A 57,671-nucleotide genomic window follows, 5' to 3' on the forward strand; every position below is an offset into this window, starting at 1 on the left:
ACAAGCACGTCAGACCACACCCGCCGGTCGGCAAAACCCAACACCAGAACGCGACAACCAACCACAACAAGCCACAAAAGGTTTAATCACAAGCTCAGGCCGCGGCGCGATGCTCGATGGTGAACTCGCTGAGCTCGATCGCGATGCGGGTGAGATCCGAGCGGCTGCCGACCTTCAGCTTGCCGCGGATTCGTTTCGCGTAGGTGTTGACCGTAGCCAGAGTCAGTCCCATCCGGCGGGCTATCTCGGCGTGTGTCAGCCCGTGGGCGATCCACCGCAGCGTCTCGACCTCACGTGGCCCCAGCCCGTGCAGGTCGGCGCCCAGGGGTCGGTTCAGCTCCCGATGGAACCGGTCGACGAGCGATTCGCACAGGTAGAGTCCCCCTGCGGCGACGACGTGAACGGCCGTGGCCACAGTGTCGTGTGTGGACTGCCGCAGCACGCAGCCTCGGGCGCCGGCGCGTACCGCGGCGAGCAGGCCCGGCGGCCGGTCCCAGGTGGAGATGACCAAGGTGTGGCCGATTTGAGCCACCCGGCTGATCGTCTTGAGCGACCGCCCCTCGGCGTCGGCGGGGAGGTGCAGAAGCACCAGGTCGTACTGCGCGGTCGCGTCCAGCTCGTCGACGCCGGAGACGGAGGCCGCCACGGTCATGCCCGGCAGTCTCGTGACGAGGTGCTCCAGGCCGCTACGCGGAATCGGCTCGTCGTCGACGATGGCGATCGTTCGCGGTGCTGCGTCCATGCCCATGACTTGGCACCCTCCATGACCGGTAGGCCGCACCTCAGCAGTTCGGCGCCTTTCATGTTCTGACGGGTGCCACGCAAGTTTCATTCACCATGACGAGGCGCCTGCCGAATCCGGCCCCGATACGTTGCAAGACGTCCTGTGGGGTACGCGCCGCCCACTCCCGAATTGGCTCAAATCAGTGCGCACCCTGGGTGATCGCGGCGCCGGCGGTGCGGAGGTGGTCGGGTAGTAGGTCGGTGGCGGTGCGGACGAGTCGTCTGATCGACCAGTCATTGCGGTGCCGAGCTCGGCCAGTGGGACTTCCACCTCGCAGTCGCGCCGGTCCGCTTCGCCGGTACGTCCGGCAGCCCGGTCAACCCGATCGCCACATTCTGACCGCGGTGCACGATGGGGTGCGATGCCATGAACGGCCCGGCCCGCACCTGGAACGCGGTCGTGGTCGGTGAGGACACGCCGTGCTCGTCGGAAACCAGGCGGCACGAGCCACGACACCATCACGATCGATTCGCGACGGTCGCCCGGTTCGACCTCGTCACGCCCGTCTGAGCCGTACCGGCAAGGCTTGCACGCCCCGCATGGCGCGGCTGCGCCGCCATTCGATCTGGTCGGTCGACAAGGCCAGCCCCATGTCGGGATGAGCGGCGAGCAATTCCTCGAAGGCCACACGCGCCTCCAGCCGCGCCAGCGACGCCCCGAGGCAGTAATGGAGCCCGTAGCCGAACGCGAGGTGCGTTCGGCCCGCATACTCCGCATTGCGTTGCGGATCGTAGGCGTCGGAGTCGGCAAACCTCGCCGGATCACGGTTGGCGGCGCTGAAATGGACCAAGACGGCGTCGCCCGCCGGGATGAGTGTGTCGCCGACCCGGATGTCCTGGGTGGCGTACCGGGGGGTCGAGGCCTTCACCGGCGATTCGAACCGCAGGAACTCCTCGATCACGTCGGTCAGCTGCCGGGGGTCGGCGATCAGACGCGCCAGCCGTGCCGGCTCGGACAGCAGGATCAGCAGCCCGTTGGCGATAAGGTTGACCGTGGTCTCGTAGCCTGCCGCGAGCAGCAGGAAGGCCATTGTGATCAGCTCGTTTTCGTCGAGGCGGTCGTCATCGTCGCGGGCCTTGATGAGTCCATCGATCAGCGTTCCCTCGCCCTCGACGTCGAGCGTCCTGTCGCCCAGTTCCTTGCGGCGCTGGGCGAACAGATCATTGATCAGCGTGGCCAGCTGTCGGGATGCCTCGACCTGAAGACGGCCCTCTTGCTCGGTGACGCCGAGATACACGTCGGTCCAGTAGCGGAACTGTCCCAAGTCGTCGGTGCGCACTCCGAACAATTCGCCGATCACCAAGATCGGCAAGGGGCTTGCGTACGCTGCAAACAGGTCGGCGGGCTCGTCCCCGGTCGGCAGCGCGGCCAGGAGATCAGTGGCGATTGTGCGGATGCGTGGTTCGAGGGCCGTGACCCGCCGGGGTGTGAAGGCCTTCGACACCAGGCGTCGCAGCCGGGTGTGATCCGGTGGGTCCGTACGCAGCATGTGGGCTGCCACGTCGCCTGTCGCGATGCCGGTCCAGGCGACGGCGCGGGCTTCCGGTCCGGCATGCCGGCGGCCGTCGTTGCTCATTCGCGGATCCGACAGCACCTCGACGGCTTCGTCGTAGCCGGTGATGAGCCAGACCGGCAGGCCGTCGACGATGACCCGGGACAGCGGCCCCTGGTCGCGCAATGCGGTGAGCGCGGCGTACGGATCGCGGATGTAGCCGGAGTCTGATGTGTTCAGGCTGAGTAGCTCGGACATGGGAACCTCGCAGGGGGGTAGTGGTCGAGCGGATCTGTCCGGCTCCGAAAACGGGCAGGGACTCGAATCTATCGGCCGTATGGTCGCCGGTGACCCAGTCAAGAAGCGATGGGTGAACACGAGGGAGCAAACGCACCCCCGGCTGGGCCCCATCGTCACCTTGCGCGCCGCGTGCGTATGGATTATCGACCCTTTGTGTATGCGCGCTTTTTATGCTGCGGCCGTCGACGTCCCCAGGGCTGGTACGGAGGATGGCCGTGCAACTCGTACGCGTCGTGATCCAGGCAGCAGACCCGGTTACCGTGGCCGGGCTGGCCGCGCTGTTGAGCGGCCAACCGGGCATCGAGGTGGTACGCCCGGAGCAGCGTCAGAACGCAGATGTGGTCGTGGTCGGCACCGATCGGTTGACCACGGTGTTTTCCGGTCTACGACGAGCGGCGGCCGATTTCGGCACGCCCGTCGTGCTGGTCATCGACGACATCACCGAGCAGGAACTGCTCGTGGCGATCGAGTGCCGGGTCGTCGGAGTGATACCGCGGGGTGCCGCGACAGTCGAACGGCTGATCCAGGGTCTGCGTACCGCGGCGTCCGGCGGCGGGGTGCTGGCTCCTCGCCTAGTGGGTGATCTGCTCAAGCACGTCGAGCGGCTGCGCCGCGAGGTGCTCGCGCCAAACGGGCTCGACGGAATGTGGCTGACGCCGCGCGAGGTCGACGTGGTGCGGCTGATCGCCGACGGGTTCGACACCGCCGAGATCGCGGAGAAGCTCAACTATTCGGATCGGACGGTGAAGAAGATCCTCTACGCCGTCACTCACCGGCTGGGGCTCAGGAGCAGGGCGCATGCCGTGGCGTACGCGCTGCGTCACGGGATCATCTGAGCCGTTGACCGCCATGGCAGCACTTCCGGTCACGCAGAACCCCCAGCCGTTCAGCGTCAACCGCAAGGCACCGCGGATCCTGTCGCTGGTCTGCGAGGAATGCCGCAGCCGCCCCGTGGAGTACACGCAGTCGACCGTCAGCCGATACTGCGCGGTCTGCGGCAGATGCCAGCGCCGCCCGCGCTGAGGGCCGCAGCCGGTCAGGTCGCGGCCGGGGCCGGGGCGAACAGCGCGGCCAGCGCTCGGTAAAGCGCCACTGCCGGCACCTGTGTGGGACGAGCGCCGGCCGCGCCCACATGCGCGACGAGTTCGGGGTCGGGTGCGAGCGAGTGTTCCCGCAGGTAGTAGGAGACCGTGTCAGTCCAGATCCACGCGCCGTCGGTCCGGTAGGTCATGGGGACGACCTTGCCCTTGGCCGGATTCACCACGTCGTTCATTCGTTCGGTGGTCGCCAGCACGGCGGCGCCCGCGTCCAGGTAGGCGAGGACCGCCGGGTCGTCCAGGTGCGGATGCCGGGTGTCGAAGACCGGACCATGCTGCGGGTGAACACGATCGAAGACCCGGGCGATCTGGAGCGGACGGCCGGGCGTTGCGGTCCACAACAGCGCGGAACCGGACCGCGCGTGGCGTTGGTAGGGACGCAGCTCGACATCGGGTCCGTACACCTCGACCTGGGGGGCGGCCACCTCGGCTTGGGCCAGGGCGCGTTGAAGAACCGCGGTGACCCCGGGCAGCTGATCGACCGGCCGATCCGTCTCCAGGAGATAAACCCTGACGACGTCCTCGTCGGTGCCCAGGCGCCAGGCCCGCCACAGCGCCACGGCGCCGGCCGTTTGTGCGGCGGCGGCGATCGCGGCGTTGTCCGCCTCGTCCACGGCCGGCCTGGCCAGCCAAGGATGCGGGACGGTCAGGTCGAGCACGGGAGGAGACCCGACGGGCACCACGTCGTCGAGGTCGGGCAGCAGCGGCACGAACTCGTACGCACGCTGAGCCCCGCCCGAGCCGATCGGCTCGACCGAGTTCGGCGCCAGCGCGCTGACGAGCTGTGCGTCCTCGGCGGGCAGCGCCAGGCCGGTGGCGACGATCTTCGCGGCGGCCGCCGTCAGATCTCCCTCGCCCAACGAGAGCCGGGCGGCCGCGATCAGTTCGTCGCGGCCGTGACCGGCCGTTCGTAGCAGGATCAGGTGCAGGCGGCCCAGCTGGCCGGGGTCAAGGCCGGTCATGATCATCTCCAGATTCTCGTTGGGGTGTCACACCGGCGCCCCGCTCCCGAGCCGCGGCGAGCAGCTTCCGGCTCAGCTGGCGCTGCTCGATCTGCTGGTCGAGCCGCCGGCGCCGCTCCGCATGCACCTGGCGTAGGGCTTTTCGGCTGTTGGGGTCGGTGATCGCCGCCATCGCCGCATCCCGCTCGGCGCGGAGCGCTGCCCGGCGGGCATCGGCCGAACTCCGCAGTTGCTCCGCGAACGCCCGCACCGCCGCTCGGGCCCGCGACTGGGCACGGTCTGGATCGCGCCCGGCCGAGGCTGCGGTCGTCTGGTGCATGGTCATCTCCCTTCCGAAGTCTCTCCACCGCCGTCATCCGGTCGGATCCGCCCCCCTCGTCGCCTCCCAATCCGCGACCGCCTGCAAGATCTGCTCCAGGGCGGCACGCGATCGGGGAGCCCGGTCGCCTACGGCTTCAAGCCGACAGCCGAGCCGTCACGGCCGAACTCGACGACATTGCCGGGTCCGTTGTGCGCTGATCCGGTGGGGGCGTCCTTGACCAGGAACAACTGCTGGTCGCCCGCGACCGGCACCGGTACGCCGTCGATCGTGACCGACCGGTCCGTGCCGACGGGAATGATCGACTCGTATCCGTCGACGTCGAGGCGTACCTTGCCGTCCAGGATCTCGTTCGCGCCGATCAGGTGGAAGTCGTCGTCGACCGCCACACCGTCAATCTGGATGACTCCGTCACCGGTGGCGGGTGGCGCGAAGGTTCGCGAGGTCATGAAGTCCCCCTCGACCTGACCCGGCACGGGGTCGTCGGCCGGCGGCGGACTCGCGGTCAGGACCTTTTCGTGCGGGCCGCTGCCCTTCGGATCGCGGTCCTTCAGATCGCCGTCCTTCGGGGTGTCCTCGCGTAGCGTGCCGTCCTCCGACGGGCCGACCTCCTTGCCGTCGGGCACAAACCGCGGACTGGCCGCGAGGGTGTCGTCCTGCAGGTCGGCGTTCTTCGAGGAGTCCACCGACTTGCCGGTGGGCAGGGTACGTGCCGTGGCTTGCGTGCTGTCTGCGTCGGGTGGGCTGACAGCCTTCTGATTGCCGTTCGAGTTGGTCTGCTGGTCGTTCGGGTCGGAATGGAACTGCGAGTTCAGCTTCGTCGAGACGTCCTGGGCCGAATCTTCCGCCTGCCGGTAGCTCTGCGCGCTGACGCGCAGCCCGTCCCCGATGTACGCCATTCGCTGCGACACCGCGTCGATGCGGTCCTTGATTCCGTCGACTCCCTTGTTGAACGACGAGCTGAACTGCTGACCCAGGTCGTCCTGGCCGAACGCGTGGGGGTAGCGGGCCAGCAGCTCGTCCAGCTTGGTGGAAAGCTTGTCGAAGCCGTCCGCGGCTTCCTCGTAGGGCCGGGCGTGGCGTTCCAGCGCGTCGGGGTCGACCCAGAAGTTGTTGGCGGACATCGTCAGGCATCCGGGAGGGAGAGTCGCTCGTCCACCACGCGCGGGAGGTTCGGCGTGGCCGGGATCAGTTTCTCCACCGAGAGCTTGCCGCTGACGAGTTCCGAGGCGTCGAGGCCGGGCGGCATCAAGGGACGCAGGATGTCCACCGCCTGGGCGGAGGCAAGGTCCTTCGCGTCGGTGATCACGCGTATCAGCATGGCCGACAACTCTTGCGGTGCCATTCGTCGATAGGCGCTGGTCGGGAAGGTGATGTTGGTGACCACGCCGGTATGCCCGACGGTCACCTCGACCTCGCGTCGCGCCGACGACGCGGTGGCGGAGATCGCCTGCATCCTTCGCTGCAGGTCGCTCAACCCCGCCCGCTGACGCTGGTAGTACTCGAACAGGTCCTCGACGAAGTCGCCTTGCCCGCCAGACATCTGCTCCTCCTCTGCAGAACGAACCAAGCCAAGTACACGGCCCCGGCTCCGGCGACGGTAGGGAACTGCGGGCACCAGGGTGCGATCGCACCCTCAGCTGGGCCCTATCGCACCCGCGGGTGGGGTCCATGGGGGTCGCGTGGGGGTGGCGTTCGGGCCCGGTCGGGTGTGGAGAGGTGTCGCGGGCTGGTGGTGGTGGCCAGACTCGGTGGCTGACGAGTGTTCCGATTCAAGGGAGTGGATTCTCATGGCGCAGTCGGTCGTAAAGACCAGTACCGAGGGGATGCAGCAGGCCGGGCAGGCGTTTGCCGACACGGCCAGCGACTTCACCGCCCGGTTGCAGAGCATCAACACCGAGATGGCCACGCTGCAGTCCACCTGGACCGGCAGTGCCTCGACCGCGTTCAACTCCGCGATGGACGCCTGGGAGGCCGCCTTCCAGAAGGTCATCAACGAACTGCTGGGCATGCTCGAGGCGATGGGCGTCAACACCAACGAGTACGTCACCGCCGAGGACACCGCAGCCAACACCGCCCAGACCTTCGCCAACGCCCTGCCCGGCTTCTAACCCCCAACCCACCACCGGCCCCACGCCGACCCTCACGTACGGAGTCACGCATGTCGAACTACAGCTTCAACTTCCAGGTCGCCGACTACACCCTCGACGGGATGAACGCGATCAACACCCAGATCCGCCAAGCCCTCGACAGCCTGCAGGCCACCGCCGAGTCCAGCCTGGCCGAATGGACCGGCGACGCCCGCGAGCACTACACCGTGGCCAAAGCCGCCTGGAACACCGCCGCCCAGCAAATGACCGTCCACCTCGAAACCGCCCGCTCCACCCTGCTCAACATCTCCGACAACTACGGCACCACCGAACAACGCGCCCGCCAGATCTGGGAAAACAGCCGCGGCTGAGCAGAGCCGGTCGGCACGTTTCGAAGGGATCAAGCGGCCATGGCCAACAACGACGAAACCCCGCTCACCGATAACACGCACCCGGGCCAGAACCAAAATCCACCTGGTCCCAACCACGATGCGTATGACCAAGCGCAACAACCCGAGACCTCCTCCGGCTACAACCCCTCAGACCAGGACCAGACCCCTCCGCCCCCGGTCAAACCCGACGAGGTCGTCACCACGCCGTCGAACGACCACCAGTACGACCAGACCAGCACCGGCGCGAAGGACCCGTCGACCATCAAGCCCGTCGGCGACATGCCCAAGGTCCCCGACGAGGACACCGTCGCACCGGCCGATCAGGACGTGCTCACGGTGAACACCGCCGCGTTGCAGAAGTTCGCCGACAACCTGGCCAAACTCCAGGAGCACATCGACACCTCGGCGAAGTACGTCAACCTGGTCGACGTCAAAGCCGGCCACTTCGGTGCCGGCTACGCCCTGACCAAGGCAATCAACCTGCCGGACGGCGGCCTGCAGGCCGACACCTACGCCTTCATGGGCAGCGTCAAGGAAACCCTGTTCGACGTACGCACCGCGATCGCCAACTTGATCAAGGACTACGACGACACCGAAGAACTCAACAACCTCACCGGTGACAAGCTCGCCGATCTCCTCCGCGAGCCGTTCGGCGACATCAACAACCTGAGCGACTACGGCAACAGCGACTCCGGCACCGTCGGCAACACCGAAGAGAAGAACAAGGACACCACCAAACCGAAGTAGGCGGGCTGGCCGCGTACGGCGCGCGTCAATGGGGCAGGACAGTGAGGGTCGATGGCTGACGATCCGTATAACCAGGGGCAATTCACCGGTAACGACACCGGTATCTACAGCAACGGCAACGGCAGCCAGGTCAGCGACAACCTCGACGACTACCTCAGCTGGGACTGGAAGCAGATCAAAGCCGCCGTCAACGGGTTCGCCGCCAGCACCGACGCCGACGCGCAGCTGGCCGCGGCCCGCAATGTCGACCCCTCCACGCTGCACTACGCGTCCAAGGCCTTCCAGCACGCCCACGACACCATGAGCCAGGTCTCCACGAACCTCCTGGCTCAGGCCGACGCCCTGGCGGGCGAGAACGGCCCATGGAAGGGCACCGGCGCGACGGCGTTCCACGACAAGATGCGCGCCCTCTCCGACCTGATCAGCGCCAACGCCGAGCGGATCGCCGGTGGCGACAGCGCTGGCCCGACCGACTCCGTACCGAGTCAGCTTCACCACAGCGGCAACTATCTGGCCTGGGCGCAGTCGAAGTTGCAGGAGATCGACCTCGCCTGGGCCGCGTATGCGCGGGCCCTCGGCGCACCGGTGGTCAACGGACTGACCTACGTGTCGCAGACGCCAGGTCACCCGGAGATCCCCCAGAAGATCACCGAACACATGCGCAAGGTCATGAGCATCCTGGTCGAGCGGTACCGGGTGACGTTCAGCGCGGTTCAGGTGCCCGACACCGTCAACAGCTCCCCGAACCCCAACTCGAACAACCCTCCCAACCCGCCGGAGATCGACGGGAACGGCAACGGCCCCGAGATCGACGGGAATGGTCCGGGCATCGACGGGAACGGCCCGGGCATCGACGGCAACGGGCCGTCGATCGACGGGGACGGCCCGGGCATCGACGGCAGCGGCCCCGGGATCGATGCGAACGCGCCCGGGCTCGACGGCCTCGGCGATGGGATCGGGAGCGCGGACATCGGGGACGCGCCGGGCCTCGACACAGGTGATATCCCAGGTCTCAGCTCACCCGACGGCAGCGGCTTGGGCGGCAGTGACCTGGGTGGCAGCGGCATCGGCGAACCCAACATTCCCATCGACAGCAACCTGCCCGGCTTCGAAGAGCCCGGTCTGGGCATAGGTTCGGACATTCCTCCGCTCAGCGGCTTCACGCCCCCCGGCCTTGGCTCGGGCCTTGGCTCGGGTCTCGGCCTGGGCAAGTCGAAAACTCCAGGACTGGGGAACGCCAAGGCGCCGGAACTGGACCCGGCTGCCGGCGTACCCGAGCCGGACTCTGGCGTACTGCCGCCGGGAGCGTCCGTGGACGCGCCCGACGGCCTGGGCTCCGGCCTGGGGTCGGGTATTCCGCCGATTTCGCCGGGGGGCGCGCCGCAGGGTGCGTCGAGCCCGGAGCGGCCGGATGCGTCCGGCCTGCTTGGTGGGGTGGAGGAGCCGTGGGACACGGCTGGGGTGGGCGACCCCACGGCCGGTGCCGAGCGTGTCGGTGTCGCCCCGGGTGCTGGCCTGGGGTCGGGTATCCCGCCGATTTCGCCCGGGTCGGCCCCGCAGGGTGCGTCGAGCCCGGAACGGCCGGATGCGTCCGGCCTTCTCGGCGGGGTGGAGGAACCGTGGGACACGGCTGGGGTGGGCGACCCGACGGCTGGCGCCGAGCGCGTCGGTCTCACCCCGGCTGCCGGCGTGCCGCCGATCGCGCCCGGGTCCGCGCCGCAGGGTGCCACGAGTCCGGAGCGGCCGGAAGCGTCCGAACTCCTCGGCCAGACCGACGAGCCGTGGCTGACGGCGGACGCCGACGACGTTCCGGCGGTTGCCGTCGGTGGCCTCATGCAGGCTGGGCCGCCCCAAGCGGCCGCCGGACCGCAGACCTCCGACCGGGCACAGGACAAGGGGCCGGGCAAGGCGCTGGACAAGGCGTTGGACAAGGGGCCGGGCAAGGGGCCGGACAAGCCGCAGGACAAGCCGCAGGACGAGGCAGCCGGCACCCCGCGAGCGTTGCCAGGGATGGACGACGTCGCAGTTGTCTCCAGCGCGCCTGACCGCGGGCCATCGGCTGGCCCCGTTCCGACGGCGCGCGACCCGTTCGCGGACTTCCCCTCGGCCGGCAACCCGACTCTTCCGCCCGCCGCTGTCGCGGTGACCACCGGCAGCGACACCCCGGTAATGACCACCGCGGACGTGGTGCCGGAGTCCGGCACAACGGTGCCGAGCGGTGAGCCGGCGCAAGCCGCGACCGAACCACCGCAGACGACCGAACCACCGCAGGCGACCACACCATCGCGGACGACCGCGTTGCCCCCGCAGGTGATGGCGCCTTGGCCCGGAGCAATCGGGGTAGCGGGTCAGCAGTCGCGGGAACGAGCGACGTCGAGCAACGAGCCGGAGACGGGCGAAGCGGCCGAGGAGACACCGGACGTGGACAATGACGTCGTTCCGTTGGTGCGCCGCGGCGACGAGCAGGAGGACACCACCGGCTGGGGCGCCGTCGCCGGTTGGTTGTCCGCACTGGACGACGGGTACGCGGAGGACACGGCCGATGACGACCCGGATGACGATGGCGGAGACGATCCGCCGCCCGGCCCGCCGCACAACGGCCAGGACGGCGACTTCGTCAAGCGGCCGGAGCCCGCGGCCGACTCGGGCATCGAGACCTGGGGCGCCGGGTTCCTCGGCGGACCGAGCCGACCGGACGACGGGCAGCCTCAGGCGTACCTGCGCAGTGAACTCGCCACCTGGCGTCCGGCCCGCCCGGACGCCGAGCGGCCCGCGAGTGACGACCCAGCCGAGGTCGGAACGCTCGGCTGCGCGGCGTACGACCTGACCGAGGAGCAGCTCGCGAAGTACCACGCGGCTCGGAAGGCGACCGGCAACGGGTCCGGTGAGCTGGATGCCGAACTGGAGGAGCAGGCGGAGCCGGACGACGAGACGGCCGAACGTTCCGCAGCAGACCTGCTGCGGCAGGACGAGGACGCCTGGGGCAGCGTCCACGCGGCGCCGGGCGTGATCGGATGACCGGAGTAGAGCGAGGGTTCGCATGGGCACAGTGACTGTCAAGCGGCCGCCGCGGGTCGACGGGCCGCCGCTCCCTTCCGACGAGATCGAACTGGAACAGCCGCCGATCATGGCCGAGCCCGCCCCATTGGATTTCCGGTCGTTCCTGATGATCGTGCCGATGGGCCTCGGCATGGGCGCCATGCTGATGATGTTCGGGATGTTCCAGCGCTCGTCGGTCATGTACGTGATGGGCGGCGGCATGGCGGTGGCGATGATCTGCATGGGCGTCGTGCAGATGGGACGCAATGTCTCCGAGCGCAAGGCCAAGATGCGCGGGGAACGCCGCGACTACCTGCGCTACATCACTCAGCTCCGGCGGAAGGCTCGCGAGCGCGCCGACCAGCAGCGCCAGGCAATCGAATGGAACAATCCCGGACCGTCCTCCCTGTGGTCGGTGGCGATGGGAAGCCGCCTATGGGAGCGCCGGGCCGGCCATGCGGACTTCGCCCAGGTCCGCATCGGACTGGGGCGGCAGAACTCGACCGTGCGGTACAAGCCGCCGTCCACCAAGCCGATCGAGGACCTGGAGCCGTTGTCGTCGATCTCGCTGCGACGGTTCTCGGAAACGTACCGGACCGTCTCGGGTGTGCCAATCGCGGTCGGGCTGCGCAGCTTCACCAGTGTCGAGTTCGCCGGCGAGACCGATCACGGCCCGGGTCTCGTACGCGCGATGGTCGGCCAACTCGTCACGTTCCACGCCGCCGACGAACTGCGTATCGCGCTGCTCTGCGGCGACGACCTGTGCGCGGAGTGGGAGTGGGTGAAGTGGCTGCCCCACAATCAGCACCCGACGGAGTCGACGGCCGCCGGGCCGCTTCCGATGTTCGCGGCCGACCACGACGAACTGCTGGAGCTGCTCGGTCCCGAGATTGGCGATCGTGGCGACCACGATCGGACCGCCAAGCCGGTTCCGGGCGAGCCGTTCGTCGTCGTGATCGCCCACGGCGTAGTGGTGCCCGACGGCTCACGGATGCTCGGCGCCGGGCTGCGCAATCTGGTCCTTCTGGACGTGACCGGCGCGCTTCCGGGCGGCCCGAATGTTCTGCGGCTGGAGCTCACCGAGGACGCGGTGGAGTTCCCCGCGGGTGACGGAACCGGCCGGGCGTCGCGCGACGATCTGAGCCTGGTGCAGGCACAGGCGTTGGCGCGGGTGCTGGCGCCGAAGCGGACCAGCGGCACGCTGGAGATCGTCGACCAGCCGTTGGACAGCGATTTCGACCTGACCACGCTGCTCGGCATCCGTGACGCGTACACCTTCGACGTGCCCGCGGCCTGGCGACCCCGCAAGACACTGCGCGCCCGGATGACGGTGCCAATCGGGGTCACCGAGGACGGCGAGGTTGTCGAGCTGGATCTGAAGGAGTCCGCTCAGGGCGGCATGGGCCCGCACGGGCTGCTCATCGGCGCCACCGGCTCCGGCAAGAGCGAACTACTGCGTACGCTCGTCTGCGGTCTGGCGGCCACCCATTCCTCGGAGATCCTGAACCTGGTGCTCGTCGACTTCAAGGGCGGCGCCACGTTCCTGGGCATGGAACGCCTCCCGCACACGTCGGCGGTGATCACCAACCTGGCCGACGAGCTGCCACTGGTCGACCGGATGCAGGACGCGCTGAACGGCGAGATGAACCGGCGCCAGGAACTGCTGCGGGCGAGTGGCTTCGCGTCCCTGCACGACTACGAGAAGGCGCGCGTCGCCGGTGCTCAGCTGATGCCGTTCCCGGTCCTGTTGATCATTGTGGACGAGTTCAGTGAGCTGCTGGCCAGCAAGAGCGAGTTCATGGAACTGTTCGTGTCGATCGGCCGGCTGGGACGCAGCCTCGGCGTACACCTGCTGCTGGCCTCGCAGCGCCTCGACGAAGGGCGCATCAACCGCGTCGAGGGCCACCTGTCCTACCGGATCGCTCTGCGAACGTTCTCCTCCATGGAGTCGCGCGCGGTCATCGGCGTGGCGAAAGCGCATGAACTGCCGTCCGAGCCCGGCAACGGATACCTGCGGATCGACCCCACGAACCTGGTGCGGTTCAAGGCGGCGTACGTCTCCGGGCCCTACAGCGGCGGCGGGCGTACCGCGGAGACCGACGAGCAGCGCGCGGCCGCGGAGGTCGTGCCGTTCACGAGCCGGCCGGTCGCGGTCCCTCGCGCGCTCCCGACACCTGACGTCCTCGAGTTGACCCAGAACGCTCCCGCGCCCGAGGCGGGCGGGGAGTCGGAGACGTCCCTGATCGAGGTGATGCTGGACCGGCTGCACGGCGCGGGACCGCCGGCCCGCCAGGTGTGGCTGCCGCCGCTGGCGGAGTCGCCGAGCCTCGACTCACTGCTGTCGAGCGTGGTGCCCGACCCGAGGCGCGGCATGACCGTCGCCAAGCCGGGCGAGCGCGGGCGGCTGCGGGTTCCGGTCGGCGTCGTCGACCGGCCGTTCGAACAGGCGCGCGAGTTGCTGACGGTCGACCTGTCCGGGGCGGAAGGGCATGTCGGCATCGCCGGCGCCCCGCAGAGCGGCAAGTCCACCCTGCTGCGCTCGTTGGTCCTGGGCTTGGCGTTGACGCACACGCCGAAGGAGATCCAGTTCTACGCCCTCGATTTCGGCGGTGGCGGCATCATGTCGCTCGTCGGCCTGCCGCACATGGGCTCCATCGCCACCCGGATGGAACGCGACCGGGTGGTGCGGACCCTCCAGGAGATCCGGCAGATCATGGAGCGCCGGGAGAACGAGTTCGCCCAGCGCGGCCTCGACTCGATGGCCGCCTACCTGGCGGCCCGCGCCCGCGGCGAAATCGACGACCCGCACGGGCACGTGTTCCTGGTCGTGGACGGCTGGTTCACGATGAAGCAGGACTTCAGCGACCAGGAGGCCCTCTTCGGCGAGCTGGCCGCCCGGGGGCTCTCCTTCGGCATCCATGTGATCATCACCGCGACACGGTGGTCGGAAGTGCGGACCTGGCTGCGTGACCTGCTCGGCACCAAACTGGAACTGCGGCTCGGCGACACGATGGACTCCGAGGTCGGGTCCCGTAAGGCCGCGACCGTGCCGCACCAGGCCGGCCGTGGGCTCACCCCGGGTGGGCTGCACTTTCTCGGTGCGCTGCCCCGGCTGGACGGCGAGACGCGCACCGATGATCTCGCCGAGACCACGAAGTCGGCGACGGAGGAGATGCGGGCCTTCTGGCCCGGCCGCCCCGCGCCCGCGGTCCGCCTGCTGCCCGCCCGCCTGCCGATCGAGGACCTGCCGGAGCCGAAGCCGGCCTTCGCGGTCTGCGTCGGGCAGGACGAACAGCGGCTGGCCCCGGTGTGGCACGACTTCATGGTCACCCCACATCTGCTGGTGTTCGGCGACAGCGAGACCGGCAAGACCAATCTGCTGCGTGTGATCCTGCGCGCCATCCAGCACCAGTACGCCCCGGAGCGGGCCCGAGTGGTACTCGGTGACTCGCGGCGTGATCTGGACGGCGCGCTGGCGGACGCGTACCGGGCCGGGCACGCCCTCAGCTCCGACACGCTGCAGCAGCTTGCCAGCCAGTGCGTCGCCTCCGTCCGAGGGCGCGTACCGGGGCCGGAGATCACCTCGGAGCAACTGCGCCGCAGAGACTGGTGGAGCGGGCCCGAGCTGTTCGTCGTCGTCGACGACTACGAACTGCTGTCCCGGGGGATGGGGCAGGGCTCCACCCTCGACCCGCTGCTGCCGTTGCTGGCGCAGGGCGTCCATATCGGACTACACCTGATCATCGCCCGCAGCACCTCCGGCGCGATGCGTTCGATGATGGACCCCGTCCTGCGGCGGATGTGGGAGCTGGGTACGCCGGGTCTGCTTTTCTCCTATCCCAAAGAGGAGGGCAAGTTCCTCGGCGAGGCAGCACCGCGCACGATGCCCGCCGGCCGCGCCCAGTTGGTGACGCGGCGCGGAATCCGGCTCCTTCATACCGGTTTGGTCACTACTGGCGTGGGAGTGAAGCGATGAGCGCCACTGTGTATGGCGACCTGTGCCGGGTCACCGTGATCGGGCCGAAGCGCCAGGTCGACCTCGCGGTTCCGGCCACCAGCCCGATCGCCGCCCTGATCCCCGTGCTGCTGCGGCACACCACCGACGGCGACGGGCTCAGCGACCTGGGCGGTGGACGCCCCTGGGTGCTGCAGCGGCTGGGTGAGCGACCGTTCGACCCGAACGGCACGCCGGAGACGCTGGACTGGCTCGACGGCGAGGAGCTGCATCTGCGCGCCGCCGAGGACACCCTGCCGGAGCTGGACTTCGACGACCTCGCCGACGGCATCGCCACGGTGATCAATCGGCGGTCCGACCGATGGCAGCCGGAGTATCGCCGCTACCTGTTCCTCGTCCTGTCCATGGTCCAGCTCGCGCTGATCGGCGCCGTGCTGTTCGACCGGGGTCCCCTCGCCCTCCAGTACGCCGTCGGCGCGTCCGTCAGTGTCGCGTTGATCGTCGGCATGGTCCTCGCCGTTCGGCGACGAGCGGACGGTGCCCTCGCCCAGCTGCTGTGCGCCGGCGCGTGCGCGTTCGGTGCGCTGACCGGTGTCAACGTGCTCGACGGCGATCCCGAGGCGATCCGCCTGACGTCCACCGCGCTGCTCGGCGGCTGCGTCGGGGCCGCTCTCACCGCAGCCCTCCCGGTCGTGCTGGGACGGCTGTGGGACAAGCGGCTGCCGTACGCGCTGCCGATGGGCGTACTGGCCACGGCGGCGACGACGCTCTCGACGTCGTGGATGTATCTCGGCGTAGGACTCAGCCTGGTCCAGGCCGCCGCGGTGGTCGCGACCCTCGGCCTCACCGTGATCGTCTTCGCCCCGAAGCTCGTGCTGCGCGCGGCCCGGCTTCGCGGCCCGCAGCTGCCGCGTACGGGCGAGGAGCTGAAGATCGACAGCGATCCGGCGCCCTCGGACGTCGTCGAGTCTCGCGCCCAGGCCGCTGACGTCTACCTGAGTGTGATCGTGACGGCGGTGTCGGTCGTGATGCCGTTCCTGCTCTTCACCTTGATCGGTGACCGCAGCTGGGCGGCGTGGGGCGTCGCCGGCATGATCGCGAGCTCGTTGCTGCTGCGGGCCCGGCAGTTCCTCGGGGTATGGCAACGCATCCCGCTGAGCGTCGCGGGCAGCGCCGGCTGCGTCATGTTCGCCTTGGCCGCCTCCGGGCTGCTCGACCACTCCTGGCGGGGCGCCTTCCTCGGCCTCCTCGGCGTCACGTTCGCCGCGCTGCTGCTCGCGGCGTTGCGGCCGTGGCCGCGACGGCTCCTGCCGATCTGGGAGTTCATGGCGACCGTGTTCGACGTCGTCACGGCGCTCGCCGTGCTGCCTCTGCTGCTGCAACTGCTCGGCCTGTACGGCTGGGCCCGTGGACTGTTCGGGTAATCGCGATGCAGACCCAACGCGACCACGTGCACGCCCATCAGTTCCAGATGGGACGGATGAGTTCGGCTCTGGTGCTCGGCGACCCCAGCAGCGACGAGCTTCCCGCCCGCCGGGCGCTGGTCGGGCTGCTTGCCGGTGTGCTCATCGCGGTCCTGGCGCTGGTGGGCTTCGGTGTCTACGGCTGGCTCGTGCCGGGCGGCAACACCGACTGGCGCGCCAGCGGGACGATCGTCGTGGAGAAGCAGACCGGCAACCGCTATCTCTACCTCGAGGGCCGGCTGCGGCCGGTGCCCAACCTGACCTCCGCGATGCTCCTCGCCGGTAGTGGCAGCACGATCAGGCTGGTGTCCGCCCAGTCTCTCGCAGGCGTACCGCGCGGCTCGATGATCGGGCTGGTGGACGCGCCGCAGTCCCCGCCGGCGACCGGCAACATCGTGGCCGGTCCGTGGCTTGCCTGCTTGTCGGGGGTCGGGCCGGTGCCGCCCTCGGCCGACAGCACGACGACCACCGGGGGCACCCCGCCGCCACCGGGCAGCGTCCCGGCACCCGGCCCAGCGGAGCAGTCCCCGCCGGATCAGCATGCACCGGGTGCCCGGGGCGCCGCGACTCTGCCCATCGGCATCAACTTCGACCCGAACGCCGCCGCCACTCCGCTCGACGCCGACCGGTTCGTCCTCGTCACCGACCACACGTCCCGCTACCTGGTCCGATCGGGCACCAAGCACCCCGTCGGCGACGGCACGGTGATCGCCGCCCTCGGCCTCACCAGCGAGCAGCCGGTCACCGCCCCCGCGGACTGGCTCTCGGCGTTGCCCGACGGGCCGGACATCGCGCCCGCCCGCCTGCCCGGCGCCGGAACGCCCGGCCCAGCGGTGGCGGGCGCGCCGCACCTCATCGGACAGCTCTACCGTCAGGACGGCGTCGGCAGCGGCGACGACCAGTTGTTCGTGCTGACCAGGCAAGGTCTCACGCCCGTCGACGCGACGGAGTTCCTGCTGCTGCAGGCGGCCACCGGCCGGCAACCGGTGTCGCTGACCGCGACGCAGGTCGCCACCGCGGCGCGGTCGGACGACCGTTCCCTGCTCGGCCGGGTGCCCGACCTCGTCCACGCTCGGCTGGAGCCGCTGAGCGGCCGGGCGGTCTGCCTGCGCCAAAGCTCGGACCGTCAGGAGGTCACGACGACCCTCGTGCTCGCCGACCGGCAGACCGCCGCCGTGGACGTTCAGGGCGGCCGGTATCTGCGCCCGGACTCGGGCCTGGTGGTCTACGGGCTGCCCGTACCGCAGCGGACGGCCACGCGGTCCGTCCCGATCTACCTCATCTCCGACGCCGGAGTCGCGTACCGCCTGCCTGACAGTGACAGCGTTCAGGCGCTCAAGCTCGGCAAAGTCAGGCCGGTGGGCCTGCCCGGTTGGCTGGTGGCCCGGCTGCCGGCCGGTCCGGAACTGAGCCGGGAGGCGATCGCGGCGCGTACGGCGGGAACACCGAGAGGCTAGGAAGACGATGAACTCAAGGGCGAAAGGTTTGCTGCGGCGTTCCAAGGGGGCGCTCGAGGTGCAGCGGCGTACCGTCGGCAACGCGCTCGTGCTCTATTTCGCCGAGCGGATCAGCGAAGAGGCGCAGGCGCTGACGATGGAGGTCGCCGCCGATCCCGAGCATGACATCGTCGTGCTCGACATGCCGGGCGAGCTGCCGATCGGGGTTTGGGAGGCGATCGGCGCCGCGCTGCCCCGGCGTCGTCGGCCGGTGCGGCTCGTGATCTGCGGCAAGGAACACGAGGTCGCCCCGCTCGCCGGGCAGTGGCTGGCGGAGCGGCTCAATCGGCAGGTTGTCGCGCCACATGGGCGGCTCATCCGGGGCGCCGCCGGTGCCATGCTCGTCCATCCCGGACCGGGCAGCGGATGGGTTCGTTATCGCCCAAACCGGCCTCCGGTGTGGGAGGCACAGCGGTTCCCGCGGCCCGCGTGGGACCAGGTCGTCGCCGAGTCCTGGCCGACCAGTTCGACGGGGGTCGTCGACCCGCTGCCGGGGGGCGCATGGATCCACGACACCCGCAACGATGCTGCGATCGCGCGGCGGCGGGAGTGGCTGGTCACCGCGGTGCCGTGTCATCCGGAGACGCTCACCGTGGTGCTTGGTTGCCCCGGCACCCCACCGCTGTCGACGGACGATGTCGCTCGCTTCTGGCGGAGCCTGGACTCGTCGTCGCGGTCCCGGGTGCGGTTTGCGCGCTATGGTCCGGTGGAGCCGAAGGGGGAGCAGTTCTGGCAGACGCTCGCTGACCTGCTCAAGTCGCCCATCGGCTGCTACACCGGCATTCCGATGGGGTCTTCGGTCGACCCCGAGGTCCGTACCATCGACGCCGACGGCGAGCTCGGCTGGCAGATGTTCGTCCGGGAGCTTCGCTATCTGCCGCGCGCCGTCCCCACAGACAAGCCGGCCCTGCCCACCATCGTCAGCCACCGGCCCCCACTCGCGACAAGTGAGCAGCTCAGCCCCATGGTGTACTGGTACGCCCCGGATGCCGAGGTCGAGGTGGTCCAGGCCGGGCTGTGGATGCGCCCGGTCCAGGCGCCGAGGGGGGCCGATGCCGTCCGGGCCCGCCGCACCGATCCGAACCGGAACACGATCATCTATGAGGACGGCACCGCCCGACTGGCAACCCGGATGCGGGACCTGGCCGAAGACATCGTGGCCCGGCTCGACCCGGAGACGCGGCGCCGCAGCCAGTTGCTGCCCGCGTCGGAGCTGCTGGCAACGGTGGTGCGGATGCCAGGGCCGGCCGGCGGACAGGCGGACGACGTCCAGCGGCACAGTTTCGCGCCGACCGTCTACGACACGTCGCAGTCGGCCGAGGCGGAGACTGCCGTCGTCGAGCCGGAACGCACCGTTGGTGCCGTGCCGGTCGCCCCGACGTCGATGCTCGCGAACGACAAGACGGTGGCGCTGCGGCGCGACCGGGAACCCGCGCGTACCGAGTCGGTTCCGTTCGAATCGGTTCCGCCCGAACCGGCCCAGCCGGTCGCGGTTCCCACGCCCGTCGTCTCGGTGGTGGAACCGCCTTCGGCGGCTGCCGGAACGGCGGAGCAGGAGGTCACGCCGCAGCGAGCCGCACTGAGCGCCGCGAACTCGCTGAGAATCAGGCTGCCGGGCCGCACGGCTCCGCCGCCGCCGACCGACCCGGGCGTGGTACGCCATACGACCACGCCCGCGTGGGAGCCGGAAGCGCCCGCCTCGCCGTCGCAACCGGTCCCGGCCTCGACGCCCGTCGAAAACCTGACCCCGACGCGTCCGGTCACCGCGGCCGCACCTGTACCTGACTCCCCGGCCACCGATCGGGCCGCTGTGACGCGGCTCCAGCCGGTGCCCGAGGCTGCCGCGTCCGCGCTCCTGTCGAGTCGCGGCCTCGACGACGAACGAGGGTGGCTGCGGAAGACGCTCGCCACGGATTTCGACGCCATGGCCAGCGCCCTGACCCGGATCCTGTCCGAACACCCCGGGCTCCAGGGCGACAACCCGCGCACGTCGCAGGAGATCCTCACCGACGCCGTAGCCGTTCGTCTCTACCTGACCAGCCGCGGCACGGCGATCGACGCCGGGCTGCGATCGGGCTCCCTCGGCCCGCACGTGCCGGCCGCCCGATGCGTGGTGTCCGGCCTGAACCGGCTGCCGTCGCACCGGGGCGCCACGGTCTTCGCCGCCTCGCCGACGCCGGAGGCGTGGGAGCTGCTGGCTTCCCGCAAGGTGTTCACCGAGTGGGGCTTCGTCAACGCGCTGACCGCACCGGTGGCCGGTCAGGAGGGCGAGGTCGACGTGCTGATCTGGTCGATGACCGCCCGGCGTACTCGTCTGCTCGAACCCGACGGCAACGAGGGCGTGGAGAACCGGGTGCTCTTCGTCCCGGGCACGAGTTTCAAGCTCCTCGAGGTGGAGCGGGGCGGCGACGGCGTCCGGGGCCGGATTCTGATGCGTGAGCTCGCCACCGACGAGATCGACGCTCAGGGCCGGGTGGACAACAATCGGGCATCCTTCGACGAATTGGCCGTCGCGTCGCTGCGGGGCGTGGTCGAGCGATGGGCCCAAGGGACACCGGTGGGCCGGATCGGTTTCGCGGCGGCACCCCGTTTCGGTGCGCTGCCGGGCATGGTGTGAGGAAGGCTGGCCGTTGACATCCTCCCGGCCCTGAAGGGCGGCCGGGGTTCTCACGGTCGCCCGTGAAGTTTCCTGTTTCGTCGCCGACTGCCTTGCCGGGAGGTTTCCCTTGAGGTCTTACATCAGCTCCGCAGGCGTTTTACCTCTCCGCCAGCCCGGCGGCGAGGATGTTGCGCGCGGCGTTGATGTCCCGGTCGTGCTCAACCCCGCAGCCGGGGCACGTCCAGGTGCGCACGTTGAGTGCGAGGGTGGTGTTGATCCGCCCGCACGTCGAGCAGGTCTTGGACGACGGATACCACCGGTCGGCGGGGATCACAGTGCGCCCGTACCAGGCGGCCTTGTACTCCAGCATGCTCCGAAACTGACTCCAACTCGCGTCGGAGATGACGCGGGCCAGGCGCCGATTGCGGAGCATGTTACGCACGCTGAGGTCTTCGATCACGACCGTTTGGTTCTCACGGACGAGTCGAGTGGTCAGCTTCTGCAGGTGGTCCCGCCGCCGGTCGGCGATACGGGCATGAATCCGGGCCACCGTGAGCTGGGCTTTGGCCCGGTTGTTGGAGCCCTTCTGTTTGCGGGCCAGGTTCCGCTGCGCCTTGGCGAGCTTGCGCCGGTCGGTCTGCCCATAACGCGGGTTGGCCACCTTGCCCTGCTCGTCGCTCATTCCGGGAATCGGGTGGGACAGGGTGATCAGGCTGGTGATGCCCGCGTCCACACCGACCTCCGCCGCGACGGCCGGGAGCGGCTTCACGGTCAGGTCCCCAACCAGCAGGGATACGAACCAGCGGCCGGCAGCGTCGCGGGACACGGTGACCGTGGAGGGTTCCGCGCCTTCGGGCAGGGGCCGGGACCAGACGATGTTCAGCGGGGTGTTCATTTTGGCCAACGTGAGCTGACCGTCACGCCACCGGAACGCCGAACGGGTGTACTCCGCCGACGCCCGCGACCTGCGCTTGGACTTGAACCTCGGGTACCGGGCGCGCTTGTCCCAGAACGCCGCGAACCCGGCCTGCAAGTGCCGCAGCGTCTGCTGCAACGGCACCGAGGACACCTCGTTCAGAAACGCCAGGTCCTCGGTGCGCTTCCACTCGGTCAGCCACGTCGACGACTGCACGTACGTGGTGCGCTGGCGGTCGACCGCCCACGCGCGGGTACGTGCCTCCAGCGCCCGGTTGTACACCACACGCACGCATCCGAACGTCCGGTTCAACTGTTCGGCCTGTTCAGGGGACGGGTAGAAGCGGTACTTGTACGCCCGCTCACCACCTCACCCACGCCTCACATCCTACCAACCGTGCATGTAAGACGATGACTGAGGGGAGGAAGCGGCGTTTCCTCCCGGCCGTAAACGGCCGGGTTTCCACGCCGCAATTCCGATGAACCGACAGACGCTCGTGGTGGCGCAGGATCGTCCGGGCGCGCACACCACGATCGGGGCGGCCCTCGCCCAAGCGGCGGACGGCGACACCGTCATGGTGCATTCCGGCCGCTACGAGGAGAATCTCGTGGTGTCCCGCCGGGTGGCGATCGTGGCTGCGAGCCCCGCCGATGTCGTCGACGTGCACGCGCGCGACGGCAGCGTACTGGTCATCGCAGGCGAGGGTGCGCAGTTGCGGGGGCTTCGTCTGTCGTCGGCCGACACCCGGCTGGCCGCCGTCGACGTGTACAGCGGTGAGGCGGTGCTGGACGAGTGTCACATCACCGGCGCGTCGTGGGCCAGTCTTCTCGCGCGGCTGGACGGGGCGCTCGCCCTGAGGGCGTGTGAGGTGGGCAGCACCGGCGGGGCCGGTATCGTCGTCACCTCCGCGGCGACCAGCACCGCCGAGGACACTCTCATCACCGACGTCGTCACCTCGGCCGTCGTGGTGGGCCAGTCCGCAGCCCTGGTGCTGCGCCGCTGCACGATCCGCCGCACCGGCGGGAACGCCCTCTGCGTCAACGGCCAGGGCCGGTCCATCGTCGAGAACTGCACGATCACCGAGGCCGGCAAACCGGCCGTGGTGGTCGAGGAGCAGGCCCAGGTGCGGGTCAGCCAGCTCACGGTCCGCGACAGCGCCAGCGTGGACATATTTGTACGCGGTGAGGCCGGTGTCGCGGTGGCTGACTCCGAATTCATCGGCGCCAAGGTGCAGTCCGCTCATATCGCCGACGGAGCCGCGCCGGTGTTCGAGCGATGCGTGTTCCGGGAAGCCGGAAACACTGCCGTCCGGGCGACCGGGAAGGCGGCGCCTCGCCTGACGAGCTGCGTCATCGAGGACGCGCCGACCGGCGTCGCCGTCGACGGGGCGGCCGTGCTGCGCCTCGACGGCGCCACCGTCCAGGGCACAAGCGAAGCCGTCGGCACGGTCGGGCCGGATTCGCAACTCGCCATCGTCGGCAGCACGGCGACGGCGCGTACGGGGGCTGGTCTCGTCGTCACCGGTGGCCGGATCGAAGCCACCGAGGTGACGCTCGACGTGGGCACCACACCCGGCTTGTCGATCACCGCCAACGGGCAGGCCACGATCAACGACCTGCAGGTCACCACCGTGGGTGGAGCCACCGCTCTGACCGTCAGCGCCTCCCGGGCCACGCTCGCCGCGCTCCGCCTGCGCGGCGGTGGCCTGCTGGTCGACGGCACCTCCGGGGCGGCGCAGGTCGCCGTCGGTGACAGCGAGATCATCGACGCCGATGAGGACGGCATCCAGGTGATCGGCACCGCGACCCTCAACGCAGCGAACTGCCGCGTCCGCGGCGCCCGTCGGCACGGCATCCACCTCGGCGCGGGTACCCGGGCTGATCTGTCCGGGCTGGAGGTGTTCGGCAGCAGCGGGGACGGCGTCCATGTGGCGACCACCGAGCGGGTCTGGATCGCCAAGTGCGTCGTACGCGACAACGGCGGCGAAGCCGTCCGTCAGCCCACCGGCGGACAGGTCACCGTCGAGACGCTGACCACCGACCCGTCCCGGAGCCGGGCCGAGGCAGCACCGTCCTCATCGGACCGGGCAATGCCGGCGTTCGCCGACGAAGGAGAGCCAGGGCTGGCGTACGGCCCCGATCTGACCGGACCGCTCGGCGAGCTGCAGAACCTGATCGGGCTCTCCGAGGTCAAGAGCGAAGTCACCGGACTGATCAACCTCATCCGGATGTCGCAACGACGGCAGGAACTCGGTCTGCCCATGCCGCCGATGAGCCGACATCTCGTCTTCGCCGGCCCGCCGGGCACCGGAAAGACGACCGTCGCCCGCCTCTATGGCACCGTGCTCGCGGAACTGGGCGTCCTCAGCAAGGGCCACATGATCGAGGCGGCTCGGGCCGACCTCGTGGGACAGTACATCGGCGCCACCGCCATCAAGACCACCGAACTAGTCACCAAGGCGCTCGGCGGGGTCCTGTTCATCGACGAGGCGTACACGCTGACCGCCGGCACCGGCGGGTCCGGTCCCGACTTCGGCCAGGAAGCGATCGACGCCTTGATGAAGATGATGGAGGACCACCGCGACGAACTCGTGGTCATCGTGGCCGGCTACTCCGAGTTGATGGAGCGGTTCCTGGCGTCCAACCCGGGTCTGGCGTCACGTTTCACGCGTACGGTCGAGTTCCCCAACTACAGCGTGGGCGAACTGGTCACCATCACGACCAACCTGTGCCTGAAGCACTATTACGAGCTGACCGACGACGCGGTCGAGGCGTTGACCACCTACTTCGAGCGAGTACCGAAGAACGCGACGTTCGGCAACGGCCGCGTTGCTCGCAAGCTGTTCGAGGCCATGGTCACCAACCAGGCGTCGCGGCTCGCGTCCAGCCCACCCGGCAAGGACAGCGAGATCAACCGCCTCACCGCTGCCGACGTCCAGCCGGAGCTCGCGCTGCTCAGTGAGCTGCCCGTCGAGCAGGCGACTGCCCCCGATCCCACCCGCGACCCGGGTGGCGCGCTGCGCGCCGGCCGGACCTGGCAGCGGCTGAACGCGATGACCGGCGTGACGGACATCCAGCAGTCCCTCGCGGACACCGTCGTGCACCTGTGCGACCTCCGGACGAGGCGCCGGTCGCCCGGCCACAGCGGAAACGTCGTCATCTCCGGCCGGCGCGGCACCGGCCGCTCCCGGCTCGCCGCGCTCTACGCGCAGGCCGTCACCGAGGTGGGTCTGACCACCGCCGGTCAACTGGTCCAGGTGCGCTCCTCCCGGGAACTGCGGCCCGAATGGCCCGGCCAGGCCCGCAGCCTGGGCCAGGTGGCCTTCGCGGAGGCGCTCGGCGGCGTACTCCACTGGCATCACGACCAGGAACCGGACGGCGACGACGGCCTGGAGCTGCGGGCGGAGCTCGCCGAGGCGCTCGCGGAGGCGGCCCGGCAGAGCCCTGGCGACCCGCTGCTGGTGCTGACCGGGGAGCCGACGGGGCTCGTCCGGCTCTTCGCCGACCACCCCGTGCTGCGGGACTGCTTCGCCCAACGGTGGGACATGCCCGACTACGCCCTGGACGACCTGGCCATCCTGGTGGTGAAGCACCTGGAGCGGCGCGGGCACGACGTGCCGGAGGAGGTGCGGGCGGCGATGACTCGCCTGGTGGAAACACTGCCCGACCGTTCGGCATGGGAGGCGCACCGGTTCGCGGATCGCATCGCGCAGACGGCCGCCGCGCGTACCGTCACGCTCGCCGACCTGGGCGTACCGGGTCTCTCCTGGCGGCTGCCTGCCGCGGCTACCCGGTAGCCGTATGGTGGTCGGCCGCCGAGATGGCGGCCTTGCTCGATCACCTGGTGTGCATGGCCGCCGTGGACCGAAAGCTTGCTGCGAAGCCGGTTGTCTCGTGTGGCTCGGTGTTGCTACTCGGCGTGCGCTCACCCGGAAGCAGCCCCAGTAGCGCCCGATCAGCAGGGGAAGGACGGTGATGCGAGGCGGTGGCCTGCGGCCACCGCCTCGCAGTATCGACGGGTCCTGCCCACTCACCGGGGTGCGGCGCCGAGGGCCGCCGAGCCTCATTGTGGGCCGTGACCCCGGCTGTGTCCGGGCTCTGTGGTCCGGGTCTTGGGCGCACCTCTTGCAGCCGGGCCGGTAAGTGGCGTGGTAGTGCGTGGCGGCCCCTGGGACTTTCGCGGAGTCGGCTTGTCCCAGGGACCTTCGCTGGTCCGGCGTGCTGGTCTAGCTGGTGGTGTTGGCTGCGCTCATGATGAGGTCCGTCACGACGTCCGGGTGGCTGATCATCGCGACGTGGGATGCGGCGACTTCCACGGTCCGGGAGCGGGCACGTTGGTACTCGAAGCGCTGCAGCGCGGGGGGAATCGCCTTGTCCTGGGTGGCGATGAGCCCCCACGAGGGGATGGTGTGCCAGGTCGCTGCCTCAGCGTAACCGCGCTTTTGGAGTCGGTCGGTGACGTCGGTCCAGCTGATGTCGCGTCGGCGAAGCCGCCGTGGACGAGCACCACGGTCGGCTTGGGCTTGACCGGCTCGTTGCTCACGGAGGGTGCGGCTGCCGCGTCGCCCCGGCCGAGCCGACTATCGCCATCGAGGTGGCGATGGCGGCGGCGGCCAGCAAGGTCCTTGCGCGGCGCAGGGTGAATCGCAATCCGTTCATGATGATGGTCTTTCTGGTGCGATGCCGATGACGGCCGTGATCAGGCGGCGGCCTGGCGGATGAGGTCGGCGACCGCGGCGGGCTGCGACAGGTAGACCGAGTGGCTGCCTGGCGTTTCCGCGACGGTCGCCCCGGCGCGCTGCGCCATGGCGTGCTGGGCGGGCGGCGGGATCATCCGGTCGTCGGTCGCCACCAGGTACCAGGACGGCTTGCCGCGCCACGCAGGTTCAGTGACTGCGCCGCCGAGGGCGTCCACGCCCCACGGGACCTGCGAGTCGGCCATGAACGCCGCCTGGTCGGCGGGCAGGTCCCCGGCGAAGGAGGCGGCGAACTTGTCCCGGTCGAGGAAGAGGAACCCGTTTACCGGGGGCAGGATCGGCGGGACGGGCGCGCCGGGCTGCGGGTCGGCGATGAGCGTGTTGACCGACTCGCCCTTGTCCGGGGCGAAAGCGGCGATGTATGCGAGTGCCGCGACGTTGGGGTGGGTGCCGGCCTCGCTGATGACGACGCCGCCGTAGGAGTGGCCGACCAGGACGCACGGGCCGTCCAGGCCGTCGACGACCTGGCGGGTAGTGGCGACGTCCCCGGCCAGGGAAAGGGTTGGGTTCTGCACGACCGACACGCGGAAGCCGTCGGCGACGAGCAGGTCGTAGACGGCCTGCCAGCCCGAACCGTCGACGAAGCCGCCGTGGACGAGCACGACGTTGCGGATCATGACGCTCCTCTACGAGGGGAGAAGGATTGGAAACGCGTCCCACGCTAGGAACCGGGCAGCTCCCCTCGCGTACGTCAAATGATGTAATCGCCTTCCCGCGCGGTCATGAGACGGCTCAGCTCGCCACGGGTGGTGATGCCGAGTTTGGGGAAAATGTGCGACAGGTGCGTGCTGACCGTGCGGGGCGAGACGAACAGCCGCTGGCCGATCTCGCGGTTGGTCAGGCCTTCGGCGACGAGCTGGGCGATCTGGCGCTCCTGGGCCGTGAGCCGGTCGCGGGCGTCGTGCTTGCGGCGGATCCGCTCGCCGCTCGCGCGCAGCTCCCGCAGCGCGCGCTCCGACCAGGGCACCGCGCCGAGCGCGTCGAATGCCTCGGCCGCCGCGCGCAGCGGTGCCCTGGCCTCGGTCGCGCGGCGTTGGCGGCGCAGCCACGCGCCCCAGGCGTGCCGTAGCCGCGCCCGCTCGAACGGCCAGCCCACCAGGTCCTCGCGCAGCGCGTGCGCGAACAGCTCCTCGGCGGCCTCGTCGGACGCGGTGATGGCCCTGACGCACGCGACCGCGACGCGCCCGACCGGCGACGCGCCCTCCTCGATCACCGGGGCGAGTTCGTCGGCGACCGCGCGAAGCTCCGCCTGCCGCCCGCTGAGCAGCGCCGCCTCCGCCAGGTGCGGCAGCGCCCACAGCCGCACGTACTGCTGGTAGCCGATCTCGCTCTGCTCGAGGCGAGCACCTCCTGGTCCTGCCGGGAGGCCAGGGCGGCGAACTCCATCAGCGCGAGCGGGTTGCCTGCCGCCTCCGTCAGCACACGGGCGCGTAACGCGATGCCGAGGTCGGGCGCGACTCTCGCCAGCAGCTCTGCGGCGGCTCGGTCGGTCAGCGGCGGCACCGTCAGTGCGGGCAGTCCCGAGGCGGCGAGCTTGGCCTGGGAGTCGGCGTCGTCGCGCAGGGCCGCCAACAGCACGATCGCGTCCGCGCTCAGCCGGCGGGCGACGAACGCGAGGGCTTCCCAGCTCGGCTCGTCCAGCCAGTGCGCGTCTTCGATGGCGAGCACGACGGGGGTGTCCGCAGCGAGTGCGGACAGCCGGTGCAGCACGGTCATCGCGGTGCGCAGCGGCCCGCCGTCGAGGTCGCCGGGCGCGAGCCCGCTCCCCGCGAGCAGCCTGCGCAGACCCTCATAGGGGACCCGGCCTTCGGCGAGCACGCCGGTCACGGTCAGCACGCGCGCGCCCCTGGCCACGGCCTCGGCCGTGACGGCCCCGAGCAGCGCCGACTTGCCGACGCCTGCCGCGCCGCTCAACACGAGCGCCCCGCCGCCCTCCTTCAGGCCGTCCAGCAGCGCGAGCAGGCTACGCAGTTCGGCGTCTCGGCCCAGGAGGGCGTGCTGTGTCACGAGGACGATGGTCACACCGCGCGCCCGGCGCCGTCCAACTTGGGTCCAGGCGCCGCCGTCCCGACCAGATGTGCGACGGCCGCCCGTCAGGCGGCGGCCTGACGGATGAGACCGGGCGACCGCCACCCCGGCACCCATCGGCAACCTGCCGGGGGAGTCGGGTGCGGTCATGAAGAACAGCCGGTCGCCCACGGTTGCCGGCGACCACACCAGCACGACGGACTCGCCACATCCGACGCCTTGCCGTCAGCGAACGGCTCGATTCCCACGCCGCGCTTCCGGGGCACCTCCACATACTCCCGGCCGTCACCGTTCATGAGTACCGCGCCGCCGAGGAATGGCGTCGACGGCAGAGGCTCGAGCTTCTTGTCGTTCGCGGAGTAGCTGAGCAGCTCCGTACGGCGTCCGCCGTCACACTCGATGGCACCTCGACGTCGCCGTCAGAGCCCGCGAATAGGCAGCTGAACACCCCCTTTTCGCAGGCAGATCCCCGTGCGGGACCCCCGAGGACCCGTTCCTCGTTGCTCTGGTCGGGCCGCTGCCGCCACACTTCGGCCTCGTCCGACGGCACCTCTCCACCGGCCCTTGCCGGTCGGGGGTGAGCGTGAGGCCGGGCCACCGTACGCCGACCGGATCGAGGTAGCCGAGGTCGCTGCCGGCTTCGTCGTCGAGGTCGTCTTCGGTGATCTCCTGCCACCATTCAGCGAGGACCACGCCGCTGTCGTGCTGCTCAATGCCGATGGCGGCCCGCCGCCGAGACCATTCACCCGCCGCCGCCGGTCGGAAGGAGCCAGTACACCGGCGTGACACCGCTGTACGGGACCATCAACCGGCCCTCCGGGAGATCTCTGCCGGCAGCGCGTCGTACCACGTCATGGCCGACACCATGGGCGCGGGCGATGACACGGCCGCCGACGTGCAGAACAAGCCCTCAGCCGATGGTCGCCCGTCGCCCGTCGTCAGCCCGACGGCCTGAGGAGGCCGGAAGGCCCCCCGTTCCAATTTCCGCGATGTCCCGCGAGCCGACTCCTCGTCTTCAAGGATGTGAGGGGGCGGCCCGTATCCACGAGTCCCGGGCGGCCCGTCCGTCATCGAGGCCTGGTCTTGTCGTCCGCCACCATGGCCGGCCCTGAACAGCGGGACAGCGTGGTTGACCAGGCGAAGAGCCTTTCCTCCCGGAATGGGAGGGGCGGCCAGCACCGGAGGGGGCGGTGGCATGGAGCAGGATGCGCGCGAGCAGGGGCTGCTCAGTGCCCTGACCACCGAGCATTTCGTGCTCCAGACCGCGCGTAGCGCCACGATCACCGAGTCCGTCGGGCGGGCGACCGTGTTCCTGTCACTGCTGTCCGCCGCGCTGATCGGGCTGGGTTTCGTCTCCAGCAGCGGACACCTGATCAAGCCGTACCTCGGCGCGGTGCTGCCGACCCTGGTAATCACCGGGCTGCTCACCTTCGCCCGGCTAGTTGAAAACATGGTGGAGAACTCGCTGAATCTCAAGCGCATCCAGCACATCCGCGCCTACTACCACCGCCAGTTCGCCGGCGAGCACGACTTCTTCACCGACGCGGTGACCGGCGAGGGCGATACGCAGACGATCGCGGCGGCGGTCGGCAGCACCGCCTCTCGCTGGCAACTGCTACTGACGACGGCGGCCATGGTGGGCGCCGTCAACGCACTGCTGATCGGCGTGGGCGCGACCCTCGTGACCGGAGTGGCCAGCGGATCCGCCGCGTTGGCGATCGCGCTCGGTGTGGCGGTCGCACTGGTCGCCTTCGTCGCACAGCTCGCGTACATCAAGCGGGCCTCGATCTGGCTGGGCGGCTGATGGTTGCTGGGCCTGGCGCGACGTTCAGCCAGGCACCTCGGCCGATCGTTGACGTTGGTCATTGATGGTCCACCTGGACGGCCTGGACCTGGTCCTCGGCGACGACGAGCAGGGAATCGGTGCGAACACGGTGCGGGACCTCGCAGATGTCATCCGATGCCGCCTTGCAGGGCGGCCCCCTCTGCCGCCTTGGGTGCTTTCGTCTCGGCTGTTGCTGGTCGTCCAGCGGCCTTCCCGTTACCGGCACCGGCCATCCGTTTGACCGCCGGCATCGCTGCCTGGGCTTGAGGGGCTGGCGCTCAGGTGCGCCAGCACGACATTTCCACTGGCCCAACCGAGCATGTTTACGCCGAGGCCGATTTGGTACTCGCAAGGCTGACTGCATTGGTCATGGGCGCCGGACGCCGTCAATGGTGGATTCGCCCCTTCGTCCGCGGGCAGGCATGGGCGGAAACGAACTTGCCGCAGGCCCACGACCGCGCCCACGCCGACCGCGAGCGCGCCGACCAGGTATTCGCGGACGCTGCCCGCTTGGTCAATCCCGGTGGCGCGATCGCCGTCGCCGGCATCTACCCAGAGAAGGACCTCACACCCCGAGCGGACGGCACCACCGACGGACAACTCCGGTTCCAGCCGTTGCCGCGGGATTTCTTCCGGCTGGCTACGCCTCGCACGCTGGGCGGGCAGGCCGCGTCCGTACGCACTGCCATCAAGGTCTGGGCGGAGTTGGCGCGGAGCTGCGCATCCAGTTCGTGGCTGGGCGGCATCACGTACGGCGGCAACCTCTTCGCGTCGTCTGATGGAAGCCCCTGTGCGCAGAATGGTACGGGGGAAGACCCCTGACGCCTTCGTCTGCGGGACGGCCAACCCGTCCGGTACGGGGTCGCGGGCGATGATGGGAGTCACGGCCGGACCGCCGAGTATGTCCAAGCCAACATCGCGGCGTGGGTGAGCGGCGCAGTGGTCGACAATGTCAGGCAGTGTCCGGTAGCGGGAATGACCACGGCCTGGAGGTGGGCATTCGGTCCGTAGTGCTCGGCTTCGTAGTTGCGTACCGCGGTCGCCGAGTTGCAGTCGATCCAATCTGCCCCGCAGAACATCGCATCGCGCTGGCCCGCCACGACGAGCACCGGCACGTTGACCTCATGAGTCAGGCCGTCCTCTGGACGGATCGGGAACAGCAGGGCGGCGACCTCTGCCAGCTTCGTGGTGAACGCGACGACGTCCTTGGTCTGCTCGTCCATCTGCAGTATCGCCGGATCTGCCGTGCTCGGATCGTAGAACAGCTGCGCCCGGCCGCCAGGGCGGAACGTCTGGTATCCGGAGTCCAGCCCGGACGCGGCGAACTTGGGGTCGTCAGTCGCCGGATATACCTGAGCCGCCAATGCCGCCGATTGTTCGGCGCTTTGACCATGAAGCAGACCCGTCACGATCAATGCATCGATATCGCGGTAGCGGGCCGCTACGGCTATGCCGTCCATCGAACCCAGCGAGTGTCCTACCCAGATGACGTGACGGAACGCCGACCCGGCCTTTCCAGACCGGAGCGCGGTAATCACATCGTGCAGCGCGACGGCTTCGGCCGCTATCGTCAGTACGCTCGACGGCGGCACAGAGCTGTTGCCAACTCCGAGCGCATCGACGCTGAAGGTTGCGTAGCCGGCGAGCGTCGCTGCACGAACGTACGAGTACTGGTTGTTCTGCACCGGCGAGTCCCAGTACAGATGGTTGTAGGACGCACCGTGGACGAGCAACTGGACGGTTTCCGGTGGGTCCTCGCCGCGGTAGCACAGCTCGCCCCAGATGAGTTGGTCGTGCGGCCCGGGATCGGCGGTCCGAACCGGGACAACGTGTGTCGAGCAGCGGGTTGCGGAGAGCTGCGCCGCATGTGGCCCAGTGGCGGCGGCCGGGTCTGCGGCTACCGCGACGGCCACCGCGGCCACTACCGCCGCAACGATCCGTGCGACTCGGTTGGGGATCGGCGATGCGGCACGGCTCGCCGATGTGGGTGCGAACATTCCGCTGCAGACATGTTCCACTCTTCCTCCTTGGGTTTGTCAACCGCCGGGCTTTGGCACGGCTGATGGTCACGTGGCCCGGCACGCGACCGGCACGGCTGAGCCGGGACGGCAAGTCAGGTCCGGGCCTCGGTTACCGGGCCAATGGTCTTGGTCCGAGGTAGCGGAGCTGCTGCCGGGCTGCTCGGGTGCGGCCTGCGTGACCAACACGGCGACCGCTTGGGGCTGGGGCAGATAGATGGAGGCCGTCAGCCGGTCGGAGATCCGCTGCCAGTTGAGTGGGGGTTCGGGGAAGGCGCTTGCGCCGGTCAGGACAACCGACCGATACGCGCCTGGCCAGGCGGGGAGATGACTTCAGGGCTGACCCACGTCGGATCGGCTGGGGCAGTGGTGAGGCGGCCGGTACTGACACCCAGGCCGTGCCGTTCGGAGATGCTGGCAATGATCGGTGCCGCGTCGCCAACCTCAACGGGTAGGGAGGCTCGATGCCCGGAAGGCCCGTAGTCGGAAAGGTCCTCGGCGTTCAGAAGTTCGAACTCGACCCCGGGCTGGCCGGCGCGTGAGTTGCTCGCGTCGATGAGGAAGTGAGCGGTGGCGTGTTCCCCGGTCGGGATTGGCGGCACGCTGACCGCTCCGCCATGCACCTCTTGCCGAACGCGCCGCAGGTCCTGGTCGGACCATGTGTCGAGAACGTGGACACCGTGATCAGCGAGCGCGTTTCGCCCTGCCGTCGTGATGTTGAGTAGGGTGTCGTAATCAAAGGGTCGGTGTCCGGTGTTCCGGAGATCCACCGCGAGATAGCGGGGTTCCGGCCCGCGGAGTCCGTCCTTGCACGGCGTAAGGTCCTTTTTCACCGCCCGCGACCGGAACACGGTCATGCCGGTACCCGCGGGTCGCAGCTCGACCACGAGATCATTCGGGGTGGCGTCACCCGGCCAGTAACGGTCCTTACTGAATATTGTCTGCTTCTTTACCCCGCGCCGGGTGACGAGAGGGCCGGGCACGAACAACGTGTTCGGCCGCCACAGCCCCCCGGCATTGTGCTCAATACGAAGCTGCCAGGTGTCACCGGAGATCTTCCGGGAGGCACCCAGCACTGCGTCGATCACCAGATTCACGGCACCCTCGATGATGATTCGCTGAGGCCAATCCGAGATCTTCTGCACCACACGGATATTCCAGGTTCCGTGATAGGTGAATGAGCCAACTCTCGACAGGTCAGTCATCTCGCTCCCCACCCTCGCTCGTACCAGGCCGACGAGGTCCGCCCACCCCTGGCTAGCCCGACACCAGCGAGGCGTGCACCCGTCATGCCTGCAGCGTGAGCTGTCGTCATCCCCGTCGACGTATCAGCGCACCCGCGAGTTCACCCTCTCCGCAGCAAAATCAACGGCGTATCTCGCAAAGCCATGGGAAACCTGTCGAAACGGCAGATCGAGCCCCTGACACCAGGGCTTTGCGTGGTCAGGATATGACCGCTTCAGGTGATCTTTGGGAGTTGTAGGGCTTGGTCCGGGTTGCGGTTGTTCCGGCGGAGGGCTTTGGAGATGGTGGTGGTGCCGGCGAGCCGGAGCAGGCCGATGGCGAGATTACGCAGGGTGGTTACGGCGCGGGTGCACTGCCGGTGCGGATCCGGCTGGCGTCTTCGCGGTAGGTGGTGCCGCACGGGGTAGCACTTCGATGGCCCAGCGCCCGCGGAGCCAGTCGGCCAGGTCGGCGGGGCTGGCCTGGGTAGCGGTCAGGTTCGTGATGGCGTAGACGGTGGACCGGCGGCCACCTGGTTGAGTCGGCGGCGGCGGATGCGCAGGGCTTGCGCGGCGTGCGGGAAGTCCAGGGCGAGTGCTCCGGTGCAGTGACCGCCTGCAGCCGGCGCATGTCGCGGCGGCCGGGCCGTGTCCGCGGTCGCCGATGGTGTCCAGGGCCGGGATCTTGTTGCAGGACAAGTTGCTTGAGCTGCCGCTACCGGTGCGGGTGGTTACGCAGGTCGAGCACCCGCCGTTACTCAGCGCCGAAAGCTGTCGTCCGTCAACTCACGGTCAGCTTCGGTTCGCGCGGAGTGCGATCGGAGTTGCGGGACCAGAGCACGTGCGGCCGCTGGCCAAACCTTGCCGTGATCGTTGCTGGTGCTCCGCTGTTCGGCGCTGCGCTCACCTGGGCTCAGGACACTCCGCATTTCCACACTCCGATCCAGCTCTTTTCACGGCAATGCAGCGGCGGCTCAGCGTGCGCGTCGAGCGGTCAGGCTGGCGCCGCCGGACGGGAGGTTGTTTGGCGAAACTGCCGGTCGGCGGGCTGACCGCGCGCACCCGCGGACGGTTGTTCTGAAGTGGGTCGAGTGCGGCCTGGTGCCGGCCGGCCCGGCCTGTGGACGGGCCGACCGACAGCCACCTGATGCAGCCGGCAGGACGCCGGGATCAGGACGCCGCACTACCGAAGGTGTCAGTCCCTGGTCACGTACCAGCCCGCGCTGGCGCCACCGTTTGCCGTCGAGCCGTAGGTGTAGACCTTGTAGCCCGGATCATCGTTGGGAGTGGCGTTGAAGCGCCCCATTTCCCAGGTGGACTCCGAGGTGTTCCACTTGCCCGTCACGATGATCTGGTAGGTGCCGAAAGGAATGTCCGTCTTCAGGCAGGTTCCCGGGGCGACAAGTCCGGTTGTCGCGCCGTTGCCCGCGAAGCTCAGGAAGGACCAGTAGTTCCCCTGCGAGCAGAGCTGCACTCGCCCCTTGCCCATCGCCGCAGCTGCCGGCCCGGTCGTCGCGGCCAGGCTCGCCGCGATGGTCGTCGCCACCATGGCGGCACCGATGGCCGCCTTGTTGAGGATGGTCTTGATACGCATGGATTCCTTTCCCGCCTGAACCACCTCTTGGCCGTTCAGGGCTCTTGCTGGTGGGGTACGTCGCGCGGCCTGCTCCTCAGATCGGACTCCATGGCGTCCGAGGCAGAAGGGACGGTGTGTGGCCCGGCGACTACACCTGACGACGTGTGGGGAGGTCCGCTGGTTCACCTCGTGCCGGGTCGATCCGTCAGATGAGGTCGGCAATCGCCGGCATGTAGGTGGGCGGCCGGACCCGTTGTCGACGACACCACCCGTCGGCCCACGCTGCCGCGCTTCCCGGCGATGCACTCGGCCGGGGACGCTGATCAGAGCCGAGTTCCTGTGCGGAGGTCGCCTGATCACGCCTGCTGGTCTCCATCGTTGGTGGAGAATCCTGTCTCGGTGCCGGTTGCTCGGACCGCAGGACAACTGCTCGCCTCAGTCGCCCGGGCGGCCTGCGGAGGACGAGAGCGGGAGACGGCCGCTGGTGAGATCGCGCTGCGGTCGGATCGCCTGGCTGTGGCGACAACAGCCAGCTCTGCCCTGGACGTGCGCGGAAACGGCCAATTCATGCAGGTCAGCGGCGACGCGCTCGTCCACGTGGGCGAGCAGCGGGGTCTGGTCCGGGCTTGGCCGCGTACCGCATGCCAGCTCAAGACACCGACCGGGTGGCGCCGCCGAGATCGGGCCGGCCTGCATCCAGCTGATCGGCGAGCTGCCGGACGTCAACGCCCTGTTCCGGCTGCGCGGCGCGCAGGGCGTGCTAGGCCTGGCCGACAAGCACGGCCCCGGCCGGCTCGAGGCCGCCTGCGCCAGGGCGACCGCCGTCGCTGATCCCAGCTACCGCACCGTCAAGGGCGTCCTCGCAGCCGGCTTCAGTCAACCCGGGCGGGCAGGGCGGTTGGTTGGTGGTGAAATCGAGGGTGACGTCGGTTCTGGTGTGCCGGTCGGTGGTGTTGCGCACCCGCCATCCCGTGGAGTCGATGGTGACCCCTCCTCGCCACGGTCGTGGACGATGGTCGAGGCCAGGTAGACCCGGTCGATGTGCAGTTCGGTCCGGGCCAAGCTGGACGGCCAGGTCAGCGGCGATGTCGTTGGTGACTGCCCACGGATCGCGGCTAGGACAACAAGAGCGGCAACCTGTCCAGCCGGTGTATGAACGGCGCCTGACTCCAGGTTAGTTCGGCGGCGGGAACCGCGAGCCGCAGATCCGGGAAGCGCTTGAGCAGGGCCCCGATAGCCAGCTCCCCTTCCAGCCGAGCCAGCGGAGCTCCCAGGCAGTAGTGGATCCCGTGGCCGAAGGCAAGATGCCGGCCTTTCCTTCGGGCCGGGTCGAATCGGGAGGGGTCCGCGAACTGGGAATCGTCCCGGTTGGCTGCCTGGAGACTGATGGCGACGAGGTCGCCTGCCGAGATGTGCGTCCCGCCAATGTCAAACGAGCTGACTGCGGCCCGGAAGTTGGCCACCGGAACCGGGCTTTCCAGGCGCAAGAACTCCTCGATCGCTGCCGGGAGCAGGCTGGGGTCCTCGCGCAGCCGGGCGGCCCGACCTGGCTTCTTCATGAGCAGGTGTACGCCGTTACCGATCAAGCTCAGGGTTGTGTCGTGTCCAGCGACGATCATCAGAAAGATCGTCGCGGTGAGCTCGTTCGCGCTGAGGGCGTCGCTTTCGTCCCTGGCCCGTATCAGGGCGGAGATCAGGGCCTCGTCGGGATCGTCGCGCCGCTGCGCGATCAGGCCGCGCAGGTACTCCACGAACGCCACGGCATCCTGCACCGCGAAGTCGGGCGAGCCGAAGCCGGAGATGATCGTCCGGGACCAGGCTCGGACCCGCGGCCGGTCGGCTTCGGGGATGCCCAGCAGTTCGCTGATGACCAGGATCGGCAACGGCGCGGCGAAATCGGCCATCAGATCGACCTGGTCGTGCTGCGCGAAGCCGTCGATCAGCTCGTCAATCACTTGGCTGATCCACGGTCGCATAGCTTCGACGCGACGGGCGGTGAAGGCCTTGGACACCAGGCGACGGAGGCGCGTGTGGTCCGGCGGATCGGAGTTGGTCAGACTCTTCAGCAGCGCGTTCCGCATGTCCGGGTTGAGTTTCCCGCCGTCGAGGCCCCCGCTCGCCAACATGGCAGCCGCCGAGAGCCTGTCGTCGTTCAGGGCGGCGATGGCTGTGTCGTAGCCAACCACCAACCAGACCGGCACTCCGTTGGGCAGTGTCGCCCGGTGGACCGGACCCTGCTTCTGAAGGTCGGTCGCTGTGTCCGGGTTTGTGAGCACGTCGCTCAATGCGATGAAATCACCATTTCGATCCACAGTAGATCCTTCGAGGGGGATTGGCGCTGGACGCCGACGGCCGGCCGGCGATCGGTGTTGATGGGTGTGGCGGTGCCGGGGCACGTGTCCCGGGGCCAGTGCCCCGGGACACGACGCGGTCGCTTACTCAGGCGGATGCCTGGATGGCCTTCTTGATCAGGTCGGCCACGGCCGCCGGCTGGGAAACGTACACCGCGTGGCTGCCGGGGGTTTCGACGGTGGTCGCCCCGGCCCGCTCGGCCATGGCCCGCTGCGCGGGCGGGGGGATCATGCGGTCGTCCGTGGCGACCAGGTACCAGCTCGGCTTGGCGCGCCACGCGGGCTTGGAGACGGCCCCGGCCAGCGCGTCCACGCCCCACGGCACCTGGGAGTCGGCCATGAACGCCGCCTGCGGCGCCGGCAGGTCACCGGCGAAGGACGCGGCGAACTTTCCCCGGTCCAGCAGCAGGAAGCCGTCGCGCGGCGGCAGGATCGGCGGCACCGGTGCCCCGGGCGGCGGGTCGGCGATGAGGGTGTTGACCGACTCGCCCTCGTCAGGGGCGAAGGCGGCGATGTACACCAGCGCCGCCACCTGGTCGTGGTTGCCGGCTTCGGAGATGACGGCGCCGCCGTATGAGTGGCCGACGAGCACCACCGGACCGTCCTGAGCGTCGAGGACCTGCCGGGTGGCTTCGACGTCGCCGGCGAGGGAGAACGTCGGGTTTTGCACGATGCTGACCAGGTGCCCGTCCTGGGTGAGCCGGTCGTAGACCTGCCGCCAGCCGGAGCCGTCGACGAAACCGCCGTGCACGAGCACGACGTTGTTCGCATTCTGGTTCAAAGGACCTCCCTCGGTGTGCGCGGATGCGGATGTCACGGAGGCTAGGGCGATGCCGTGTGCAAGTAGTGCACATCGAGTGGCCGGCCCGAGCCGGGCGATGCACAACTCGCCACGCAGCGGGGAATCCTGCGGGCCGCGACACCGCTACAACGGGGCGGCGCCCACATCTCCGACTCCTGCAAGATGTAGTGGTGACCAGTACTTCATCGCCGCAGCCGACGCTGCGGTTCGGCCTGTTCGGCGGCGTCCGGGTGTGGCGCGGCGACGTAGAGCTGGCGCTGGGGCCGCCGAAGCAGCGCGCGACGCTTGGCCTGCTGCTCGCCGCAGGTGGACAGCCGGTGACCATCGGGCAGCTCCTGAGCGTGCTGTGGGAGGACGAGCCGGCCGCGACGGCCCTCAATCAGATCCACCGCTACATCGGCGTGCTGCGGCGGATCTTCGAGCCGGACATCGAGCGCCGGGCTGCCGGCCGGTGGCTGCTGCCGACCGGGTCCGGCTACCGGTTGGCCGTCGATGAGGCGTCCTGTGACCTGCTTCAGTTTCGCAGCCTCGTCGCGGCCGCGGGCTCGGCGCAGCGCACCGGCTCGGTTGATGAGGCGACCAGACTGCTCGTGCAGGCGTTGGGCATCGCCGCCGCGCCGCCCGCCGACGAACTGTTTCGCGACTTGCCCATGGTGGTGGCGATCGAGGACGAGCGGGTCCGGGTCGCGGTGACCGCCGCGGAACACGCGCTGCTGTGCGACATGGCATCCGACGTCCTGCCAGGCCTGCGCGGCATAGCCGCAGAGCATGCCCTGGACGAGACCGTACAGGCGTCCGTCATGCGATGCCTGAATGCCGTCGGACGGCCATGGGAGGCTCTGACGGCGTACGACCGTGTTCGAGAGCGATTGCGCCAGGAGTTGGGTGCGGACCCAGGGCGCGTGCTCGTCGATGCCCAACGAGCGATCCTTGCTCAGCAACCGGCTCCCGACATCACAACGAGTCCCAGCAGTACCCGGCCGGCGCAACTGCCCAGCTCGGGTGGCCGGGCGGCCCATGACGGTGGGATGAGCGCCGAGGGTTCGTTCGCGGCGGCGCTTCGCGTGGCGCGTCATGCCGCTGGGCTCACCCTGGAGGAGTTGGCCGAGGCCTCTGGCGTGAGTGCGCGGGCGCTGAGCAATATGGAACGCGGGCGGGCCCTTGGACCACAACGGCGGACGGTGGCGCTGATCGCCGACGCGCTCAAGCTTGTCGGCGTTCACCGGGACGAGTTCGTCGCGCTCGCCAAGGCCGGGCGTACCCGGCCGACGTACCCGGCCGCCGCGCCGGGCCTGTGCGAGTTGCCGGGATCCATTGGAGACTTCACTGGCCGGGCGGCCGAGCTGGCATGGATCTTCCGGTTGGTGGATGCGGTGGACGAGCCGGCCGACAGTTCCCATGCGGCGGTGATCTCCGGTGGCGCCGGGCTGGGTAAGACGACCCTGGTGGTACGGGCTGCGCACCGCCTGCGCGACCGGTTCCCCGGCGGGGTGCACTTCCTCGACGCGCTGGGGATGAGTGCGCGCCCGGTCGGCAGTGACGAGATCCTGGCCCGTGCGCTGCGGGCGCTGGGCGTACGGGACCACAAGATTCCGGAGGACGCTGCCGAGCGTGCTGGGCATTACCGGCAGTTGCTACGGGAAAAGCGTGTGCTCGTGATTGTGGACGATGTGGCGTCAGAGGCGCAGGTACGCCCGCTGATCCCCGGGGGTGGGCACAGCCAGCTCCTGGTAACCAGCCGGCGCCTGCTGGCCGGGCTGGTAGGCGTACAGCGGCTTCACCTGGATCCGATGCCGGTCGCCGACGCGTCCAACCTGCTCAGCCGGATCCTCGCCGAGCGGGCGGACGTGCCGGATGACCGCGACTTGCAGAGCTTGGTGGATCTGCTGGGCGGGCTGCCCTTGGCGGTACGCATCGTGGGAAACCGGCTCGTTTCGCGGCCGATCTGGAGCGCGGCCGATCTGACCGCGCGGTTGTCGGTCGCCGAGCGCCGGCTGGATCAGCTCAGCGCGGGCGATCTGAAGGTCGCGGCGGCCTTCGGGATTTCCTACGAGCAGCTGCCCGACCTGACCAGGCAGGTGTTCCGGCGCACGGCGCTGGCACCGGGCCCGGACTTCAGCGCCTCGCTGGCGGCCGTGAGCGGTGAGGTGACGGTGCCGGACGCTGAAGATCACCTCGACGACCTTGTGGATCTCGGGCTCGTGGAGACGGCTCAGGGCGGCCGGTACCGGTTGCATGACCTGGTCCGGCTCTACGCGAAGCAGCGCCTCGAGCAGGACGACGAGGCCGCCACCGTTGCGGCCAGCCGCCGCCGGATGGCCGCTTGGCTGCTGGTGACACTCACCGACGCCGGCCGGTGGTTCGAGCCGAAATCTTCCGGTACGGCCGGCTCCGCTTTCGGCTCCGTCGAAGAGGCGGATGCCTGGATCCGGGCCGAGGCCGAGCACTGGTTTCCGGCGCTCGGCGACGCCGCGACCGCCGGTGACCACCACGCCGTCGTCAACGCCGTCAGCCCTTTGCACTGGTTCGCTGACCGCTGGGTGCACTGGCCCCGCTGGACGGATCTGTTCATGCTCGCCGTCGACTCGGCGGTCGCGCTCGGCGATGCCACACGGCAGGCCGAATTCCTCACCGCCGTCGCGTGGACCTACACGTATCCGGGGCGAGACTTTCGGCCGGCACTGTCGTATGCCGAGCGTGCGCTGGCCGTGGCTCGAGCCGCCGGCGACGTCCTGCAGGAGGGGCGGGCATGGCTGGTCACCGCCCGTGCCCGGAAAATGCTCGGCGATCCGCACGGTGCCCTGGCGGCGGTGCGCGCGGCGTCTGAGCGGTCCGAGCAGGCCGGCGATGCCGACAATTTCTGCCTGACCCTGACCGGGCGCGGCGACATCGCGCTTGCCCTCGGCGAGGTGGACGAGGCGCTGGCCAGCCTCCAGCGCGCCGTGGAGATGGCGGATGATCCGGCTTCCGGCATGACACCGTCGGTCGCGGCGGGGACGCTGCCGTTTGTGTTGGGCCACGCCGCTCGGGCCTTCGGCCGGGCGGGGCGCGCTGCCGAAGGCATACCCCTGGCCCTGCGGGCGGTGGATCTGTCGGCAGAGATGCAGAACATCGTTGCTCAGGCGGCGATCCTGCTCATCCTCGCCGAGGACCTGTATGGCGACGACCAGGTTGCCGAGGCGCAGGAGTGCCTGCTGCGAGCCGCAGAGATATACGAGTCGGCCGGACTCCTCGATGATGCGTCCAGCTGCCGGGGAAAGGCTGCCGCGAAAGGCAATGGTGTGGGCATGTCCTAGTTCTGCATACTGTTCTGCCTGGGCCGGCGCGGGTGTGGCGGCTTGCATGGAATGCGAAGCGGCGGGCGATCCGCCCGCCGCCTGGAACTCAGGAGCATTCCATGAGCACACCAACAACCCGCAACGTCGTGCTGGTCCATGGCGGCTTCGTCGACGGATCAGGCTGGCAGGCCGTACACCGCCTGCTGACCCGCGACGGCTTCACGGTGACTGTCGTACAGAACCCGACGCTTTCGCTGGAGGGCGACGTCGCCACGACACGCTTCATCCTCGACGGGCTCGACGGCCCGGCGGTCCTGGTCGGCCACTCCTACGGCGGAGCGGTCATCAGCGAAGCGGGCACCCACGACCGGGTCGCCGCGTTGGTGTACATCGCGGCGTTCGCCCCCGACAAGGGCGAGTCGGTCAACACCCTGATCGCCGAACCGCCGCCTGGCGCGCCCGTCCCGCCGATCCTGCCGCCCCGCGACGGGTTCCTGTTTCTCGACCGGGCCAAGTTCCACGCGTCGTTCGCCGCCGATCTGACCGCAGACGAGGCGGCCTTCCTGGCCGACTCCCAGGTGCCGTGGGGGGTCGGGGCACTGGCCGGTGCCGTCACCGAGCCGGCGTGGCGGCACAAGCCCAGCTGGTATCTGGTCGCCACCGAGGACCGCATGATCCCGCCGGCCGCGCAGCGGGCGATGGCCACCCGCGCCGGCGCCGTTGTCGCCGAGGCGATCGGCAGCCACGCCATCTACGTCTCCCAGGCGGGCGCGGTCGCCGACCTCATCCGTGAAGCCGCCGCGTCGGCCACCTACTGACAATCACCACCACTTCAGGAGCTTTCATGCCTGCCAACGTCTCCCGGCGCACGTTCGTCGCCGGCGTCAGCGCCGCAGTAGCCACCTCCGCGATGGCTATGGCGGCCAGTCCGGCCACGGCCGGCCGCACCCGTCCGGCAAAACCGACCGTCGTGCTCGTCCACGGCGGTTTCGCCGACGCCACCGCCAGTTGGAGCGGCGTCGTGGAACGGCTGCAAGAGCGTGACTATCCGGTGATCGCACCGGCTACCCCGCTGCGCAGCCTGCCCTCCGACGCCGCCTACATCGCCAGCCTGCTGCGCAGCATCAACGGTCCGGTTATCCTGGTCGGCCACTCCTACGGTGGCGCGGTCATCACCAACGCCGCCGCCAGCGCCCCCAACGTCAGAGCCCTCGTCTACATTGCCGCGTTCGTCCCTGACACCGGCGAGGCCCTCGGCCAGCTCATCACCAAGTACCCGGGTAGCGAGATCCAGGCCGCCCTCAACCCGGTCCCGTACCCGAACCCGGACGGCACCACCGGCACCGACCTGTATCTCCAGGCCGACAAGCTTCGCCAGGTCTTCGCCGCCGACCTGCCGGCATCGACCACGAAGGTCATGGCGGCGACGCAGCGGCCGTTCAGCGCTGCCTGCTTCACCGACCTGACCCAGGCCGCTGCCTGGCACACCATTCCCTCGTGGGGCTTGATCGCCACCGACGACAAGGCCATCCCGCCTGCGCTGCAGCGCTACGAGTATCAACGCGCCGGCGCACAGACCGTCGAGGTGGCCGCCTCCCACGTGGCCATGGTCAGCCACCCGGATCTCGTGACGCAGCTCATCGTCGACGCCGACCGAGGCACCCGCTGACCTTCCGATCCGTGCAGAACCAGCCATGAGATGCGGGGCCCTGACCTCCTCAGGGCCCCGCACCGCAACGTCAACCGAGCGGTGCCAGCGGTGCTACCGCCGGGCACCGAGCCGCCGCCGTCACTCGTCCGTCGCGCGTACCGTCTGGATCAGCCGTCCGCCACGTCGGGTGCACAACAGCGCCCGACCGGGCGGAAGGTGCCGCGGTTTGACGTTGCCGAGCATCGGCCCTTCGGTCGGCGGACAGGACAGCACCACGTCCGGCGCGTTGGTCTCGGCCAGCCGCCGAATGAGCGGGTCCATCGACATGCGCATGACGTTGGCGGCACCGCGGGTGAGCACCAGGTGCAGACCGATGTCGGCACCCTGGGCCAGGTACGGCACGAGCGGCGTAAGCGGACTGTCATGGCCGGCCAACATGTCGAAGTCGTCGACCAGCACGAACAGTCGTGGCCCCTGCCACCAGTCGCCGCGCCGTAGTTGCTCGGCGCTCACGGAGCTGTCCGGCTCCCGCCGCTGCAGGCCGGCCACCGCGTCGGCCACCGCGGCGCGGGCGGTTTCGCCGGTGACGGCGTAGCCGAGGCGGTAGGGCTCCGGAACATCGTCCATGAGCGCGCGACGGAAGTCGACAGCCAATATGCGAGCCTGCTCCGGCTGGAACCGGCCGACGATCCACTGGGCGACGTAGCGGAGGAGGTTGGTCTTGCCGCTGCCGCTGTCACCTACGACAGTCAAGTGCGCCAGCTGCCTGAAGTCGTGCCAGACCGGCTCCAGTCGTTCCTCGTCAATGCCGAGACCGAGCACCAGCTCGCCGTCGCCGGGTGGCAGTGCGCTGGCCGGCAGCTCCGCCGGCAACGTCCGCACCGGCGGTGCCGGATCGCCCGGCCAGAACTCCCGGATCGTAGCGGCGAGCGTCCGGGCCGCCTCGGCTGCGGACTCGCCGTCGGGCACACCGTCGATGCGCGGCAGCGCGCCGAGGAAATGCAGCTTGTCGATGTTCAGGCCGCGGCCGGGTTGCTGCGGGACAGTCGCGGCGAGCCGCAGATCGACGGCAGAATCGACCGGGTCTCCGAGGCGCAGCTCCAATCGCGTCCCGATCTGGTCCCGCATCGCATGGTGAACTTCGGACCATCGCGAGGTGGTCAGCACCAGATGAATTCCGAAGTTGAGGCCGCGGGCGACGAGCTGCCGGATCACCGTCTCGCTCGCTTCGAACTCCTGACGCAGGGTGAACCAGCCGTCGACGACGAGAAACACGTCGCCGAACGGATCCTCGAGATGGTGACCTGCGGCCCGGCGGTCCCGATACGCCTCGATGCTGTCGACACCCAACGCGGCGAAGGTCCGCTCCCGCTCGGTGAGCAGGTTGCTGATCTCGGCGATCGTCCGCGTGACCCGTTCGGCATCGAGCCGGCCAGCGATGCCACCGACGTGCGGCAACGCGGCGAGCGCGGCCAATCCGCCCCCGCCGAAGTCGATGAGGTACAGCTGCACCTCGCGTGGACTGTGGGTGAGCGCGAGGCTGCACAGCAGGGTGCGCAACAGCGTCGTCTTGCCGCTCCGTGGACCGCCGGCGATGCCGACGTGCCCGCCGGTGCTCGCCAGGTCCGCCGTGAGCAGATCACGCACCTGGTCGAACGGCCGGTCGACGAAGCCGATCGGTACGGCGAGACGCCCCGCGCCCGGCCAGTCCATGGCCCGCAGACCGTGCTCGGGATCAGGTACCAACGGTGGTAACAACTGGTCGAGGGTGGGTGGCTCGCCCAGCGGCGGGAGCCACACCTGGTGCGCGGGTGGACCTTGGTCGACCATCTGGTCGACCATCAGCCGCATGATCGTGAGGTTGCGGCCCGGCTCGTCGACCGGTTCGTCCTCGGCGACTCTCGCGTCCGTCGGCTCGACGACCGCGACCGGCGCCAGAGAGTACGGCACGACCTGGCGGCGGACGGCTTCCTGGTGGACATGTTTGTCGTCGCCCCGGTGAACGCCGGAGACGTAGGCAGCCCGAAAGCGCACCAGGGTGGACACGTCCGTGCGCAGGTAGCCGTTGCCAGGAGCCGGCGGAAGGCTGTAGGCATCCGGTACGCCGATCACCGACCGGGACTCGATGGCGGAGAAGGTCCGAAGGCCGATTCGATAGGACAGGTGGGACTCGAGCTGGCCGATCCGGCCGTCGTCAAGGCGTTGGCTGGCCAAGAGCAGGTGTACCGCCAGTGACCGGCCGAGCCGTCCGATCATGACGAACAGCTCGACGAAGTCGCGGTGGGTGTTCAGCAGTTCGCTGAACTCGTCGACCACGACGAAGAGCGTCGGCAGCGGATCCAACGGCTCGCCCTGCGCTCGGGCTCGCTCGTACTCCACGACGGAGGAGTAGCCGCCGGCCTGCCGCAGCAACTCCTGGCGCCGGACGAGTTCGCCGTGCAGCGCGTCCTGCATTCGGGTGACGAGCGCAGACTCGTCCGCGAGGTTGGTGATCACTGCCGAGGTGTGTGGCAGGCGGTCGAGGCCCAGGAAGGTCGCGCCACCCTTGAAGTCCACCAGGACGAGGTTCAGGGTCTCGGACGAATGAGTGGCAGCCAGTGCGACCACCAACGTGCGCAGGAGTTCGCTCTTGCCGGAACCGGTGGCGCCGATGAGCATGCCGTGCGGACCAGCCCCGCCCATCGCCGACTCTTTGATGTCGAGCTCGACCGGAGAACCGTCGGTATCCACCCCGATCGCCACGCGCAGCCGCTCGGACGGGTTGCGCGGAGCCCACAGCAGGGACAGGTCCATCCGCGTCACATCCGCGATACCGAGCAGCCGGGCGAGGTCGATGTCTGTCCGCAGCGAATCGGCGGGGGCCTCGGTACTCAGGCTCAGCCGGTAGGGCGAAAGCACCCTGGCGAGGGCGGCGGCGACCGCGGTGCTCGTCCGGTCGGATCGAGCCAGCCGGTTGCGCATGTCGACCCCGACGCGATCTTTGCGGACGACGAAAAGGTCATCACCGTCCAGATGCAGGCACAACATGGTGCGACTCTGCGTGGCGGCAGTCTCGTCGAGGTCGATGAGCACCGCGTTGCGGTAACCGGAGGTGGCGAACCGGGCAGCGTTGCCGACCCGTCCGCCGTCGCGGACGACAATCACGAACGGCTCGTCACGCGACGGCGTGGCATCCGGCTCGTAACGCGGGCGCTCGATGAAGTCTTCGCCGAGCAGCGTCTCCACCACCTCGGCGCTCTCACCGACCAGTCTGGCCGCGCCGGCGCCGTCCTGGGCGCTGTGATGCTGCGAATGCGGCAACCACTTCGCCCACTCCCATGCGGCCAGGCCGCCCTCGTCGAGGCAGAAGGCAACACGCACGTCCTCCGGGGCATGGAACGCCACCACCTGGCACAGCAGCGACCTCACGAAGGTGCGGGCCTGCTCGCCCCCGACCCGTACCGTCGCGAACCCCCGAAGGAAGAGCGCGACCGGCTGACCCTCGATGGCCGTGTAGGCCCGGATGAAGCGGCGTAGTGACTTCGCGGACAGCGGCTCCAGATCCTCGATGGGTTTGGTCTGCATCGGCACCATGCGGGTGGCCAGACGCTGCTGGCCGGTGCCGACGCGAACTTCCAGGAAGTCAGGATGGGTTGGTCGGCGTTCCCACCGCCGGGTCGTCATGGCCAGCGACCACAGCGAGGTGGGATCGGGGTGTCGCCAACTGTTCGCATCGCGTTGCCGCAGGATGCTCTGCCGCACCCGCTTGCGGTTCTGGCCGAGGTACCGCATGTAGTCGCGGCGGTCGCCGCCCATTCGTTTCTTACGGTCGGCCCCGCTGAACGCCATCGTCCCAGCCGCCATGCCGACCATGGCGACGACCATCATGCCGGCCATGACAAAGGTGAGCGGCCCCCGCGAGCCATTCGTGAACATCATGACCATGACGCCCGACATGATGGCCATCGGCATCACGGTCATCATGGTTCGCGCCGCGTTGGACTGTGCCTCGGGCAGTTCCGGGGGCTCCTGCAGGTGCACCTCGCCGCTCGGTGTCTCCGGACCGGTACGGCGCGGAGGCCGCTGGAACAGCACGGTACCCACGTCGTGCGCCCTCCCGGCCCACGACTTGTGGGCCTCCGAGGCTTACTACGTGACGAGTGGCCGATCGGGTCACTGAGGGGCGCATCGTCGTGGACGCGGCATCGGCCGTCCTGGTCATCACCCCGACCATCCCGCCACCGGCGCTGATGGACGAAGAAACTGAACCGACCAGCCCCGGCGATCGTAGTGCCATCGGACGACGACCGGGAGGAGAAAGCACGGTGTCTGCCGATCCTGCGGCGACGCGGACGCCGCGCGGCGCTTACCACCACCTGCTGTCGCGGCTCGCCGACAGCTTGCCCGACGACCTGCTGCTCAACGCGCGTGACTGGGTTGCGCAGGGCAGGCTGGTCGACGTAGCGCAGGCGGTCGGCTTCGCCACCGCGACCGGGCTGTGTTTCCCCAGCGAGGAGGATCTCGCGCTGCTGCGTGGGACGCTGCTCGATGCCGCGCTCGACCCCACCTGTCTGGATCAGGCCGTCGGCGGCAAGGGGAGTTGGTGGGCGCTGGCCCCGGTCGGCCCAGCGGTCCTCGCCGAGTGCCGTGACCGCCTCGCATTCAGCCTGGACCTCACGGTGCCGCACGACCCTGACGTAGGTGTGGACGAACTCGACACGGCAGCCATCGCCGCCGCTTGCGGCCTGGACTACGTGGCCGGACTGTGGCGGGCGTGGCGATTCCCGGCGATCGACACGCCCTGGCCGTCACCACGGCGGATCTACCTGCTCTACACCGATGTGTCGACAGACGATCAACTCGCCCACGTCACGGCCTCGGTAGGGCGGTCGCTGGCCCCCGCGTCGGCGGGCCCGGCGCCAATGGTGGAGGTCTTCACGGACGTCACGCAACTGCCAGGGTTGCAACGCGTGGCCCTGTCGGCGGCCGCGCTGCTGTGGACCCGCGAGCCGTCGACGCCGCCGCTAGTCGCGGCGACAGCCAACACACCGGGTGACAGACCCCGGCAACTCGACCCGGCGCTCCGTCAAATGGTGCTGTCCTACCTTGGCGGCGGCATGCCGCTCGCGCTGCCGGGAGTGGAAGCACCAGAGGGAGAGTCACCCGCCGGGAGCCCGATGGGCGGATGGTTCACCGACGGCCACTGGGTCTGGTCCGCAGCCATATCCGACCGGTTACGGGTTCACGACGAGGCACCCCAGGACGATTTCGTGCGGCATATCAGTGAGCGGGACGGCATTGTCCCCGAGGTCGACCCGATCAGCCTGCATCGTGCGCTGTCGACGCTGTACGGGCTGCCGTGGCTCAACCCAACCTGAACGCATGTGGCAAGCCCCTGAGCACGGGACGGAGGTTCGATGGACCCCTACGTGGTCTGTGAGTTCGTCGATGACGTCCTGGTGATTCGGCACGCCGACGACGACCCAGTGGCACTCGCCGCCGTTGCGGCGGTGCTACGTCCGTCGCCCGAGACGGTTCACGTCGTGCTCGGCGACATGTTGGGCCGCCTGCCAGACCTGGCAGATCTTCTCCCGGCGGTGCTGGCGGAGTGGCTGGGCGGCGCGGCGGGCAACGTGCTGCTGCATCATGCCCCTGACTTCGGCGGCCCGGTGGGGCTGGCGGAGACGGCACGATCCCTCGCCGCGCAGTTGGGTAACCGTGTCCGGCTGGAGCCACTGCCGAACGACGGGTCGGCTCGGCCCCCGCGAGCGGCGCCGCCATCACCGCCCGAACGTTGCTCCCGGGAGGTGCCGAGCGCCGCCCCGACCCCCGTGACGCACTTTGCGGAGCTGGGAGATCTCCACGGCCGGCCAGCCGTTGTGCCCAGCGTCGCGGCGCCGGTAGCCAACGGTGGGGGGCCTCACCCCGACCGCCTCGTCTCCGCGCGGTTTCCGATCGTGTGGCGGTCTCGATCCGACACATCGCCGGACCGGCGCGAGAATCCGCCAGGTGCTGGTACCAGTGGCGTTCCTGGGCAGCGTTCACCTGCCGGCTGGTCCTTCTGCCCATCCCGAACACCCTGCCGAGCTCCCATCTGGGGTGCGTTCGTGGTCGAGCTGGAGCTGGGGTCGACGGGCCCGCTTGTCGAGGGCAGGCCAGCAACCGTCCGAGCCGTCGCCGCTGCCATCGACGCGGCGCGGCACGGACAACCTGGCGTGCTGATACTGCTGCTACACGGCGGCGTAGCCCGCTCGGCGGAGATCTTCCTCAGCAGCCTGGCGCGGAACCTCGGTACGCCGGTGCTGTCGTGCACCGGTCCCGTCTTCGTCACCGCGAGTGGCGTGCTCGTCGCGCCGATGGGCTTCCGCCGCTGGGCGCCGTCTTCACCGGACATGCCGGGAGTCGCGACGACTTCCCGGGCCGAGCTGATCGACCGGTATTTCCCCCCGCGTCCACTGCCACGGCGAGCCACCCCGAACCCGATGACAGATCATGCCTCGGGTGACATGAGCACCGGGATGGCGGTGGGCGCGGCCGCCGTGCCGGAAAGGGCGGAGCCCGAGACACCGGACGCCGCCACGCAGTTGCCGCCAGCCCAGGACCCGGCGCCGGTCGACGCCGGCGTCAAAGCACTGGTGCTTGCCGAGCGCTCGCCGCTGTCCGGGATCGTCTCCCGCCGTCCGTCCTCGGGCATCGGGCCGCTCGCCGGTGGAGGCGGCGACGCCACGCCCGGGGCGCCGCATCGGCGCCTCGAGATTCGACCCGCCGCCGACGGGCCGGAGCCGCCGGCGGCCGACGAGCTCGCGGTCATCGCAGCCGGATTGCTGATGGAACAGCCACATTCGTCCCTGTCGGCCGATGACCAAACCGAGCTGCGCCGCATGCTGAACGGGCGGTACGACGCGCACGGGAGGGTTGTCACGAGGCTGCTCGCGGAGCAGCCGGGATTGCGCTCCGGCGGCACCTCCCACGTCGGCACCGTGGCGGGTCTGGTCGCCGTGCAGGCATATGTGCAGGACCTGCGCGGACCGGTGAACGAATATCTGCGCGGTGCACCGGACGGATCGACGTCCCCCAGTGCGACGGTCGCTCGATGCGCGGCTGCCGGCCTCCGGCGACTCCCCGCGGCGCATGGGCCGGTGTTCACCAGCGGCACCGGGGCGGCGGGTGCAACCGCAGCGAGCCGCTACCGCCCGGGAGACGAGCTCGTGGAGCCAGGCTTCATCGACGTCGGGCTCGACCCGGGAACGGCCGCCGGCGAGGTGCAGTATGTGATCTGGTCGGCCAGCGCCCGCCGCCTCGGGCCGCTCGGTCGGGCGACCGAACGCCGGGCCCTCTTCCCACCGGGCTCCCGGTTCACCGTGCTGGCGGTCGAGCCGCCGGTGACATCAGGACAGCCGGCCCGCGTCCTGCTGCGGGACCGCGTCTCGACGGTTGGCCAGGCTGGCCGCTACGGCGGTCCGACCACTGACAACGAACAGGTGGTCGCGCGCCTGCAGGCGGCGAGCGACGGTACGGCCTCCGCGGCCGCCAACGCCTGCGTCGAGTTCGCCCTGGGGCTCGACACATCGGGTCGCCCATTTCGGCAGCGATCTGGCGACACGGTTACCCCGGCTGCGCAGCGCGACCGCCCGCAGCGACGGGATCGAGGAGAGGCTGGAGCGCGATGAGTCTGAACGTCATCTCTGTTTCCCAAACGGAGCCAGGGTGCCCTTCCTCGATCGCGGAGGCCATCGACATGGCTGGTCACGGAGGCACGGTCGTCGTCCAGCCGGGCCGCTACCGAGAGAACGTGCGATTGACGCGCGACGTGACGATCCTGGCCGAGGAGGGGCGAGGCACGGTAACCATCGACGGCGGTCAGAGCGTCGCAGTGTTCGGAGCCGGTGGTATGGCCACCTTGCGGGGCCTCCGGCTACGCGGCGGCGACGATCAGCTGCCCGCAGTGCAGCTGCGCGGCGGTCGGCTCGTGCTGACTGACTGCGACGTCGAGGGTTCGGCCGTCGTGGCCGTACACGTGGCGGGCGGTGAGGTGAGTGCCCGAGGTTGCGCGGTGAGCAACCCCGGTGGCGCGGGCTTGCTCATCGAGGGCGCTGCTGTGAAGGCGACCGTCGAGAGCACCACGATCACGGACACCGGCACGGCAGGCGTCGTGGTCCTGAACGGCGCCGATCCACTCCTGCGTGGCTGCACCCTCCGCGACGTGGGCGGCGCGGCTGTGCTGTTCGGCAAGGCAGCGCGCGGAACACTGGACAACTGCACGATCACGGCCACGACCGGCCCGGCGATCGCGGTGGAGAGCGGGGCGCAACCGCGCATCACGGGTGGTTCCGTCCGCGACACCGCCGGTGCGGCGGTCACGATCGTCGACGCGAAGCCGGTGATCACCAATCTCGAGATTCGGCAGGTAGCCACGCACGGCGTCGTCGTTTCCGGGGACGCCGACGCGGTGCTGACCGGATGCAGCATCGCCGCCACCGCCGGCCACGCCATCATCCTCGCCGGCTCCGCGCGCGGACGCCTGCGGGACTGCCAGCTTCATCCGGGCGACGCCGCCTTGGCCGCGCTTGTCGGGGACGCTTCGATCGATCTGCATGACTGTCAGCTGAGCGCCGGCGGCCGGACGGCGCTGCTGCTGCGCGAACGCAGCCGCGCCGCGCTGGTCGGCTGCAGCATCGACGAGGCTGACGTCGGCATCGCCGTGGACGACGACGCGCAGGCGGACGTCGGCAAGCTGACTCTCTCGGAATGCGGCGAGACCGGCGTGCACATGTCCGGGCAGAGCAGCGCCGCACTGCGTCACAGCCATCTCAGCGTGGACGGAAACGCGGTAGCGGTGGTCGTGGACGAGGACAGCCGGATCGACCTGGACGAGGTCACCCTCGCCGGTGCCGGCCCCGGCATGGTCATCAGGTCAGCGGCCACCGCTGTCGTCTCATCGTGCGATATCAGTGGCTCGCGAACAGTCGGGGTGCAGGTGGACGGCCGGGGGACACTCCGGATGTTCCGAACCCGTGTTCATCGCTGCGTGCGCGGTATCCGCTTCGCCGAGGACTCGACGGGCGAGGTCACCGACTCCGAAGTCGTCGGCAATGGTGCCCGGGCGCTGCAGATCGACACCCGCCGTCCGGTCACCACCGAAGGCAGCACCATCGTCGACGCCGCAGCGGCCCTCGGGCGCGACGAAACGACGAATGGCCATGGTCGCCCGGTACCGGCGATGCCCGACCGGGCCGGGGCGGGCCCGGCCGCAGCGCCGGCTGCGAACGCGATCGGCAACGCCGCGGCGAGCATCCCGCCGGAGGTACCGGAGTCGAACGGCGGCGACGACCCGGTCGGCAAGCTGCTCGAAGAACTGGACGCGCTGGTCGGCCTCGCCGGGGTGAAGCGCGAGGTGGCAACGCTTGTCGGGCTGCACCGGGTGAGCCAGAGCCGGCGTGCCGCCGGGCTTCCGGTGCCGCCGATCTCGAGGCACATGATGTTCGCCGGAGCACCGGGTACGGGCAAGACCACCGTCGCGCGGCTCTACGGCCGGATCCTCGCCACGCTCGGGGTGCTACCCGGCGGTCAGCTCGTCGAGGTGTCCCGAGCGGATCTCGTCGCCGAGCACATCGGCGGCACCGCCGTCAAGACGAAAGCCAAGTTCGACGAGGCGCTCGGCGGCGTCCTGTTCATCGACGAGGCCTACACCCTTTCCCCGGTCGACGGGGGCGGAAGCGGACACGACTTCGGCCGGGAGGCCGTTGACATGCTGGTGAAGCTGATGGAGGACCACCGGGACGAGATCGTCGTCATCGTCGCTGGCTATTCGCCGCAAATGCGCACGTTCATGGACTCCAACCCGGGCCTCGCCTCCCGGTTCGCCAAGACGGTCGAGTTCGACAGCTACAGCACGACAGAGCTGGTGAGTATCGTCGAGCAGCTGTGCCGCACACACCACTACTCGCTCGAGTACGACACCCGCGTCGTCCTGGCCCGAATGTTCGACGGCATTGCGCGAACCGAGTCGTTCGGCAACGCCCGCGTGGCGCGCAAGATCTTCGAGGAGATGCTCGGTCGACAGGCGGTGCGGCTCGCCGGCAGCGGCCAGCTCTCCGGCGTCGAACTCGCGCAGCTGCTGCCGGAGGACCTCGGCGAGGCCGCGGTGTCAGACGGCCCCGACGACGCGCGGACCGCTGAGCTGGGGGCGTTGCTGGCCAAGCTGCAGCAGATGATCGGGCTGGCGGAGGCGAAGCGCGAGGTGAAGGAGTTGATCGACCTTCTGTCGTCAACACGTGCGCGGGTTCGCGCCGGTCTGCCTGCGCCGGTGGTATCCCGGCATCTGATCTTCTCCGGGCCTCCCGGCACCGGAAAGACCACCATGGCGCGGTTGTACGGCCAATTGCTCGCCGCGCTCGGCGTGCTGTCCTCCGGGCAGGTCGTCGAGGTCGCCAGGGCGGACCTGGTCGGCGAGTACATCGGTCAGACCGCGCACCGCACCACAGAGGCGTTTGAGCGGGCCCGGGGCGGTGTGCTGTTCATCGACGAGGCATACACGCTGGCGCCCTCCGAATCGCGCCAGGACTTCGGTCGCGAGGCTATTGACACGCTGGTCAAACTCATGGAGGACCATCGCGACGAAGTCGTCGTGATCGCCGCCGGATACGAACGGGAAATGGCAGCATTCCTTGCGGCCAACACCGGTCTCGCGTCCCGGTTCACCCGGCGAATCCACTTCGCCAACTACCGACCGGACGAGCTGGTGGCCATCTTCGACGGCTTCGCTCAGGCGAACGGTTACGACTGTCCCGGTGCCACACTCACCGCACTGCGAACGCATTTCGAACAGGTCCCGAAGGGCGCCACGTTCGGCAACGCCCGCTACGCCCGTACTCTCTTCGACGACGCCGTCACCCGGCAGGCCGGTCGCCTGCGGGCGATTGGTGCCCCTACCGTTGAGCAGATGCGCGTGCTGACCGTAGCGGACGTGACGCCCGGACACTGAGCATCACCTCGGGTACCTGATATAGCAGGTCCTGCCTGCCATGCCCACGCGACCTGACCCGCCTTGCCTGATCGGCTCCGCGAGTTGCCCGGGCAACCGCTGCTCACAAATCAACTGTTGCGAACGTTCGTTGAACCGGACGTTGGTTACGCCGTTGTAAAGTGCATGACGGTATCCTCTGCGGCGGCGAGTCGGCTGGTCATCTGCGGGCCAGACCGCACACTCGAACTAGCCGTGCCGTCGGACGTGGTGATCGCCGACCTGTTGCCGGCATTGCTGGACCACCTCGGGTCGGACCTCGCCGACAGCGGCCTGGCCCACGGGGGCTGGGTGTTGCAGCGTGTGGGCGGACCGCCGCTGGACGCGGACGTGACCGTCGCCTCGCTGGATCTGCGCGACGGCGAGACCCTGTTTCTGAGACCTCTGGCCGACCAGCTACCGCCGGTGCATTTCGACGATTTGATCGACGGCGTGGCAACCTCGGTGAGCAAGAGGTCCGGCTACTGGCGACCGGCGTTCACCCGGTACGCCATGGCGACGGTCGGCGCGGTCGTGGTGGCTGTCACCCTGGTCGCCGTCGCCACTGCTGGACCCGTGCTGCTGCGGGCCGTCGGTGCCGCAGGGATGGCCGTGCTGCTGTTCGGGATCGCGGTTGGCGCGCGCCTCTTCGACGAACGCGTCTTCGGCCTGCTGTGCGCCGCGAGCGCCGTCGGCGCACTCGCCGTGGCGGGTGTCATCGCCCCCGATGCCGGTGGGGGGCAAGCGGACGTAGGTCTCGGCGCACCGCATGTGCTGACCGGTGGGACGGCCACCTTGGCCGGCGCTCTCGTCGCCGCGTACGTGTACCCGAGTGCCCGTCCGCTCTTCGTCGCCGTCGCATCGGTCGGGTGCTTCGCCGTGCTGGGTGGGGCACTCGGCATCCTCGCGGACTTTTCGGTCACCCAGGCGGTGGCCGTGACAGCCGTCGCCGCCACCCTGATCACGCTAGCTGTTCCGCTGCTAGCGGCACGAATGGCCGGCATCCGGCTGGCCCCGCTGCCCACAAAGCCGGAGCACCTGCAGGAGGACATCGAGCCGGAGCCGAGCGAACGGGTTCTCGCCGATGGCCTGACCGCCGACCGGTTCATGACCGCGCTACACGGTGGGGCGGGGATCGTGAGCGGCATCGGCCTGGTTCTGCTTGCCCTGGCGGGGACCCGGTCGACGACCCTGCTGGTGCTACTGGCGAGCGTCGCCCGGTTGCTCATGTCCAGGACGATGACAAGCGCATGGCATCGGGCTGCCCTCGGAGTTCCGGCGCTGTCGGGCCTCGCGGTACTGGCGACCGGCGGCCTCGTTCAGCTTGAGCCAGTCCTGCGGGTGAGCATCGTGCTGGTGGCGGTGCCGGTGTCGATCGTGCAACTGCTCGTGGCCGCGCGGGCTTTGTCGAAGCGCAGGTTGTCGCCCTACTGGGGGCGGGCCGGTGATGTGCTGGAGACGCTGTCCACGGTGGCGCTGGTGCCGGTGGCGCTCGCCGTGCTCGATGTGTACGCCATGGTCCGGGGCATCGGTGGGTGACCATGCAGTCCCGGCGTGATCAGGTGCAGGCCCACAGCTTCATGGTGGGCCGGTTGTCAGCCGCCCTCGTCGCGGGCGATCCCGACGGGCTCGAGAGCCCGCACCGCCGCTTGGCCGTCGGCTCCCTTGTCGGTGTGCTGCTGGCCGCACTGCTGGTCGCCGGCTTTGCCGTCTTCGGCCTGATCCGGCCCGGGGGCGCCACGTCCTGGCGCGAACCCGGCGTGGTGATTGTGGAAAAAGAGACCGGAACCCGCTTCTTCCTCGTGCAAGGTCGGCTGCGGCCGGCGCTCAACTACGCGTCGATCCTGCTGCTGTCGCCGGAGACGCCGAAGGTGGTGCGGGTATCGGCCGCGTCGCTGCGTGGTGTGCCGCACGGACAGCCGATCGGCATCCCCGGTGCCCCGGACGCCATCCCACCCGCCGGCGACGGTGTGAACCTGGTCTGGAACTCGTGCGCGCAGGTCGCACGCGACCAGTCGGGCAGCGCGCTAACCGTCACCACCCTCGCAATCGGCCGGCCGTCCGCCCTCAACGGCGCGCCCGCGCCAGCGGGCCGGGCCGTCGTGGTCAGGGTCGCCGGTGGCGACACGTTCCTGTTGCGGCAGGGCAGAAGGCACCGGGTGGTCGACAGCTGGATCCCCCGCGTCCTGCGTCAGGACACCCCCATCGTCGTCGACACCCGTTGGCTCGACAACTTCCCGCTCGGACCCGACGTCGCCGCGGTCGCGGTGCCGCGACGTGGCGAGCGTGGGCCGCGCGTCGACGGTCGGGAGACGCGCATCGGCGAGCTGTTCGCCGATCCGGTCGAGGCGGGTACCGGCCGGATGTTCGTTCTGCAGGCGGACGGCCTCAGCCCGCTGTCGCCGTTCGCCGAGACCCTCCTCGCCGGCGACCCGGCGACAGCGGCGCTCTACCAGGGCCGGCCCGTGGCGCCGTCGACGCTCAGCCCGGCCGCCCTCAGCCAGCTGGGCCAATCCCGGATAGCCGCGATGGCCGATGGACTGCCCAAAGCGGTGCCGTTACCCGCGCAGACCGCGCCCGGTCGTACCTGGTGCGTTCAGCACGGCGCCCGCGACCGGGATGCGCGGCTCGTGGCGGCCCACGGGTTGGGCGACCGCGACCTGGTCACCGACACCGCCAGCGTCACCCGGACCTCATCGACCGCCGCGGCCGTGTGGGTTGAGCCGGGCAGAGGTGGTCTGTTTCGGGTGGGACGCCCAGACCAGGCGCCGGGAGCTGACCTGTTCCTGGTGACCGACGCGGGACTGAAGTTCCCGGTCGCCGACGGCGATGCCGCCGCGCGACTCGGCCATCCGGCGACGACCGCCGTCGCCGTCCCGCGGACCTTTCTCGAGCTCTTGCCGACCGGCCCGACATTGAGTCGGTCGGCCGCAGGGGGTGATCGAACAACACCGCGACCAGGATCCACCCAGTTCTAGGACAGCTATGGAAGGAAGAACATGCCCAGACCCCTCGTCATTGATGAGGCGAGCACGGTAGCGCTGGTCAACCAGTTCAACGACACGGTTGAAGACCAGCAGACCGCGCGGCAGAACCTCAACAACATCTCCACCAACCTCGCGGCGAACTGGAAGAGCGACTCGGCCTCGCCGGTCTTCCAGCAGGGCCTGGACGCGGCGAACCGGGCGCTCAACCGCATCGCCGTCGCGCTCCGGGGGATCTCCGACGAGATGGTCGCGTTCGCCCAGGACACCCGGAGCACCGAGGACGACAACGCGGTCAACTCCCAGCAGGTGCTGGCGAGCTTCGGCAACGGCAGTTGGGCGGGGTGACACCATGACCAACTACATGGCCAACCTCGATGGCATGCACGATGTGATCGCGCAGCTCCGCCAGCTCTACAACGCGGAGGTGAACTCGCTGCAAGCCCTGGACCAGGCGAAGAACAACTACGCCGCGAACAACCAGGGCTCCGCGATCGACGGGTACGAGGCGGCGCAGAACGAGTGGAACGCGGCGCTGAACGAGTTC

38 protein-coding genes and 3 pseudogenes (1 of these 41 running past the window's edge) are annotated in these 57,671 nt (G+C 69.4%); 24 read left to right on the plus strand and 17 right to left on the minus strand.

What is annotated here, in order from left to right; translation table 11 throughout:
* Positions 1 to 94: 94 nt before the first annotated feature.
* Entirely contained in the window at positions 95 to 748 is a 654-nt protein-coding gene (locus ABZ807_RS19350; RefSeq protein ID WP_357159455.1) for a response regulator transcription factor, read from the minus strand.
* A 532-nt stretch (positions 749 to 1,280) separates the two neighbouring features.
* Entirely contained in the window at positions 1,281 to 2,534 is a 1,254-nt protein-coding gene (locus tag ABZ807_RS19355; protein ID WP_357159458.1) for a cytochrome P450, read from the minus strand.
* A 257-nt stretch (positions 2,535 to 2,791) separates the two neighbouring features.
* Here ABZ807_RS19355 and ABZ807_RS19360 point away from each other — a divergent pair, with 257 nt between their 5' ends.
* Positions 2,792 to 3,412 carry a response regulator transcription factor gene (locus tag ABZ807_RS19360; protein ID WP_357159462.1) on the plus strand — a complete coding sequence of 207 codons (621 nt, stop codon included), beginning with the start codon at positions 2,792 to 2,794 and terminating at the stop codon, positions 3,410 to 3,412.
* 200 nt (positions 3,413 to 3,612) lie between these two features.
* On the opposite strand, the gene ABZ807_RS19365 is transcribed toward ABZ807_RS19360, so the two are convergent.
* The 4 genes from ABZ807_RS19365 to ABZ807_RS19380 form a co-directional block, all read right to left on the minus strand.
* Complete coding sequence (locus tag ABZ807_RS19365; protein ID WP_357159465.1) at positions 3,613 to 4,635, minus strand: hypothetical protein; 1,023 nt, start codon at positions 4,633 to 4,635, stop codon at positions 3,613 to 3,615.
* On the minus strand, positions 4,622 to 4,954 hold the full coding sequence (locus ABZ807_RS19370; protein WP_357159468.1) for a hypothetical protein: 333 nt from the start codon (positions 4,952 to 4,954) through the stop codon (positions 4,622 to 4,624). Before ABZ807_RS19370 ends, ABZ807_RS19365 begins: the two co-directional genes overlap by 14 nt.
* Positions 4,955 to 5,082: 128 nt before the next feature.
* Positions 5,083 to 6,078 (minus strand): hypothetical protein, encoded by a 996-nt coding sequence (locus ABZ807_RS19375; protein ID WP_357159471.1) that lies wholly within the window; start codon positions 6,076 to 6,078, stop codon positions 5,083 to 5,085.
* A gap of 2 nt (positions 6,079 to 6,080) precedes the next feature.
* The gene (locus ABZ807_RS19380; RefSeq protein WP_357159474.1) at positions 6,081 to 6,497 is read right to left on the minus strand and encodes a YbaB/EbfC family nucleoid-associated protein; all 417 of its coding nucleotides are present in this window, start codon (positions 6,495 to 6,497) and stop codon (positions 6,081 to 6,083) included.
* A gap of 247 nt (positions 6,498 to 6,744) precedes the next feature.
* Between ABZ807_RS19380 and ABZ807_RS19385 the strand changes: the two genes are divergently transcribed.
* From ABZ807_RS19385 to ABZ807_RS19420, 8 genes are read left to right on the plus strand one after another with little or no spacing between them, the layout of a single operon-like run.
* A complete protein-coding gene (locus ABZ807_RS19385) occupies positions 6,745 to 7,065 on the plus strand; it encodes a WXG100 family type VII secretion target (protein ID WP_357159477.1) in 321 nt (106 codons plus the stop codon).
* 50 nt (positions 7,066 to 7,115) lie between these two features.
* The gene (locus tag ABZ807_RS19390; protein WP_357159481.1) at positions 7,116 to 7,415 is read left to right on the plus strand and encodes a WXG100 family type VII secretion target; all 300 of its coding nucleotides are present in this window, start codon (positions 7,116 to 7,118) and stop codon (positions 7,413 to 7,415) included.
* A gap of 39 nt (positions 7,416 to 7,454) precedes the next feature.
* On the plus strand, positions 7,455 to 8,183 hold the full coding sequence (locus tag ABZ807_RS19395) for a hypothetical protein (protein ID WP_357159484.1): 729 nt from the start codon (positions 7,455 to 7,457) through the stop codon (positions 8,181 to 8,183).
* Between the two features lie 51 nt (positions 8,184 to 8,234).
* Entirely contained in the window at positions 8,235 to 11,201 is a 2,967-nt protein-coding gene (locus tag ABZ807_RS19400; protein ID WP_357159486.1) for a hypothetical protein, read from the plus strand.
* A gap of 22 nt (positions 11,202 to 11,223) precedes the next feature.
* Positions 11,224 to 15,198 carry a type VII secretion protein EccCa gene (eccCa, locus tag ABZ807_RS19405; protein ID WP_357159489.1) on the plus strand — a complete coding sequence of 1,325 codons (3,975 nt, stop codon included), beginning with the start codon at positions 11,224 to 11,226 and terminating at the stop codon, positions 15,196 to 15,198.
* Entirely contained in the window at positions 15,195 to 16,601 is a 1,407-nt protein-coding gene (eccD, locus tag ABZ807_RS19410; RefSeq protein ID WP_357159492.1) for a type VII secretion integral membrane protein EccD, read from the plus strand. The genes eccCa (ABZ807_RS19405) and eccD (ABZ807_RS19410) overlap by 4 nt, the downstream gene beginning before the upstream one ends.
* A gap of 5 nt (positions 16,602 to 16,606) precedes the next feature.
* A complete protein-coding gene (locus ABZ807_RS19415) occupies positions 16,607 to 18,097 on the plus strand; it encodes a type VII secretion protein EccB (protein WP_357159495.1) in 1,491 nt (496 codons plus the stop codon).
* A 28-nt stretch (positions 18,098 to 18,125) separates the two neighbouring features.
* Positions 18,126 to 20,753, plus strand: coding sequence for a hypothetical protein (locus tag ABZ807_RS19420; protein ID WP_357159498.1), 2,628 nt, complete (start codon positions 18,126 to 18,128; stop codon positions 20,751 to 20,753).
* A 139-nt stretch (positions 20,754 to 20,892) separates the two neighbouring features.
* On the opposite strand, the pseudogene ABZ807_RS19425 reads toward ABZ807_RS19420, so the two are convergent.
* A pseudogene (locus ABZ807_RS19425) lies at positions 20,893 to 21,999 on the minus strand (RNA-guided endonuclease TnpB family protein); the annotation flags it as partial.
* Positions 22,000 to 22,129: 130 nt separating this feature from the next.
* Here ABZ807_RS19425 and ABZ807_RS19430 point away from each other — a divergent pair.
* Positions 22,130 to 25,447 carry a right-handed parallel beta-helix repeat-containing protein gene (locus ABZ807_RS19430; protein ID WP_357159500.1) on the plus strand — a complete coding sequence of 1,106 codons (3,318 nt, stop codon included), beginning with the start codon at positions 22,130 to 22,132 and terminating at the stop codon, positions 25,445 to 25,447.
* A 429-nt stretch (positions 25,448 to 25,876) separates the two neighbouring features.
* Here ABZ807_RS19430 and ABZ807_RS19435 read toward each other — a convergent pair.
* A pseudogene (locus ABZ807_RS19435) lies at positions 25,877 to 26,131 on the minus strand (alpha/beta fold hydrolase); the annotation flags it as partial.
* A 14-nt stretch (positions 26,132 to 26,145) separates the two neighbouring features.
* Here ABZ807_RS19435 and ABZ807_RS19440 point away from each other — a divergent pair.
* On the plus strand, positions 26,146 to 26,340 hold the full coding sequence (locus tag ABZ807_RS19440) for a hypothetical protein (RefSeq protein WP_357159502.1): 195 nt from the start codon (positions 26,146 to 26,148) through the stop codon (positions 26,338 to 26,340).
* A 9-nt stretch (positions 26,341 to 26,349) separates the two neighbouring features.
* On the opposite strand, the gene ABZ807_RS19445 is transcribed toward ABZ807_RS19440, so the two are convergent.
* The 3 genes from ABZ807_RS19445 to ABZ807_RS19455 all read right to left on the minus strand — a co-directional run bounded on the left by ABZ807_RS19445 (position 26,350) and on the right by ABZ807_RS19455 (position 28,414).
* Positions 26,350 to 27,024, minus strand: coding sequence for an alpha/beta hydrolase (locus ABZ807_RS19445; protein ID WP_357159505.1), 675 nt, complete (start codon positions 27,022 to 27,024; stop codon positions 26,350 to 26,352).
* A gap of 74 nt (positions 27,025 to 27,098) precedes the next feature.
* Positions 27,099 to 27,620 (minus strand): LuxR C-terminal-related transcriptional regulator, encoded by a 522-nt coding sequence (locus tag ABZ807_RS19450; protein ID WP_357159508.1) that lies wholly within the window; start codon positions 27,618 to 27,620, stop codon positions 27,099 to 27,101.
* Entirely contained in the window at positions 27,617 to 28,414 is a 798-nt protein-coding gene (locus tag ABZ807_RS19455) for an ATP-binding protein (protein WP_357159511.1), read from the minus strand. The genes ABZ807_RS19450 and ABZ807_RS19455 overlap by 4 nt, the downstream gene beginning before the upstream one ends.
* A 1,216-nt stretch (positions 28,415 to 29,630) precedes the next feature.
* Here ABZ807_RS19455 and ABZ807_RS19460 point away from each other — a divergent pair.
* Positions 29,631 to 30,239 (plus strand): hypothetical protein, encoded by a 609-nt coding sequence (locus ABZ807_RS19460; RefSeq protein ID WP_357159514.1) that lies wholly within the window; start codon positions 29,631 to 29,633, stop codon positions 30,237 to 30,239.
* Between the two features lie 303 nt (positions 30,240 to 30,542).
* The gene (locus ABZ807_RS19465; RefSeq protein ID WP_357159517.1) at positions 30,543 to 31,082 is read left to right on the plus strand and encodes a hypothetical protein; all 540 of its coding nucleotides are present in this window, start codon (positions 30,543 to 30,545) and stop codon (positions 31,080 to 31,082) included.
* 59 nt (positions 31,083 to 31,141) lie between these two features.
* Here the strand turns inward: ABZ807_RS19465 and ABZ807_RS19470 are convergent, their stop codons facing one another.
* From ABZ807_RS19470 to ABZ807_RS19480, 3 genes are all read right to left on the minus strand, one after another.
* Positions 31,142 to 32,278, minus strand: a complete 1,137-nt coding sequence (locus ABZ807_RS19470) for an alpha/beta hydrolase (protein ID WP_357159520.1) — start codon at positions 32,276 to 32,278, stop codon at positions 31,142 to 31,144.
* A 287-nt stretch (positions 32,279 to 32,565) separates the two neighbouring features.
* Positions 32,566 to 33,483: a hypothetical protein gene (locus ABZ807_RS19475; RefSeq protein ID WP_357159523.1), complete on the minus strand. Its 918-nt coding sequence runs from the start codon at positions 33,481 to 33,483 to the stop codon at positions 32,566 to 32,568.
* Between the two features lie 1,213 nt (positions 33,484 to 34,696).
* Positions 34,697 to 35,095, minus strand: a complete 399-nt coding sequence (locus ABZ807_RS19480) for a hypothetical protein (protein ID WP_357159526.1) — start codon at positions 35,093 to 35,095, stop codon at positions 34,697 to 34,699.
* A 661-nt stretch (positions 35,096 to 35,756) separates the two neighbouring features.
* Here ABZ807_RS19480 and ABZ807_RS19485 point away from each other — a divergent pair.
* Positions 35,757 to 35,948 (plus strand): annotated as a pseudogene (locus tag ABZ807_RS19485) (IS21 family transposase); the annotation flags it as partial.
* Positions 35,949 to 36,192: 244 nt separating this feature from the next.
* Here the strand turns inward: ABZ807_RS19485 and ABZ807_RS19490 are convergent.
* Positions 36,193 to 37,389, minus strand: a complete 1,197-nt coding sequence (locus tag ABZ807_RS19490) for a cytochrome P450 (RefSeq protein ID WP_357159529.1) — start codon at positions 37,387 to 37,389, stop codon at positions 36,193 to 36,195.
* Positions 37,390 to 37,516: 127 nt separating this feature from the next.
* Positions 37,517 to 38,209 carry an alpha/beta hydrolase gene (locus ABZ807_RS19495; protein ID WP_357159532.1) on the minus strand — a complete coding sequence of 231 codons (693 nt, stop codon included), beginning with the start codon at positions 38,207 to 38,209 and terminating at the stop codon, positions 37,517 to 37,519.
* A gap of 191 nt (positions 38,210 to 38,400) precedes the next feature.
* Here ABZ807_RS19495 and ABZ807_RS19500 point away from each other — a divergent pair, with 191 nt between their 5' ends.
* The 3 genes from ABZ807_RS19500 (at position 38,401) to ABZ807_RS19510 (ending at position 43,177) form a co-directional block, all read left to right on the plus strand.
* On the plus strand, positions 38,401 to 41,526 hold the full coding sequence (locus tag ABZ807_RS19500) for a BTAD domain-containing putative transcriptional regulator (protein ID WP_357159535.1): 3,126 nt from the start codon (positions 38,401 to 38,403) through the stop codon (positions 41,524 to 41,526).
* Positions 41,527 to 41,627: 101 nt separating this feature from the next.
* On the plus strand, positions 41,628 to 42,326 hold the full coding sequence (locus tag ABZ807_RS19505) for an alpha/beta hydrolase (protein ID WP_357159538.1): 699 nt from the start codon (positions 41,628 to 41,630) through the stop codon (positions 42,324 to 42,326).
* A 26-nt stretch (positions 42,327 to 42,352) separates the two neighbouring features.
* Complete coding sequence (locus tag ABZ807_RS19510; protein ID WP_357159541.1) at positions 42,353 to 43,177, plus strand: alpha/beta hydrolase; 825 nt, start codon at positions 42,353 to 42,355, stop codon at positions 43,175 to 43,177.
* Positions 43,178 to 43,297: 120 nt separating this feature from the next.
* Here the strand turns inward: ABZ807_RS19510 and eccCa (ABZ807_RS19515) are convergent, their stop codons facing one another.
* A complete protein-coding gene (eccCa, locus tag ABZ807_RS19515) occupies positions 43,298 to 47,242 on the minus strand; it encodes a type VII secretion protein EccCa (RefSeq protein WP_357159544.1) in 3,945 nt (1,314 codons plus the stop codon).
* Between the two features lie 56 nt (positions 47,243 to 47,298).
* Here eccCa (ABZ807_RS19515) and ABZ807_RS19520 point away from each other — a divergent pair, with 56 nt between their 5' ends.
* The 7 genes from ABZ807_RS19520 to ABZ807_RS19550 form a co-directional block, all read left to right on the plus strand.
* A complete protein-coding gene (locus ABZ807_RS19520; RefSeq protein ID WP_357159547.1) occupies positions 47,299 to 48,516 on the plus strand; it encodes a hypothetical protein in 1,218 nt (405 codons plus the stop codon).
* 39 nt (positions 48,517 to 48,555) lie between these two features.
* The gene (locus ABZ807_RS19525; RefSeq protein WP_357159550.1) at positions 48,556 to 50,808 is read left to right on the plus strand and encodes a hypothetical protein; all 2,253 of its coding nucleotides are present in this window, start codon (positions 48,556 to 48,558) and stop codon (positions 50,806 to 50,808) included.
* Positions 50,805 to 54,122: an AAA family ATPase gene (locus ABZ807_RS19530; RefSeq protein ID WP_357159553.1), complete on the plus strand. Its 3,318-nt coding sequence runs from the start codon at positions 50,805 to 50,807 to the stop codon at positions 54,120 to 54,122. Before ABZ807_RS19525 ends, ABZ807_RS19530 begins: the two co-directional genes overlap by 4 nt.
* 165 nt (positions 54,123 to 54,287) lie before the next feature.
* A complete protein-coding gene (gene eccD / locus ABZ807_RS19535; RefSeq protein WP_357159556.1) occupies positions 54,288 to 55,679 on the plus strand; it encodes a type VII secretion integral membrane protein EccD in 1,392 nt (463 codons plus the stop codon).
* A 2-nt stretch (positions 55,680 to 55,681) separates the two neighbouring features.
* Positions 55,682 to 57,118 carry a type VII secretion protein EccB gene (gene eccB / locus ABZ807_RS19540; protein WP_357159662.1) on the plus strand — a complete coding sequence of 479 codons (1,437 nt, stop codon included), beginning with the start codon at positions 55,682 to 55,684 and terminating at the stop codon, positions 57,116 to 57,118.
* Between the two features lie 21 nt (positions 57,119 to 57,139).
* Complete coding sequence (locus ABZ807_RS19545) at positions 57,140 to 57,472, plus strand: hypothetical protein (protein ID WP_357159559.1); 333 nt, start codon at positions 57,140 to 57,142, stop codon at positions 57,470 to 57,472.
* A gap of 4 nt (positions 57,473 to 57,476) precedes the next feature.
* Positions 57,477 to 57,671 carry the 5' portion of a WXG100 family type VII secretion target gene (locus ABZ807_RS19550; protein ID WP_357159562.1) on the plus strand. Its footprint extends 93 nt past the window's final position, so the window shows 195 of its 288 coding nt (coding positions 1–195); the start codon lies at positions 57,477 to 57,479; its stop codon lies beyond the right edge, outside the window.

The organism is Micromonospora sp. NPDC047548 (assembly GCF_040642975.1).
Lineage (GTDB): Bacteria > Actinomycetota > Actinomycetes > Mycobacteriales > Micromonosporaceae > Micromonospora.

Bases quoted from the DNA above. Each gene is read 5' to 3' on its own strand.
- ABZ807_RS19350 (WP_357159455.1), bottom strand. From the start codon at position 748: ATGGGCATGGACGCAGCACCGCGAACGATCGCCATCGTCGACGACGAG.
- ABZ807_RS19355 (WP_357159458.1), bottom strand. From the start codon at position 2,534: ATGTCCGAGCTACTCAGCCTGAACACATCAGACTCCGGCTACATCCGC.
- ABZ807_RS19365 (WP_357159465.1), bottom strand. From the start codon at position 4,635: ATGACCGGCCTTGACCCCGGCCAGCTGGGCCGCCTGCACCTGATCCTG.
- ABZ807_RS19370 (WP_357159468.1), bottom strand. From the start codon at position 4,954: ATGCACCAGACGACCGCAGCCTCGGCCGGGCGCGATCCAGACCGTGCC.
- ABZ807_RS19375 (WP_357159471.1), bottom strand. From the start codon at position 6,078: ATGTCCGCCAACAACTTCTGGGTCGACCCCGACGCGCTGGAACGCCAC.
- ABZ807_RS19380 (WP_357159474.1), bottom strand. From the start codon at position 6,497: ATGTCTGGCGGGCAAGGCGACTTCGTCGAGGACCTGTTCGAGTACTAC.
- ABZ807_RS19385 (WP_357159477.1), top strand. From the start codon at position 6,745: ATGGCGCAGTCGGTCGTAAAGACCAGTACCGAGGGGATGCAGCAGGCC.
- ABZ807_RS19390 (WP_357159481.1), top strand. From the start codon at position 7,116: ATGTCGAACTACAGCTTCAACTTCCAGGTCGCCGACTACACCCTCGAC.
- ABZ807_RS19395 (WP_357159484.1), top strand. From the start codon at position 7,455: ATGGCCAACAACGACGAAACCCCGCTCACCGATAACACGCACCCGGGC.
- ABZ807_RS19400 (WP_357159486.1), top strand. From the start codon at position 8,235: ATGGCTGACGATCCGTATAACCAGGGGCAATTCACCGGTAACGACACC.
- eccCa (WP_357159489.1), top strand. From the start codon at position 11,224: ATGGGCACAGTGACTGTCAAGCGGCCGCCGCGGGTCGACGGGCCGCCG.
- eccD (WP_357159492.1), top strand. From the start codon at position 15,195: ATGAGCGCCACTGTGTATGGCGACCTGTGCCGGGTCACCGTGATCGGG.
- ABZ807_RS19415 (WP_357159495.1), top strand. From the start codon at position 16,607: ATGCAGACCCAACGCGACCACGTGCACGCCCATCAGTTCCAGATGGGA.
- ABZ807_RS19430 (WP_357159500.1), top strand. From the start codon at position 22,130: ATGAACCGACAGACGCTCGTGGTGGCGCAGGATCGTCCGGGCGCGCAC.
- ABZ807_RS19445 (WP_357159505.1), bottom strand. From the start codon at position 27,024: ATGATCCGCAACGTCGTGCTCGTCCACGGCGGCTTCGTCGACGGTTCG.
- ABZ807_RS19460 (WP_357159514.1), top strand. From the start codon at position 29,631: ATGGAGCAGGATGCGCGCGAGCAGGGGCTGCTCAGTGCCCTGACCACC.
- ABZ807_RS19475 (WP_357159523.1), bottom strand. From the start codon at position 33,483: ATGACTGACCTGTCGAGAGTTGGCTCATTCACCTATCACGGAACCTGG.
- ABZ807_RS19480 (WP_357159526.1), bottom strand. From the start codon at position 35,095: ATGCGTATCAAGACCATCCTCAACAAGGCGGCCATCGGTGCCGCCATG.
- ABZ807_RS19505 (WP_357159538.1), top strand. From the start codon at position 41,628: ATGAGCACACCAACAACCCGCAACGTCGTGCTGGTCCATGGCGGCTTC.
- ABZ807_RS19510 (WP_357159541.1), top strand. From the start codon at position 42,353: ATGCCTGCCAACGTCTCCCGGCGCACGTTCGTCGCCGGCGTCAGCGCC.
- ABZ807_RS19525 (WP_357159550.1), top strand. From the start codon at position 48,556: ATGGACCCCTACGTGGTCTGTGAGTTCGTCGATGACGTCCTGGTGATT.
- ABZ807_RS19530 (WP_357159553.1), top strand. From the start codon at position 50,805: ATGAGTCTGAACGTCATCTCTGTTTCCCAAACGGAGCCAGGGTGCCCT.
- eccD (WP_357159556.1), top strand. From the start codon at position 54,288: ATGACGGTATCCTCTGCGGCGGCGAGTCGGCTGGTCATCTGCGGGCCA.
- eccB (WP_357159662.1), top strand. From the start codon at position 55,682: ATGCAGTCCCGGCGTGATCAGGTGCAGGCCCACAGCTTCATGGTGGGC.
- ABZ807_RS19545 (WP_357159559.1), top strand. From the start codon at position 57,140: ATGCCCAGACCCCTCGTCATTGATGAGGCGAGCACGGTAGCGCTGGTC.